50 protein-coding genes, 1 tRNA gene, 2 rRNA genes and 1 pseudogene (2 of these 54 cut by a window edge) are annotated in these 51,149 nt (G+C 69.0%); 45 read left to right on the top strand and 9 right to left on the bottom strand.

The window, feature by feature from the left end:
- The 4 genes from R3A49_03160 to R3A49_03145 form a co-directional block, all read left to right on the top strand.
- A 23S ribosomal RNA gene (locus R3A49_03160) occupies positions 1-3,732 on the top strand (it extends 1,966 nt beyond the left edge of the window).
- Positions 3,733-3,801: 69 nt separating this feature from the next.
- Positions 3,802-3,918, top strand: a 5S ribosomal RNA gene (gene rrf / locus R3A49_03155).
- Positions 3,919-4,046: 128 nt separating this feature from the next.
- On the top strand, positions 4,047-4,790 hold the full coding sequence (locus R3A49_03150) for a tetratricopeptide repeat protein (protein MEZ5169727.1): 744 nt from the start codon (positions 4,047-4,049) through the stop codon (positions 4,788-4,790).
- Between the two features lie 123 nt (positions 4,791-4,913).
- Positions 4,914-5,306 carry a hypothetical protein gene (locus R3A49_03145; GenBank protein MEZ5169726.1) on the top strand — a complete coding sequence of 131 codons (393 nt, stop codon included), beginning with the start codon at positions 4,914-4,916 and terminating at the stop codon, positions 5,304-5,306.
- 42 nt (positions 5,307-5,348) lie between these two features.
- Here the strand turns inward: R3A49_03145 and R3A49_03140 are convergent, their stop codons facing one another.
- Complete coding sequence (locus R3A49_03140; GenBank protein ID MEZ5169725.1) at positions 5,349-6,260, bottom strand: DUF2090 domain-containing protein; 912 nt, start codon at positions 6,258-6,260, stop codon at positions 5,349-5,351.
- 257 nt (positions 6,261-6,517) lie between these two features.
- Between R3A49_03140 and R3A49_03135 the strand changes: the two genes are divergently transcribed.
- Complete coding sequence (locus R3A49_03135; protein MEZ5169724.1) at positions 6,518-8,380, top strand: 2-oxoacid:acceptor oxidoreductase subunit alpha; 1,863 nt, start codon at positions 6,518-6,520, stop codon at positions 8,378-8,380.
- Positions 8,373-9,422: a 2-oxoacid:ferredoxin oxidoreductase subunit beta gene (locus tag R3A49_03130; protein ID MEZ5169723.1), complete on the top strand. Its 1,050-nt coding sequence runs from the start codon at positions 8,373-8,375 to the stop codon at positions 9,420-9,422. Before R3A49_03135 ends, R3A49_03130 begins: the two co-directional genes overlap by 8 nt.
- Positions 9,423-9,506: 84 nt before the next feature.
- Here the strand turns inward: R3A49_03130 and R3A49_03125 are convergent, their stop codons facing one another.
- Positions 9,507-10,718: a DUF1015 domain-containing protein gene (locus tag R3A49_03125; GenBank protein MEZ5169722.1), complete on the bottom strand. Its 1,212-nt coding sequence runs from the start codon at positions 10,716-10,718 to the stop codon at positions 9,507-9,509.
- Between the two features lie 60 nt (positions 10,719-10,778).
- Between R3A49_03125 and R3A49_03120 the strand changes: the two genes are divergently transcribed.
- Positions 10,779-11,570, top strand: a complete 792-nt coding sequence (locus R3A49_03120; GenBank protein MEZ5169721.1) for an HAD-IIA family hydrolase — start codon at positions 10,779-10,781, stop codon at positions 11,568-11,570.
- Between the two features lie 243 nt (positions 11,571-11,813).
- Here R3A49_03120 and R3A49_03115 read toward each other — a convergent pair.
- Positions 11,814-12,125, bottom strand: a pseudogene (locus R3A49_03115) (rhomboid family intramembrane serine protease).
- A gap of 485 nt (positions 12,126-12,610) precedes the next feature.
- Between R3A49_03115 and R3A49_03110 the strand changes: the two are divergent.
- Genes R3A49_03110 through R3A49_03075 form a run of 8 tightly spaced genes read left to right on the top strand, consistent with a single transcriptional unit; the run spans position 12,611 to position 21,653 of the window.
- Positions 12,611-13,027, top strand: a complete 417-nt coding sequence (locus tag R3A49_03110; protein ID MEZ5169720.1) for a hypothetical protein — start codon at positions 12,611-12,613, stop codon at positions 13,025-13,027.
- A 39-nt stretch (positions 13,028-13,066) separates the two neighbouring features.
- A complete protein-coding gene (locus R3A49_03105) occupies positions 13,067-13,840 on the top strand; it encodes a TlyA family RNA methyltransferase (protein ID MEZ5169719.1) in 774 nt (257 codons plus the stop codon).
- Positions 13,830-14,696 (top strand): NAD(+)/NADH kinase, encoded by an 867-nt coding sequence (locus R3A49_03100; GenBank protein ID MEZ5169718.1) that lies wholly within the window; start codon positions 13,830-13,832, stop codon positions 14,694-14,696. Before R3A49_03105 ends, R3A49_03100 begins: the two co-directional genes overlap by 11 nt.
- A 4-nt stretch (positions 14,697-14,700) precedes the next feature.
- Positions 14,701-16,359 (top strand): DNA repair protein RecN, encoded by a 1,659-nt coding sequence (recN, locus tag R3A49_03095; protein ID MEZ5169717.1) that lies wholly within the window; start codon positions 14,701-14,703, stop codon positions 16,357-16,359.
- Positions 16,356-17,522, top strand: coding sequence for a putative cytokinetic ring protein SteA (gene steA / locus R3A49_03090; protein MEZ5169716.1), 1,167 nt, complete (start codon positions 16,356-16,358; stop codon positions 17,520-17,522). Before recN ends, steA begins: the two co-directional genes overlap by 4 nt.
- On the top strand, positions 17,523-18,446 hold the full coding sequence (locus R3A49_03085) for a copper transporter (GenBank protein MEZ5169715.1): 924 nt from the start codon (positions 17,523-17,525) through the stop codon (positions 18,444-18,446).
- A 4-nt stretch (positions 18,447-18,450) separates the two neighbouring features.
- Entirely contained in the window at positions 18,451-20,796 is a 2,346-nt protein-coding gene (locus R3A49_03080) for a hypothetical protein (GenBank protein MEZ5169714.1), read from the top strand.
- Positions 20,793-21,653 (top strand): hypothetical protein, encoded by an 861-nt coding sequence (locus R3A49_03075; GenBank protein ID MEZ5169713.1) that lies wholly within the window; start codon positions 20,793-20,795, stop codon positions 21,651-21,653. Before R3A49_03080 ends, R3A49_03075 begins: the two co-directional genes overlap by 4 nt.
- Here the strand turns inward: R3A49_03075 and R3A49_03070 are convergent.
- Positions 21,618-23,138, bottom strand: coding sequence for a hypothetical protein (locus R3A49_03070; protein MEZ5169712.1), 1,521 nt, complete (start codon positions 23,136-23,138; stop codon positions 21,618-21,620). The genes R3A49_03075 and R3A49_03070 overlap by 36 nt on opposite strands.
- A 137-nt stretch (positions 23,139-23,275) precedes the next feature.
- Between R3A49_03070 and R3A49_03065 the strand changes: the two genes are divergently transcribed.
- Genes R3A49_03065 through R3A49_03040 form a run of 6 tightly spaced genes read left to right on the top strand, consistent with a single transcriptional unit; the run spans position 23,276 to position 28,021 of the window.
- Complete coding sequence (locus R3A49_03065) at positions 23,276-24,919, top strand: CTP synthase (protein ID MEZ5169711.1); 1,644 nt, start codon at positions 23,276-23,278, stop codon at positions 24,917-24,919.
- Positions 24,916-25,482, top strand: coding sequence for an NUDIX hydrolase (locus tag R3A49_03060; protein ID MEZ5169710.1), 567 nt, complete (start codon positions 24,916-24,918; stop codon positions 25,480-25,482). The genes R3A49_03065 and R3A49_03060 overlap by 4 nt, the downstream gene beginning before the upstream one ends.
- The gene (gene xerD / locus R3A49_03055; GenBank protein ID MEZ5169709.1) at positions 25,463-26,467 is read left to right on the top strand and encodes a site-specific tyrosine recombinase XerD; all 1,005 of its coding nucleotides are present in this window, start codon (positions 25,463-25,465) and stop codon (positions 26,465-26,467) included. The genes R3A49_03060 and xerD overlap by 20 nt, the downstream gene beginning before the upstream one ends.
- A gap of 37 nt (positions 26,468-26,504) precedes the next feature.
- Positions 26,505-26,843 (top strand): TraR/DksA family transcriptional regulator, encoded by a 339-nt coding sequence (locus R3A49_03050; GenBank protein ID MEZ5169708.1) that lies wholly within the window; start codon positions 26,505-26,507, stop codon positions 26,841-26,843.
- A 20-nt stretch (positions 26,844-26,863) separates the two neighbouring features.
- Complete coding sequence (locus R3A49_03045) at positions 26,864-27,418, top strand: hypothetical protein (GenBank protein MEZ5169707.1); 555 nt, start codon at positions 26,864-26,866, stop codon at positions 27,416-27,418.
- Between the two features lie 57 nt (positions 27,419-27,475).
- Positions 27,476-28,021: a hypothetical protein gene (locus R3A49_03040; GenBank protein ID MEZ5169706.1), complete on the top strand. Its 546-nt coding sequence runs from the start codon at positions 27,476-27,478 to the stop codon at positions 28,019-28,021.
- 19 nt (positions 28,022-28,040) lie between these two features.
- Here the strand turns inward: R3A49_03040 and trpS are convergent, their stop codons facing one another.
- The gene (trpS, locus tag R3A49_03035; protein ID MEZ5169705.1) at positions 28,041-29,033 is read right to left on the bottom strand and encodes a tryptophan--tRNA ligase; all 993 of its coding nucleotides are present in this window, start codon (positions 29,031-29,033) and stop codon (positions 28,041-28,043) included.
- A 38-nt stretch (positions 29,034-29,071) separates the two neighbouring features.
- On the opposite strand from trpS, the gene R3A49_03030 reads away from it, so the two are divergent.
- From R3A49_03030 to R3A49_02995, 8 genes are read left to right on the top strand one after another with little or no spacing between them, the layout of a single operon-like run.
- Entirely contained in the window at positions 29,072-29,905 is an 834-nt protein-coding gene (locus R3A49_03030) for a ScpA family protein (GenBank protein MEZ5169704.1), read from the top strand.
- Positions 29,902-30,588 carry an SMC-Scp complex subunit ScpB gene (scpB, locus tag R3A49_03025; protein MEZ5169703.1) on the top strand — a complete coding sequence of 229 codons (687 nt, stop codon included), beginning with the start codon at positions 29,902-29,904 and terminating at the stop codon, positions 30,586-30,588. The genes R3A49_03030 and scpB overlap by 4 nt, the downstream gene beginning before the upstream one ends.
- Positions 30,585-31,364: a pseudouridine synthase gene (locus tag R3A49_03020; protein MEZ5169702.1), complete on the top strand. Its 780-nt coding sequence runs from the start codon at positions 30,585-30,587 to the stop codon at positions 31,362-31,364. The genes scpB and R3A49_03020 overlap by 4 nt, the downstream gene beginning before the upstream one ends.
- Positions 31,365-31,375: 11 nt before the next feature.
- Complete coding sequence (gene aroH / locus R3A49_03015; protein MEZ5169701.1) at positions 31,376-31,738, top strand: chorismate mutase; 363 nt, start codon at positions 31,376-31,378, stop codon at positions 31,736-31,738.
- A gap of 2 nt (positions 31,739-31,740) precedes the next feature.
- Positions 31,741-32,826 carry a prephenate dehydrogenase gene (locus R3A49_03010; protein ID MEZ5169700.1) on the top strand — a complete coding sequence of 362 codons (1,086 nt, stop codon included), beginning with the start codon at positions 31,741-31,743 and terminating at the stop codon, positions 32,824-32,826.
- A gap of 9 nt (positions 32,827-32,835) precedes the next feature.
- Positions 32,836-34,143 carry a 3-phosphoshikimate 1-carboxyvinyltransferase gene (gene aroA / locus R3A49_03005; protein ID MEZ5169699.1) on the top strand — a complete coding sequence of 436 codons (1,308 nt, stop codon included), beginning with the start codon at positions 32,836-32,838 and terminating at the stop codon, positions 34,141-34,143.
- On the top strand, positions 34,140-34,844 hold the full coding sequence (cmk, locus tag R3A49_03000) for a (d)CMP kinase (GenBank protein ID MEZ5169698.1): 705 nt from the start codon (positions 34,140-34,142) through the stop codon (positions 34,842-34,844). The genes aroA and cmk overlap by 4 nt, the downstream gene beginning before the upstream one ends.
- Complete coding sequence (locus R3A49_02995) at positions 34,841-35,494, top strand: lysophospholipid acyltransferase family protein (protein MEZ5169697.1); 654 nt, start codon at positions 34,841-34,843, stop codon at positions 35,492-35,494. The genes cmk and R3A49_02995 overlap by 4 nt, the downstream gene beginning before the upstream one ends.
- A 54-nt stretch (positions 35,495-35,548) precedes the next feature.
- Here the strand turns inward: R3A49_02995 and R3A49_02990 are convergent, their stop codons facing one another.
- The gene (locus R3A49_02990) at positions 35,549-36,001 is read right to left on the bottom strand and encodes a hypothetical protein (GenBank protein MEZ5169696.1); all 453 of its coding nucleotides are present in this window, start codon (positions 35,999-36,001) and stop codon (positions 35,549-35,551) included.
- 10 nt (positions 36,002-36,011) lie between these two features.
- Positions 36,012-37,076, bottom strand: a complete 1,065-nt coding sequence (gene ispH / locus R3A49_02985) for a 4-hydroxy-3-methylbut-2-enyl diphosphate reductase (GenBank protein MEZ5169695.1) — start codon at positions 37,074-37,076, stop codon at positions 36,012-36,014.
- A 71-nt stretch (positions 37,077-37,147) separates the two neighbouring features.
- Between ispH and R3A49_02980 the strand changes: the two genes are divergently transcribed.
- From R3A49_02980 to R3A49_02965, 4 genes are all read left to right on the top strand, one after another.
- Positions 37,148-38,617: a DUF512 domain-containing protein gene (locus R3A49_02980; protein ID MEZ5169694.1), complete on the top strand. Its 1,470-nt coding sequence runs from the start codon at positions 37,148-37,150 to the stop codon at positions 38,615-38,617.
- Positions 38,618-38,636: 19 nt separating this feature from the next.
- Positions 38,637-40,040, top strand: coding sequence for a ribosome biogenesis GTPase Der (der, locus tag R3A49_02975; GenBank protein MEZ5169693.1), 1,404 nt, complete (start codon positions 38,637-38,639; stop codon positions 40,038-40,040).
- Positions 40,041-40,063: 23 nt separating this feature from the next.
- Complete coding sequence (locus R3A49_02970) at positions 40,064-40,345, top strand: hypothetical protein (GenBank protein MEZ5169692.1); 282 nt, start codon at positions 40,064-40,066, stop codon at positions 40,343-40,345.
- 56 nt (positions 40,346-40,401) lie between these two features.
- Positions 40,402-40,476 (top strand) — tRNA-Pro (locus R3A49_02965).
- Positions 40,477-40,556: 80 nt separating this feature from the next.
- Here R3A49_02965 and R3A49_02960 read toward each other — a convergent pair.
- Positions 40,557-40,943 (bottom strand): NifU N-terminal domain-containing protein, encoded by a 387-nt coding sequence (locus tag R3A49_02960; protein MEZ5169691.1) that lies wholly within the window; start codon positions 40,941-40,943, stop codon positions 40,557-40,559.
- A gap of 58 nt (positions 40,944-41,001) precedes the next feature.
- Positions 41,002-41,847 (bottom strand): L,D-transpeptidase family protein, encoded by an 846-nt coding sequence (locus R3A49_02955; GenBank protein ID MEZ5169690.1) that lies wholly within the window; start codon positions 41,845-41,847, stop codon positions 41,002-41,004.
- A gap of 68 nt (positions 41,848-41,915) precedes the next feature.
- Between R3A49_02955 and R3A49_02950 the strand changes: the two genes are divergently transcribed.
- From R3A49_02950 to R3A49_02895, 12 genes are all read left to right on the top strand, one after another.
- Complete coding sequence (locus R3A49_02950; GenBank protein MEZ5169689.1) at positions 41,916-42,524, top strand: CDP-alcohol phosphatidyltransferase family protein; 609 nt, start codon at positions 41,916-41,918, stop codon at positions 42,522-42,524.
- Entirely contained in the window at positions 42,521-45,010 is a 2,490-nt protein-coding gene (locus R3A49_02945) for a mannose-1-phosphate guanyltransferase (GenBank protein ID MEZ5169688.1), read from the top strand. The genes R3A49_02950 and R3A49_02945 overlap by 4 nt, the downstream gene beginning before the upstream one ends.
- Before the next feature lie 72 nt (positions 45,011-45,082).
- Positions 45,083-45,796 carry a DUF881 domain-containing protein gene (locus R3A49_02940; protein MEZ5169687.1) on the top strand — a complete coding sequence of 238 codons (714 nt, stop codon included), beginning with the start codon at positions 45,083-45,085 and terminating at the stop codon, positions 45,794-45,796.
- 28 nt (positions 45,797-45,824) lie between these two features.
- Positions 45,825-46,151: a small basic family protein gene (locus R3A49_02935; GenBank protein MEZ5169686.1), complete on the top strand. Its 327-nt coding sequence runs from the start codon at positions 45,825-45,827 to the stop codon at positions 46,149-46,151.
- A 2-nt stretch (positions 46,152-46,153) separates the two neighbouring features.
- On the top strand, positions 46,154-46,807 hold the full coding sequence (locus R3A49_02930; GenBank protein ID MEZ5169685.1) for a DUF881 domain-containing protein: 654 nt from the start codon (positions 46,154-46,156) through the stop codon (positions 46,805-46,807).
- Between the two features lie 29 nt (positions 46,808-46,836).
- Positions 46,837-47,217: a glycine cleavage system protein GcvH gene (gcvH, locus tag R3A49_02925; GenBank protein MEZ5169684.1), complete on the top strand. Its 381-nt coding sequence runs from the start codon at positions 46,837-46,839 to the stop codon at positions 47,215-47,217.
- A gap of 86 nt (positions 47,218-47,303) precedes the next feature.
- Positions 47,304-47,762 carry an FHA domain-containing protein gene (locus tag R3A49_02920; GenBank protein ID MEZ5169683.1) on the top strand — a complete coding sequence of 153 codons (459 nt, stop codon included), beginning with the start codon at positions 47,304-47,306 and terminating at the stop codon, positions 47,760-47,762.
- Complete coding sequence (locus R3A49_02915; protein ID MEZ5169682.1) at positions 47,759-48,577, top strand: MerR family transcriptional regulator; 819 nt, start codon at positions 47,759-47,761, stop codon at positions 48,575-48,577. Before R3A49_02920 ends, R3A49_02915 begins: the two co-directional genes overlap by 4 nt.
- Positions 48,574-49,149, top strand: coding sequence for a phosphoribosyltransferase family protein (locus tag R3A49_02910; protein MEZ5169681.1), 576 nt, complete (start codon positions 48,574-48,576; stop codon positions 49,147-49,149). Before R3A49_02915 ends, R3A49_02910 begins: the two co-directional genes overlap by 4 nt.
- 63 nt (positions 49,150-49,212) lie before the next feature.
- Positions 49,213-49,695, top strand: a complete 483-nt coding sequence (locus tag R3A49_02905) for a bifunctional nuclease family protein (GenBank protein MEZ5169680.1) — start codon at positions 49,213-49,215, stop codon at positions 49,693-49,695.
- Positions 49,695-50,732, top strand: coding sequence for an NAD-binding protein (locus R3A49_02900; GenBank protein MEZ5169679.1), 1,038 nt, complete (start codon positions 49,695-49,697; stop codon positions 50,730-50,732). Before R3A49_02905 ends, R3A49_02900 begins: the two co-directional genes overlap by 1 nt.
- 111 nt (positions 50,733-50,843) lie before the next feature.
- Positions 50,844-51,149, top strand: partial view of a MerR family transcriptional regulator gene (locus tag R3A49_02895; GenBank protein MEZ5169678.1) — the 5' portion only. 240 nt of this gene lie beyond the right edge of the window; only the first 306 of its 546 coding nucleotides appear in the window; the start codon lies at positions 50,844-50,846; the stop codon falls past the right edge of the window.

Here is a 51,149-nt window from a genome sequence, read left to right as displayed (position 1 = left end):
GGTGCATGCCAACTCGAAAGAGGATGTATATGCACTGACGCCTGCCCGGTGCCAGAAGGTTACGTGGAGGGGTTAGCCCTTAGGGGCGAAGCTCTGAAACTAAGCCCTGGTAAACGGCGGCCGTAACTATAACGGTGGATTCCAATCGGCCGTTTTCAAACCTGGCTATATGCTGGAACATCCGAGTATCCGGCGGTACTCGTTCACTGTCACACCTCATCCGTAGGCTGTGGCCGTGGACAGTGACAACCCGACCGGTGCGGACGATCAGCAGGAAACCAGGAGCTCGTCGCTCGAACTCGATCCGATGTGGGTCGTGGGATTCGTCGACGGAGAAGGTTGCTTCTCCGTTTCGGTCCACCGAAACCACAACGTGCGGATGGGTTGGCAGATCAATCCGGTCTTCCACCTGTACCAGCACATCCGGTATCGAGAGGTGTTGGAAGCGGTAGCCACGCTCTTCGGCTGCGGTCAGATTCGACCGAAAGGCCCCACGAGCAACGTTCTGACCTACGGAGTCGGCGCACGGCGAGAGCTCGAGGGCACGATCGTGCCCTTCTTCGAACACCACCCGCTGGTCGTGAAGCGCGCAGACTTCGAGCGCTTCTCGTCCATCATCTCCATGATGCGCCGTCGAGAGCACCTGACGGCCCCCGGGTTCGAGCGAGTGGTACGCCTTGCCTATTCGATGAACCATCAAGGCAAGCAGCGCAGCCGCAGCATCGAGGAAGTTCTTCGGGGATCCTCAGAGACTGCACGCCAGGGACCTCCCGCTTAGCCGGCGGGGGTGCGAAGGTACAGTCCGATCCTCATGGCGACATGAGGAGTCAGGCAGAAATGACCTGGCCACGCTCACGACAGCCAGTCATGAGCGGAGTAACAACAATGCCTAAGGTAAAGAGCCCTCACGTGCGAGGGCGTTGCCCCTCCACACGGCGACGTGTGGAATTAGCAGTTGGCTATATGCTGGAAATCCCGAGTATCCGGCGGTACTCGTTCAGTGTCACACCCGGTGTTTAGGGTGCGGCAATGGACAGTCACAATCCGTCCGGTGCGGAGAATCAGCAGGAAAGGTCAGGTGCCCGAGGAGTGGGCAGTCGGCTTCGTCGACGGTGTGGTATTGCCGTTTGTCGAAGAACGTCCACTCAGAACCGTGCAATCAGCGGTCTCGGTACCTGGAATCCTCAGAGGCCATACGCCAACCGACTCGTTCGACAGCGAGTTGAAGATATGGTCCTAGCCTCATGGCGACATGGGGGCTCACTAGAGCGAAATTCCTTGTCGGGTAAGTGAATTGCCCTGCGCGGAGGCGACTCCGTGCGAACACCCGCTCATAACGGCGGAACCCTCAGCAGCTGTCCTGTACAAGGCGGGACGAGAGCTGCCGGGCGACGCCGTGGGAAGTCCTCTGCCGCATCTGCGGTATGACCCCGTAACGACTGATCCCCTTCGGGGGAGAGGCCTCGGACGCTGTCACACCTGATCCGTATGGTGAGGGAGTGGCAAATCTATGGACGAGGCAACACGCGGGCTCTCGAAACAACAGTGTCACCGACCTACCGTCATACCTATCCGGGTACTTCGACGGCGAGGGATGCTTCACGGTCTCGATCGCACCTCGCCGCACTCTCCGAGTGCAGTGGGAAGTGCGACCGAGCGCTTCGGTCAGCCAGAACGCGGACCGCTCCGAGGTGTTGGACGAAGTCCAGCAGTACTTCGGGTGCGGGACGATTCGGCCCGACCCCGGCGACAAGACCGTGAAGTGGGAGGTTCGCAGCCTCCGCCCGCTCCTCGAGCGGGTCGTTCCTCACTTTCGGCAATATCCGCTTCGATCGAGCAAGCAGCAGGACTTCGAGCGTTTCGCAGAAGTCTGCGAGCTGATGGCTCGAGGCGAGCACCTGGTATCGGCTGGTCTGATCCGGATCGCGAGATGCGCACAGGCGATGAATCCCAGTGGTCGTCGCCGGTACAACATCGAAGAGATCATGGAGATCCTGCGTTTCGAGATGAAGGCATAGTCTGCCCCGTTGGAAACAACGGAATAAGGCGAAGTTCCGACCTGCACGAATGGCGCAACGACTTGACTACTGTCTCAACCAGAGACTCGGCGAAATTGCACGACGAGTAAAGATGCTCGTTGCCCGCAGAAGGACGGAAAGACCCCGTGGACCTTTACTGTAGTTTGATGTTGGGTTTCGGTACGGATTGTGTAGGATAGGTGGGAGGCTTGGAAGCCGAGGCGTTAGCCTCGGTGGAGCCACCGTTGAAATACCACCCTGTTCGTATTGAGGCTCTAACCTTGACCCGTAATCCGGGTCGGGAACAGCGTCAGGCAGGCAGTTTGACTGGGGCGGTCGCCTCCCAAAGAGTAACGGAGGCGCCCAAAGGTTCCCTCAGCCTGGTTGGCCATCAGGCGTCGAGTGCAAAGGCACAAGGGAGCTTGACTGCGAGACCTACAAGTCGAGCAGGTGCGAAAGCAGGGCTTAGTGACCCGGCCGTGGCGTGTGGAAGCGCGGTCGATCAACGGATAAAAGGTACCCCGGGGATAACAGGCTTATCTTGCCCAAGAGTTCACATCGACGGCAAGGTTTGGCACCTCGATGTCGGCTCGTCGCATCCTGGGGGTGAAGCATCTCCCAAGGGTTGGGCTGTTCGCCCATTAAAGCGGTACGCGAGCTGGGTTTAGAACGTCGTGAGACAGTGGAATGAACGCGCTGTCTGAAAATTCGGCTATATGCTGGAAACTCCGAGCATCCGACGGTACTCGTTCAGTGTCACACCCGATGTTTAGGGTGGGCACATGGACAGTGAAAATCCGATCGGTGCGGACAATCAGCAGGGAAGGCTCGAAGCCTACCTGAGCGGATTCGTCGACGGAGAAGGATCATTTTCGGTCGGTGTACAACGACGCACCGACCTGGCGTTCGGTTTTCAACTGGTACCCGAGTTTCGGGTGTCCCAGAACGCTGAACGTGTGACCGTCCTGGAGATCATGCGACGAGAGCTCGGCTGCGGCCGTCTCGTCGTGAACGATCGTCGCAGCGACTCCGACAGGACACATGTCCTGGTGGTGCGCAAGCGATCGGATCTCTTGGACTCGGTCATACCCTTCTTCCGACGAAATCCTCTCCTGTCCGAGAAACGCCATACGTTCGAGGCCTTCGCCGAGATCGTCACGTCGATGAGCAGACGTGCGCATCTCGAACGAGAGGGCTTCGAATCGCTGGTGCGTCTCGCCTTCACCATGAACGGTGACGGGCGGTACCGCCAATGGCGACTCGAGGACGTGGTGGGCTCCGAGAACCCTCAGAGACTGCACGCCGAACACACCTGAACGGGTGTGAAGATACAGTCCGAGCTGCATGGCGACATGCAGAGCCAGGCAGAAATGACCTGGCCGCCGGATCCCTTCGTGGAACCGGAGGTAACAGAACTGTCGGTCCCTATCCTCTGCGGGTGTAGGAGATTTGAGAGGAGCTGTCCCTAGTACGAGAGGACCGGGACGGACGCAGCTCTCGTGTGCCAGTTGTTCCGCCAGGAGCACGGCTGGTTGGCGACCTGCGGAATGGATAAGCGCTGAAGGCATCTAAGCGCGAAGCCGGCCTCGAAACGAGATCTCCCACCGGGACAACCGGGTAAGGCCCCTGGTAGACCACCAGGTTGATAGGCCGGAGGTGTAAGCACGGCAACGTGTTCAGCCGACCGGTACTAATCGGCCGAGGGCTTGGACTTCTTTTCTTTTGTACTCGTGCTCGCTGTGCAGTCCTCGAGGAGCAACGCGCGCCTCGTTGACAACTTGATTTCGGTGGCCAGAGCGGCGGGGAAACACCCGTTCCCATTCCGAACACGGAAGTGAAGCCCGCCAGCGCCGATGGTACTTGGGAGGAGACTCCCCGGGAGAGTAGGTCGCCGCCGGATTTCTCACGCACGACGCCCGCCGCAGGACCCGGTTCCACGAGAGCCAGGCAGTCCCGGCGGGCGTTGTCGCGCCCGGCCACGCGCCGGACCCACCTCCTCGCCGGGTCGCGCGCTCGCCTACGATGCCGATGCCCGACCGGAAGGATCCCGCCATGGCCCCGAGCGGCTCCGACGCCGGTGGATCGACACCGCGTCCGTCGCCCGCTGCCGGCCCGAAGCGTCGTCGGCGTCGGCGCGGCCGGTCGCGGCCGTCCGGAGCAGAGATCCTCGACGAGTTGCAGAAAGCCGTTCCGAAACAGGCCGAGAAGCTCCACGGCCAGGTCCTCGAGGCCGCCGACGCCTTTGCCGGGGGTCGAGAGCGCGAGGCCATCAAGCTCCTCGAACCGGTACGCGACAAGGCCCCCGGCGCATCCGGGGTGCGCGAGCTCCTCGGCCTGTCGTACTACCGGGCCGGCCGCTACCGGGCGGCCCGCCAGGAGCTCGAGGCGTTCGGCGAGCTCAGTGGCTCGGTCGACCAGGTACCTGTGTTGATGGACTGCCTACGGGCGCAGCGCCGCTACACGCTGGTGGACGACCTGTGGGAGGAGCTGCGGGCGGTGTCTCCTCGAGCAGACCTCGTGGTGGAGGGACGCATCGTGGCGGCGGGAGCCCTGGCCGACCGAGGGGAGTTCGACGCGGCCATCAGGCTTCTCGAGCAGCGGGCCCGCAAGGTGAAGCGGGCCACGACCGCCGACCTGCGCCTTCTGTACGCCCTGGCCGACCTCCACGAGCGCACCGGAGACATCCCGAGAGCCCGGTCGCTGTTCCAGCGGGTCGTCGAGGGTGACCGTGACCTCACCGACGCCGCCGACCGCCTGGCCGCCCTCGCCTGACCCGACGTAGCTGTCGCACCCCGCCGATACCGTCGATTCCACCTTCCTCCGCGACTTCCCTCGCCACGTCCATCGGCTAGCGCGCGATCGGCGCGCCGGCGATGCAACAGAGGGAGAAGTCCAATGTCAACGTCATCAGCAGCCGCTGGAACCACCGCCGACATGGCCGTGAACCTGGCCGTGCTGCGCGGCGAGTGCTCGACACCCGCCGAGGTTCGGGTCCTCGACTCCGGGACCCGGCTGGCGTCGCTGGCCGTGCGGGTACCAGCGGGGGAGAACGCCACGTCGGTGCCGGTCACCGTGTGGGATCCCACCACGGCCGTCGAGTCGCTCGCCGAGGGCGACCCCGTCACGGTCGTCGGCAGGGTCCGTCGCCGCTTCTACCGACGCGGCGACGGCGGGGCGGGGAGCCGCGTCGATATCGAAGCCGAACGCGTCGTGGTGGGACACGACAAACGACGTACGGCAGCGACGCGTCGCCTGGCCGAGTCGGCCCTGGCTGCACTCGACCAGTGAGAGACGAGTGAGAGCGGTCGAACGCTTCCGGCGGAGGGCTTCCTACGAGGACGCTGCCTCGTACACGTCGATGCTGCGGCGGTAGTTGGCCGAGATCTGGCCGGCGGCGTCTTCGCGACTGAGGGAGCCGTCGAGGAACGCCTTCAGGGCGTCCCACCAGATCGTGCGCCCGATGGCGAAGCCGATGTAGCCCTCGACGCCGGCACCCTGCTGGAGCCAGTGGTCGACCTTCTCGGCGTTGGCGCCGCGGCCGAGGACCACGCAGCCGACGCCGTCGCGCCCGTCGCTGCGGGCCTGCGCGGCGATGGCCTCGCAGTCCTCGCGCTTGTCGATGCCCTCGATCTTCCAGATGTCGGCCTCCACACCGGCGCTCTGGAAGTGCTGGAGCGTGCGCAGCATCAGGCCGGGGCGCACCTCGGTGTCGTAGCGCTCCGCGTCCCCGTCCACGGCCTCGAGCTGGGCGTCCTCGGCGGGCACGAGCAGCTCGAAGAGGAACTTGCGGTCGTTGGCGTGCAGCCAGTCGGAGAGCTCCTTGAGCCGAGCCGTCTGGCGCTCGTTCATGGCAGCGTCACCGTCGGGGTTGTAGCGAACGAGAACCTTCGAGAAGGTGGGGTCGAACTCCTCGATGTGGGCGCCGAAGTCGGAGCCGTACTGGAAGTCGAACTCGTTCTGACCCGACTTCTCGACCGGCATGGCCAGGATGAATCCGTTGGCCTTGGCCTTGCGGGCGACGTCGGTTCCGAACTGCTCGTCGACGAGGACGCCGGCACCGCTCTGGGGGGCACCCTCGGCGATGGCGCGCGTGAAACCGTCGAAGATCACCGACTTGGCGTCGATGATCCGGTTCGTCTCCTCCTCGTCGGGATCGCCCTCGATCCCGAACATCTTCTTCTGGAACGACCCGCGGTGGTCGAACGCCAGGATGAAGAGCTTGCCGCTGTATCCGAGAGCCATTTGTACCCCTTCGCTGCGTCGACAGAGTCCCATGGCGGGCCCGTGCCGGCGTGATGCTGTTGATCGTGGTACGGACGTTCGTCGCCCGCTCCTGTACGACCGAGCATAGGTTCCGCCGTGCCCGCGAGGTGGACCGCGCGGAAACGAAGCCTCCGGGAGTGTTCGTTACCCGAGTGAGGCCCGACGCGCAATATCCTCGACATCGCACACGCGCGACACAGCGCAGCGTCGAAGAGCCGGTCCGGAAAGAGGAGAAGGTGTCGGTCCACACCCCAGACGCGCAGGCGGACGCCGAGCCCCTCCAGAGGGTCGTCATCCGCTTCGCCGGCGACTCCGGCGACGGTATGCAGCTCACCGGCGACCGCTTCACCGACGTCAGCGCCATCTTCGGCAACGACCTGGCGACGCTTCCCAACTTCCCCGCAGAGATCCGAGCCCCCGCCGGCACGATCGCCGGGGTGTCGTCGTTCCAGGTCCACATCTCCGACCACGAGATCACCACGCCCGGCGACGTCCCCAACGTCCTCGTCGCCATGAACCCCGCCGCTCTCAAGTCGAACCTCGACGACCTGCCCACCGGAAGCACGCTCATCGTCAACACCGATGCCTTCGTCGACCGCAACCTCGAGAAGGCCGGGTACGACACCAACCCGATCGACGACGGCAGTCTCGACGCCTACACGGTCTTCGAGATCCCGATGACCTCGATGACCAAGAAGGCGTGTGAGGACCTGGGTGTGAAGCCCCGCGACGCGGAGCGCTCGAAGAACTACTTCGCCCTCGGACTCATCTCCTGGATGTACTCGCGCCCGACCGATCCCACCGTGGCGTGGACCGAGGAGAAGTTCGCCGGCAGGGAGCTGGTGCGCGACGCCAACATCGCCGCGTTCAAGGCCGGCTTCAACTTCGGCGAGACCGCCGAGCTGTTCGACCACCCGTTCGAGATCTCGCCCGCGCCTCTGCCGCCCGGCCGTTACCGCAACGTCACGGGAAACCTGGCCACCACCTACGGGCTCATCGCAGCATCGCAGCAGGCGAAGCTGCCGATGGTCTACGCGTCCTACCCGATCACGCCCGCGTCCGACATCCTCCACGAGCTGAGCCGCCACAAGAACTTCGGTGTCCGCACGATGCAGGCCGAGGACGAGATCGCCGCCATCGGTGTGGCGATCGGCGCGTCCTTCGCCGGGCATCTCGGAGTCACAGCCACGAGTGGTCCCGGTGTCGACCTGAAGTCCGAGGCGATGGGTCTGGCGATCAGCCTCGAGTTGCCGCTCGTCGTCGTCAACGTCCAGCGCGGTGGCCCGTCCACGGGGCTCCCCACGAAGACCGAGCAGTCCGACCTCCTCCTCGCGATGTACGGGCGCCACGGCGAGTCACCCATGCCGATCCTGGCGGCGTCGTCACCGAGCGACTGCTTCGACACGGCGTTCGAGGCCGTGCGAATAGCCCTGAAGTACCGCACGCCGGTGATGCTGCTCACCGACGGCTACCTGGCCAACGGCTCGGAGCCGTGGCTGCTGCCCGACGTGGAGGCGCTGCCCGACATCTCGGTGCCGTTCACGACCGAGCCCAACGAGGGTGACGAGTTCCTTCCTTACAAGCGCGATCCCGACACGCTGGCGCGTCCGTGGGCGGTTCCGGGCACGCCCGGCCTGATGCACCGCATCGGTGGCATCGAGAAGGAGGACGGCACGGGAAACGTCAACTACACCCCCGACAACCACGACCACATGACCCGTGTCCGCGCCGCGAAGATCGCCGGAATCGCCCGTGACATTGCCGAGGTCGACGTCAACGGATCGGACCACGACGATCTTCTGGTCGTGTCGTGGGGAAGCACCTGGGGTGTCGTCGACGCCGGAGTGCGGCGGGCGCGCACCCATGGCCACTCGGTGGGCCACGTGCACCTGCGCCATCTGAATCCCTTCCCGGACAACCTGGGGGAGATCCTCCGTGCGCACGACAAGGTGCTCGTTCCCGAGATCAACCTCGGCCAGTTGTCGAGGCTGTTGAGGGCGGAGTACCTCGTCGACGCCGAGGGCTTCAACCAGGTGCGGGGCACCCCGTTCCGAGCCGTCGACATCGAGGACAGGATCCTGGAGATGTTCCATGACTGACGCCACGAATGGCGGGAACGGTCCCGACGGTGCAGTGGCCCTGACGCGCCAGGACTTCCAGAGTGATCAGGAGGTCCGGTGGTGCCCGGGCTGCGGCGACTACTCCGTGCTGGCCGCCGTCCAGTTCCTGTTGCCCGAACTCGGTGTGAAGCCCGAGAACCAGGTGTTCATCTCTGGCATCGGGTGTGCCGCGCGTTTCCCGTACTACATGAACACCTACGGCGTGCACTCCATCCACGGCCGTGCGCCGGCCGTGGCGACCGGTGTGGCGATCGCCCGGCCCGACCTCGACGTGTGGGTCATCACCGGCGACGGCGACGCCCTCTCCATCGGTGGCAACCACCTGATCCACGCGCTGCGCCGCAATGTCAACCTGAACATCATCCTGTTCAACAACCAGATCTACGGGCTCACCAAAGGCCAGTACTCACCCACGAGCGAGATCGGGAAGGTCACCAAGTCGTCGCCGTTCGGGTCGGTCGACTTCCCCTTCGATCCTGTGTCGCTCGCGCTCGGTGCCGAGGCCGGCTTCGTCGCCCGGACCCACGACATGGACCGCAGGCACATGCAGGCCACGTTCCGACGGGCGTACGAGCACGAGGGTGCCTCGTTCGTCGAGGTCTACCAGAACTGCAACGTGTTCAACGACGGTGCCTTCAGCGAGATCACGGCAAAGGACAAGCGCGACTCGATGCTGATCGATCTGACCCACGGGCAGCCGGTGCGCTTCGGCGAGAACGACAGCCTCTGCGTCGTACTCAACGAGTACGGCGAGGCGTCGGTCGCCAGGGCGGACGACGTCGACGCAGAGAGCATCCTCGTGCACGACGAGACCCGCAGCGACCCGAGTGTCGCCTTCTCGCTGTCACGTCTTGCCGACGGCCCGACGGTCCCCACGCCGATCGGTGTGTTCCGCGCGGTCGAGCGCTCCACCTACGACGGTGATCTCCAGCGGCAGCTCGCCGAGGCTCGTGAGCAGCGTGGCCCCGGCGACCTGGCCGAACTCGTCGACAGCGGCGCCACCTGGGACGTCGAAGGGTAGACCCGCCCCCACCCCCGCCGGGTTGGTGCGTTCGTGTTGACCATGGCAACGGGATTGCACCATCTCGGTGAGCGGGGGACCCGGTCAGCTCTCGTCGAGGAGGCGGAACACGGCCCCGGTCCGGGGTTTGGGCCAGAAGAATGTCGTCTTCTGCGGCATCCGGATGCCGGCCTCCGAGGCCTGTCTCGTCTGCTCCACGCTCACCGGCCGGAGCAGCATCGCGGCCTGGGCAGCCGGGGTACCCACGAGTGAGGCGATGGTCGTGACGTCGCCGCCGCGGTAGTCGACCGAGGCGTCGCCGAGTAGTGGTGCCACGGCCGCCTCGAAGCGCGCGGCGTCGGTGTCGTCGGCGGGTGGCTCGAAGTCGTCGGGGTGTGGTGTACGCGCCGTCGGTGCCACGAAGGCGAGGCCCTCGTCGTCGACGAGGCCGAGCCCTCCGTCGGCCACCATCCGCTCCTCGAGGGCCGAGAGCCCCTCGGCGGTGTTCGGTCCGGCGTCGGTCACGTCGAACGACGGCGCCAGCAGCGTGCGCAGGTCCGTGCCGCCGGGAAGCCCGGTGATCAGCCGGTGGATCGGCCGGATGGTCAGCTCGTCGGGAGCGAGCTCGACCACGAGTGCCATGACCGAGCCGGCTCCCGGCGTGGTGTCGCCGGCGGCGAAGTTCTTCGCCGTCTCGAAACGGTGGTGGCCGTCGGCGAGCACGATGGGGGCCGAGCCGACGAGTTCCTCGATCGCAGTGATGCTCCCGGTGTCGGTGATCGGAGCGAACTCGTGGCGCACTCCGTCGTCATCGAGGCAGGCCATGGCGACCGGGGCGTCGAGCAGTTCGCCCAGGCCGGTGGCGGGGGTGAGGCCCCAGATCGGGTCGAGGTTCGCACGCGTCGCCGTGAGCAGCGCGAGCCGATCGCTCCTGGCCTTGGGGAGCGTGCGTTCGTGCGGCAGGATTCCCACCTCTTCGGGCTCGCCGACCGCCAGAGCTCCCAGCACGCCCCGTGTTCGGCGCTGCGCGCCGTCGGCCCCGGTGGCGGTCATCGTGTAGCCGTAGAAGGCGGGCTCGTCGTCGAGGCGGAGCACACCCGCCGCGCGCCACGCCGCCAGGTCGGTGGCCGCCTGTAGGTAGGGGTCATCGCCCTCGGGGAGGATCAGGCGCACCGAGTTGTAGGGATCGCGTGCGGCGAGCTCACGGCGCTCCACGTCGTCGATCACGTCGTAGGGTGGTGCAGCCACGGCGTCGAGCGCGGCGCCGAGCGTGGCGAGGTCGTAGCGGAGCCCCCGGAAGGGACGGAACTCGGGCACGGATGCTCCTTCGGGGCGACAGACACCGGGTTCTAGCACAGGCGTACGAAGGGATTCGACGTGACGCGAAGCGTGGTCGGACTCGATCTCGACGGGGTGCTGTGGCGCGGCACCCGACCCGTCGACGGCTCGGCGCGTGCCGTGGCGGCGCTTCGCGACGCGGGAGTCGAGGTCGCCTTCCTCACCAACAACGCCAACCCGACGATTGGCGACTACGTCACCAAGATGGCCGGAATGGGCATCGACACGGCTCCCGGCGAGATCGTCACGAGTGCTCAGGCGGCGGCCAGGCTTCTGGAGAGGGAACTGGTCGTCGGCGACCGCGTCCACGTGTGTGGGGGTCCGGGCCTCGTCGAGGCGGTCAGTGAGCGCGGCCTGACGGTCGTGACGGGCCCACCCGCATCAGCGGTCGTCGTGGGCTACGACCCCGGGTTCGACTACGAGGCTCTCGACCGCGCGTCGGCGGCCGTACGCGACGGTGCACTGTTCGTGGCGACCAACGTCGACGCCACGTTCCCGTCGGGCGACCGGCTGCTCCCAGGCAACGGCGCCCTCGTGGCGGCGGTGGCAGCGGCCGGGGGCGCGGCCCCGGAGGTCGCGGGTAAGCCCGAGGCACCCTACGCCGACCTCGTGCGGGAACGCTTCGGGCCCACCGGCGTGATGGTCGGCGACCGTCCCTCCACCGACGGTGCCCTGGCCGACGTGCTCGGATGGCCCTTCGCGTTGGTGCTCAGCGGCGTCGCAGGTTCCGACGGGGAGGAACCGGTGCCCGAGCCGGCGCCGTCGTACCTGGCCGATGACTTGGCGGCGCTCGTGCCGGTGCTGCTCGACGCGTTCGCTCGCCCGACCTGAGCACCGGGCACCGGGATCGACCGGCGGCCCACCCCCGCGCCCGAACGGCGGGGGTGGGGGAGGGGGTGCCGGCGGCTGTCGCCATCGCGTCGGGTGCGTTCGTGGCGGCGGGGGCGGTGGTGTGCCCGGCCCGGGAGGAGGCCGGTGATGCGGCCCTGTCGGGGCGTCCGTGGCCCAACCGAATGCCTGTCGCAGCAGGAACGCGATCACGGCTCCGGCCACGAACCCTCCCACGTGAGCGCCCCAGGCGACGTTGGAGGCCGTTTCCGTGAGGAACTGGGTGAGGAACCAGTAGACGAGTACGAAGTTGGCCGGCAGCGCGATCGGGAAGACGAAGAGCAGGCCGTAAATCCGGGCGCGGGGCCAGAAGACCAGATACGCCCCCATCACCCCGGCGATGGCTCCGGAGGCGCCGATCACGGGTGCGGTGGAGCCGGTGTCGAACAACACCTGCGTGAGCATCGCGACGACACCCGTGAAGAGGTAGAAGGCGAGATATCCGACGTGGCCGAGCCGGTCCTCGACGTTGTTGCCGAAGACCCACAGGAACAGCATGTTGAAGCCGAGGTGCAGCCACGATCCGTGGAGAAACATGGACGTGAAGACCGCGAGATACACGTTCTTGGCCGGGAAGAACGGCTCGTTGCTTCGGATCACCGGCCCGGAGTTCGCGGCGTCGCCGCAGTCGCCGGTGGCTATCTCGGCGAACGTGAGAGGGTCGCCCGACGTCAACTCGCACGGTACGGCCGCGTGCTCGTAGAGAAAGCGGTTCTCGCGGTCGACGTCCTGAAGGGAGTCACCACCCCGTGGCTGAATCAACGCGAACACGAGGACGTTCGCCGCGATGAGCAGCAGGGTGACGACTGGTCGGCGTCGGGAGGGGTTGAGGTCTCGGAGGGGAATGACCATCGGGCCTCGCACAGTACCGGCGTGGTGACCGTGTACCGATTCACCGGAGGGCGCTGAACTACCGTTTCAGGACAGCAGCGCGTGTTCCGCGCGGCGGCGTCATGAGTCGAAAGGCCGAGAACATGCCGGACATGCCGGACTGGAGACAGTTCCTCGATGCGGGCGTGCAGTTCACGACCGTTACGCGCGAGCAGGCGGAGCGCATCGCCGAGGATCTGGTGAGGGAGGGCAAGCTGGCCTCCGACAACGCGCAGGCGTTCGTGGACGACCTGATCGAGCGGCGCAGGCGGTGGACCGAGGAGCTCCAGAGCAGGATCAGCGATGAGATCCAGCGGCAGGTGAAGCGCCAGCTGCGGCTCGTGGGTGTGGCGACGCAGGACGACATCAGGCGGCTGGAGGCCGAGATAGGGGTCGGCGAGTCGAAGAAGAAGCCGGCGAAGAAGAAGCCGGCGAAGAAGAAGCCGGCGAAGAAGAAGCCGGCGAAGAAGAAGCCGGCGAAGAAGAAGCCGGCGAAGAAGAAGCCCGCCACGAGGTCGAGTGGGCGCTGACCACGGCGTCACCGCTCCGAGAACCCGCGAGGAAGCGCGATGCGGCGACGACTCGACACCGAGCTCGTGCGTCGTGGTCTCGTGTCCAGCAGGAGCGAGGGCGTGGAGGCGATTGCAGCCGGTCGTGTCACGGTCGGTGGGGCGCCGGCACCGAAGCCTGCCCGCCTCGTGGCTGCCGGTGAGCCGATCGAGTTGGTCGGGCGGCGACGCTTCGTGTCCCGCGGCGGCGAGAAGCTGGAGGCAGCGCTCGAGACGTTCGCGATCGACGTCACGGATGCCGTGTGCCTCGATGCCGGAGCGTCGACCGGGGGGTTCACGGACTGCCTCCTCCAGCGCGGCGCCCGCGCCGTCTACGCCCTCGATGTCGGCCACGGCCAGCTCGACTGGGGGGTGCGCCGCGATGACCGGGTCGTCGTTCTCGAGCGAACCGACATACGGGCCGTGCCCCCGGACGTCGTCGGGCCGTGCGATGTCGTCACGGCCGACCTTGCGTTCATCTCACTGCGTTCCGTGCTCGATCATCTTGCTGATGCCGGGACGCAGGGGGTCGACGTCGTGCTCCTGGTGAAACCGCAGTTCGAAGTCGGTCGCGCCCGCGTCGGGAGGGGCGGCATCGTGCGCGACCCGGCGCTGCACCTGTCGGCGCTGACAGGGGTCGCCGATGCGTGTCCCGCCGCCGGGTTGGTCCCGGTCGGCGTGATGCGGTCGCCGCTGCGGGGTGGTGACGGCAACGTCGAGTTCCTGCTCCACGCTCGTCGGTCGGGCGAGCACATCGACCCGGCGGTCCTGGAAGCGGTGGCCTGTGTCGAGTGATCCGGTGCGTGTGGTGGGCCTCGTTCCGAATCCCGACGCGGAGGAGGTCACACCCCTCGCCGCGCGGGCCGCGACGTGTCTGAGAGAGGGTGGAGCGACGGTTCGCATCCGTCGGCGCGACGCCGCGGCGGTCGGCCTCGGTGATCTCGGTGTGGAGCCCGGGGTGTTCGTGGAATCCTGCGACGTCGTCGTGTCACTGGGTGGCGACGGCACGATGCTCCACGCCATCGACACGGTCTACGACAGCGGAGTCCCGGTCCTGGGTGTGAACGCCGGTCATCTCGGCTATCTCACGGAGGTGGACGGCCCGGGCCTGGAAACAGCACTTCGTCGCCTCCTCGACGGTGATTTCACCGTCACCGAGCGGATGGTGCTCCATGTCACAGCGACCGCCGGCGGCAGCGACCTCCTGCTCGACGCCCTCAACGAGCTGACGCTCGAGAAGGTCGACCCGGGGCGCATCGCCCGCCTCGAGGTCTCCATCAACGGGCGATTCTTCACGACGTACGCCGCCGACGGCGTCATCGTCGCCACACCCACCGGGTCGACGGCCTACTCGTTCTCCGCTCGTGGCCCGATCGTCTCGCCGGAGCACCGGTGCATGCTGCTCACACCGGTTTCGCCGCATATGCTCTTCGACCGGTCGCTCGTGCTCGGACCCACCGAGCAGCTCCGCTTCGACGTTGCAGGTCACCAGGCCGTGCACCTCACAACGGACGGGCGCGAGGTGGCCATCCTGCAACCCGGCGACACGGTGTCGTGCACCGCAGGCGAGCGCCCGGCCCGGGTGGTGAGTTTCGAGTCCCGCGACTTCCACCAGATCCTGAAAGCAAAGTTCGGCCTCGCCGACCGGTAGGACCATGCTCACCGAGTTGCACGTCGAGAATCTGGGGATCATCGACGACGTCACCGTCGATGTCGGACGCGGTCTCACGACCGTGACGGGTGAGACCGGGGCGGGAAAGACCCTGCTCGTCGTTGCCCTCGGGCTCGTCACCGGATCGCGTGCCGACGCTTCGGTGGTCCGCTCCGGTGCTTCCGAGGCCAGGGTCGAGGCCCGGTTCGTCCTCGAGCCGGGACGACCGGATCTCGGCGAGACCCTCGGTCTTCGTGACGGCGAAATCGTACTGACGCGGGTGGTCGCTGCCGAGGGGCGCAGCCGGGCCTACATGAACGGCCGACTGGTGACCGCCACGCAGCTGGCCGAGACCACCGCGGGGCTGATCGTCCACCACGGGCAGCACACTCACCAGGAGCTCCTGAATCCGGCATCGCAGCGCCGGGCCCTCGACGACTTCGCGGGTGGCGACGCCCACGAAGCGCGACGCGAAGTGTCCTCGGCGCTCGCGGAGGCGCGGCGCCTCACCGGTGAGCTCGAGTCCGCCGGCACCCTCGACCAGCATGCCCTGGCGCGTGAGGTCGACCTGCTCCGCTTCCAGGTCGACGAGATCGTCGGTGCGGAGATCGAGAGTGTCGACGAACTCGAGACGATCACGGCCGAGCACGAGCTCCTCACGGGCGCCCAGGCGACCCGGGCCGCACTGAGTGCCGCGTACGAGATGCTGGAATCAACCGCTGCCGACGCCGCGGGGCGCGCCGCGGCGGAACTCGCCGGCATCGACCCGCTCCGGGCACTCCACGAGCGGGCGTCGGCCGTCCAGACCGAGATCGCAGTGCTGGCACACGATCTGCGCGAGGCGGGTGAGGCCGTCGTCGAGGACGAGAGCCGCCTCCGGGAGATCGACGAGCGTCGGACGGTTCTCCACGACCTGACCCGCAAGTACGGCGCCACGCTCGCCGAGGTCCGGGATTTCGCTGCCACGGCGGCCGCGCGCCTCGACGCCATCGAGCACGCCGACGAGCGCGCCGCACACTTGCATGCAGAACGTGAGGCCGCCACTGCCCGTGCCCGGGATGCCGCGGAGCGTCTCCGTACCATCCGGACACGCGCAGCGGGCGAGATGGGGGAGCAGGTGACCGAGCGGCTGCGCGAACTGGCCCTTCCCTCGGCAGCCTTCGAGGTCGTCGTGTCGCCCGCCGATCTCGGTGACGACGGCGCCGATCGGGTCGAGTTCCTCATGGCGCCGAACCCCGGTGAGCCCCCTCGCCACGTCGCGCGGGCGGCCTCGGGTGGAGAACTCGCACGGACGATGCTGGCGGTCCGCGTGACGTTGTCGTTCCGGCACGGAGGTGGACCCTCGGTCTTCGTGTTCGACGAGGTCGACGCGGGTATCGGTGGGGATGCCGGGGCGGCCGTCGGCCGCTCGCTGGCTGCCCTGGCGTCGGAGCGCCAGGTCCTGGCGGTCACCCACCTCGCCCAGGTGGCGGCGCACGCCGACACGCAGTTCGCCGTCTCGAAGAGCACCCGCGGCGATCGGACCGTCGCAGCGGTGCAGCTGCTCGAGGGCGAGACGCGCGTCGCCGAGCTGTCGCGCATGTTGGCGGGCGACGACACGTCCGACCACGCACGCTCGCATGCAGCCGAGCTCCTGGCCGGAGCGCACAGGAGCTCGGCGTGAGCACCGGCGGGGTCGGGCAGCAGACCGTTTCTGTCACCGGACGGGCGCGTATAGGTCGGCGGACGAAGGACCTCATCAAGGAACTGAAGCCGGGCGACATCGCCGTCATCGACCATCGAGACATCGACCGCGTCGCCGCCGACGGGCTCATCGAGGCAGGTGTCGCCGCGGTCGTGAATGCCTCGCCGTCGATCTCGGGGCGCTACCCCAACGGCGGCCCCATCCGCATCGTGGGGGCCGGGATCCCGATCGTCGACGACGTCGGCCCCGACACGCTCGATCGTCTCGTCGACGGCGAGACCGTTGTGATCATCGGGGGCGACATCCGACAGAACGACGCTGTCGTGGCTCGCGGTGCCGTCCTCGAGCCCATCGAGATCGAGGAGAGGATGGAGGAGGCGCGTGTCTCCATCGGAGTCGAGCTCCAGCGGTTCGCCACCAACACCCTCGAGTACGTCGAGCGCGAGGCGACACTCACGTTCGAGCCCATCAACCTTCCGCCTCTCCGGACCGACTTCGCGGGCCGGCACGCGCTGGTCGTGGTACGCGGCCACGACTACCGGCATGACCTCAAGACGCTGCGGGCCTACATCCGGGAGTTCCGCCCGGTCCTGATAGGCGTCGACGGTGGGGCCGACGCCCTGCTCGAACTCGGCTTCACCCCCGATGTCATCATCGGCGACTTCGACTCGGTGTCCGAGCGTGGCCTCCGCTGCGGCGCCGAGCTGATTCACCACGTGCACCCCGACGGACGTGCACCGGGCCGTGACGCGCTCCTGGAATGGGGTGCCCCGTACGAGGAGTTCGTCATCGAGGGCACCAGCGAGGACGCGGCGATGCTCCTCGCATACGAGGCAGGTGCCCGTCTCATCGTCGCCGTCGGGACCCACGCCACCATGGTGGAGTTCCTCGACAAGGGGCGGCCTGGCATGTCCTCCACGTTCCTCACCCGGCTCCGCCTCGGACCCGTTCTCGTGGACGCGAAAGGTGTCACGCAGCTCTACGAATCGCGGGTCCGTCGGTCGGACCTGGCGCTTCTTGTGGGCGCTGCTCTCGTCGCCATGCTCGTGATTACGATCGTGTCGGAGCCCATCCACGTGTTCCTCGACGGAATCTGGCTCTCACTACGCGACTTCTGGCTCGAGCTCACCAACCGCTTCTAGATGATCAACTTCCGATTCCACCTCGTCTCGCTCATCGCGGTCTTCCTCGCGCTCGCGCTCGGGATCGTGATCGGTTCCACCCTCATCGACCGGGCGATCGTCGATGCCCTTCGGAACCGTATCGACACCGTGGAGAGCAACCTCGACGACCGCGTCGCGGCGAACGACGCGTTGCGCTCCGAGGTCGACAGGCAGCAGGAGTACGTCGACGGCTCGGCTCCCTACGCCCTCGACGGGCGGTTGTCCGAGGTCCCTGTCGTTGTTCTGGCCGCAGCCGGCGTCGACGACGACATCGTGTCCGACACCGTCGACGCTCTCCGGCAGGCGGGAGGGTCGGTGCCGGGAATCGTGTGGCTCACCGACGCGTGGAGCCTCGACAGCGACGACGAGGTCGAGGCCCTCGCCTCAGCGCTTGCGGCGGGAAGCACCTCACCGAGTGGTGTGCGTGAGCTGGGCCTCCGGACGTTGGCGAACGAGGTCGGCGCCGGTGGGGATGCACCCGCCTTCGACGCCCTGGCCGACGCGGGTTTCGTGGAGTTCGCGCCGGTGGGCGATGTGGCACCCGACCCAGCCGCGATCACCGCGGAGGGCGCGCGCGTCGTGCTGATCGACGGTCACGGGAGCTCCGTCGACGGCCCGGCGTGGATCGAGCCCCTCATCGCCGAGTTGACCGCCGTGGGCCGTCCGACGGTGCTGGCACAGATCACCGGCCCCGACGAGGATTCCGGTGGGCCGGGGAGTGTGGCTCTCGTCCGCGACGACGAGATCCTGGGAGCCGCCGTCTCCACCGTCGACGACCTCGGACTCGTCGAGGGCCGGGTCGCCACGGCGTTGGCGCTGGAGGCGTTGGGAGAGGGCCGTGTCGGCCACTACGGCTACGGCCCCGGGGCCGATTCTGCTGTACCGGTCTTCGTCGGGCCGTGACCACGTGACGATCCGGCCCCGGCTCGCTGCCGGCCGCCTGCGATCCCTGCGGCGACGGCTGCTCACCGTGCTGGCCGCCGCTGTCGTGGTGCCGGTCGTGCTCGGAGCGGCGCCGGTCGGCGCCGCGGCCGGTAGCACGCGATCCGGGGAGGCGGCGGACACCTCCCGCGTCGAGCGGGTGCTGGTGATCTCCATCCCGACGCTCTCGTGGGAGGACCTCCAGCTCGCGGAACTTCCGAACCTCAACTCGCTGCTCGACGACTCGGTCATCGGCGACCTGTCGGTGCGCGGTGTGCGTCGTACGACGAGTGCCGGTGACGGCTATATCACGATGGACGCCGGAACGCGGGCGCGAGGATCGGTCGCTTTCGACGGGCTCGCGTTCCAGGTCGACGAGCGCTACGGCACGGGTCCGGCGGAGGAGGCGTTCGAGCGGCGCACCGGGCGCGCGCCCGAAGAGGCGATCTTCAGCCTGGCGCTGCCTGCCGTCGTCGAGCGCAACGAAGGCCTCCGTTTCGACGCGCAGATCGGCGCGCTGGGTGATGCGCTCGGTGATGCGGGTGTGCAACGCGCGGTGATCGCCAACGCGGATCGCGGAGTGCCGGGGCTCGAGGTCACCTACGGGCGTGAAGCGGTCCTGGGGCTCATGGACGGCGCCGGCGTCGTCCCGGCCGGTCAGGTCAACGAGGCCCTTCTCGTCGACGACCCTGTGGCGGCGTTCGGGATCCGCCTGAGCCCCGATGCGGTCGAGGAGGCCTTCGACAAGGTCTGGAACGGCGACGACCGCACCGTCGTCCTCGTGGAGGCCTCCGACGTGGTGCGCGCCGACGCGTACCGGCCCTTCGTGGCGCCCGAACTGAGGCGCGACTTCCTCATTCAGGCTCTCGAGGCGAGCGACGAGATGATCGGGCGGCTTCTGGAGCAGGTCGATCCCGCCACCGACGCCGTCATGGTCGTCGGCCCGTACCACGCCGGCGGGCGCACCCACCTCGGCGTCGCCGGCCTGTGGCAGGAGGGTCAGGAGCCGGGGCTCCTTCGCTCCGCCAGCACGCGGCGGTCAGGCTTCGTCACGACGGTCGACATCGCCCCGACGATTCTCCAGCTCCTCGATGTCGAGCGTCCGTCATCGATGGAGGGGCGGCCCTTCGAGCGGGGCTCGACGGGGGGCGACGCCGCCGAGCGGAGGGACTTCCTCATCGAGGCGAACGACGCCGCCAAGTTCCGCGACGCCATGGTCGCGCCGGTTGCACAGGCCTTCGTGATCGCCAACGTGATCCTCTCCGCGCTGGCCGTCCTCGCACTCGCCTACGGCGGGCGACGGGCCCGCGGGATCGGCGGCTTCTGCGCTCTCGTCCTCCTAGGCGTTCTGCCCGCCACCTATCTCGCCGGGGCGCTCGACTTCCACCGCTACGCCGAGGGCTGGTACTGGACCTTTCTCGGTGCGGTCGGCCTCGGCGTCGCCACCGTGGCGACCCTGCTCGCGCGTCGCTTCCCCGACGCGCTCATCATCACGCTGTCGATCGTGCTGGGGCTCCAGTTCGTCGACGTCGTCCGGGGTGCCCCGCTCCAGGTCAACACAGTGTTCGGGTACTCGCCGACGGTGGCGGGTCGTTTCGCCGGTTTCGGCAACCTGGCGTTCGCGCAGATCGCCGGCGCCGCCGTGCTCCTGGCTGCTCTCGTCGCCAACCGGATCGGGGGGCGCCGTGGAGCCCGCGCGGGCATCGCTCTCATGGTGGTGACGCTCGTCATGGTGGGGATGCCGATGTGGGGCTCCGATGTCGGTGGTGTGCTCACGCTCGTTCCGACCACCATCGTCATGGGCATGCTGATGCTCGGATGGCGGATCCGCGCCCGGACCGTCGTGTGGGTCGGCGCGGCGACACTCGCCGTGATCGGCCTGTTCGCCGCGGTGGACATGGCGCGACCAGCCGACCAGCGCACGCATCTGGGCCGCCTCGTCGAGCGTATCGGCGACGAGGGCTTCCAGGCCCTCGAGACTGTTGTGCTGCGCAAGCTCGGCGCCAACCTCTCGGTCCTGACGCGTTCGGTGTGGACTCTCATGGTGCCCGTCATCCTGATCTTCCTGGCCGCGCTCGTCTGGAGATCTCGCGGCCGGCTCCGTGCGATCCAGGAGGCGATACCGGAGCTGCGTGCCGCCCTCGTCGGACTCATGGTCGCCGCCGGTCTCGGCTTCGCGCTGAACGACTCCGGGATCGCGGTCCCCGGCCTGATGCTGGGTGTGGTGAACGGATCCCTCGTGTACCTCGTGCTCGCCGTCCGTGTCGGTGGCACGGAGGAGGCCGATGACGACGCACGCAGCGAGCCCGCCCGGGCGGGAGCGGGGCCGTGAGCGCACTCGGAGGACTTGCCACGTGGGCGTTGGCCGCGGCTGTGGGATTCCTGGCGCTGCGCTACCTGGTTCTCGCCACCGACGGGTTCACGTCGACGCCGGTCCTGTTCCGCACGAACCACCGCGGCGACGAGGTTCCGGCCTCCGGCGGCATCCTGGTCGTGTTCGCCGTCCTCCTGGTGGAGGCGGGTCGGTCGATGCTCGGCGCCCTCGGGGTGGGGGGCGATCCCGGCGAGAACGTCGCGCGCACGCTCGTGCTCTTCGCGTGTCTCGCGTTCGGCTTCCTCGGTTTCGTGGACGATGTGCTCGGCGACGCCGGAGACCGCGGCTTCCGGGGTCACATCCGCGCTCTCGCCGAGGGCCGCATGACCACCGGGCTCCTGAAACTGCTCGGTGGCGCGGCTGCGGCCCTGATCCTGGTCGCGGTGCCCGACTTCGTGAGCGGCAAGCGCCTCATCGCCGATGCCGTGCTCATCGCACTCGCCGCCAACCTCGGGAACCTCTTCGATCGCGCTCCGGGGCGCACGATCAAGGTGGCGCTCGTCGCCTACACCCCCCTCGCCCTCGTCGCCGGTTCCGGGCCCGTCGGCGTGGCTGTCGCACCGGTCATGGGAGCGTCTCTCGGCATCCTCGGCGACGATCTCCGGGAGCGGGTCATGCTGGGCGACGCCGGTGCCAACGTGATCGGTGCCGTTCTCGGCCTCATGGTCGTCCTCGAGCTCGGACGCGGAGCGCGCACGGCGGTTCTCGTGGCGCTCCTCGTCCTGAACGTCGCCGCCGAGCTCGTGTCCTTCTCCGACGTGATCGCCCGGACCCCGTTCCTACGGCGCTTCGACGAGGCCGGTCGAACGCCCTGACGCGCGGCCCCCGTCCGTGGGGTCGCAGTCGGGTCGGACGTAGAGGGTCCGTACGTCGTCGTAGGTCTCCGCCACCTCGTAGCCCGAGTCCGCAAGGAGGTCCGGGAGCTCCTCGAACGATCCGAAGCGCCCCGACGACCACACGACCACCGCACACACCGACGGGTCGTCTGCCGCCGTCGCGAGCGACGTGGGGGTGATGCGGTCCGACTCGATGCGCAGGATCGAGGTGTCGACGAGGTCCGGTGGCGTCGCCCGCCCGGCCCGCCACACGAGGCCGGGATCGTCGCTGATGACGAGGGCACCGTCGGGCAGACCCCGCAGTTCGTCGACCACGGCCGCCGACTCGGATCGATACCCGCTCGGCCAGAGGATGTCGCCGGTGTGCACGACGTGGTACACGAGCGCCGGCACGAGAACGACGACCACGATGCGCCAGGGGGGTGGCCGCCAGGCCGCCAGGAGCGCCAGCGGTACGACGAGATGCGCGATGTGGGGGCGCCACAACGGGTGCTCGAGCGTGAGCAGCACCAGCAGTGCCCCCAGCCAGAGGCCCAGGAGCCACCCCACGCCGGGTGCGGTGCCGCGGTCGGTCACCGGGTTGCGCCGAAGTGCCGGCCGCCGGCGTACGACGAGCGCCCACACGACCGCGGCGGCCGCCGACACGACGACGGGCAGGTCGCGGTCACCGAGTGTGCTCGCGATCTTCCGGAGATTCGCCCCCGGCGTGCGCGAGCCGGCGGCTTCGAGGTGGTACACGACCGACTGATCCCATACGTCGCCCGCTCCCCAGGGAAGCGTCGCGACGAGCCCGACGATGACGGCGGCACCCACGGCGGAAGCGAGATCGCGGGGGCGCCTGCCCGCCAGGAGAACGAGCCCCACGGGTAGCGCCGCGGGCAGAACGATGCTCTTGATCGACAGCGCGGCACCCATGGCCACGCCGATTCCGACAGCGAGCCCGAGCGACGGGTTGCAGCGGTAGCGGAGCGCCAGGGCCACGGCGACGGTCGCCAGTGCGAGCGACGGTCCGTCGGCGTTGACCGGGCCGGTGACCCACAGGATCGAGCCGGCCGTCGACACGAGGGCTGCGGCGAACAGCGCACCCGCCCGGGTCGTGATGGCACGTCCGGCCAGGTACGTGGCCAGGACCAGCACGACACCGGAGGCGACAGCGAGGATCCGCGGAGCGTCGAGCGTGCGGAGACCGGTGACGTCGGCCACCCACACAAGAGGGAGGAAGAGCGGGCCCTGACTCGAGAAGACGTCGCGGAACGGCGCTCCACCGTTTCGCATCGCCACCGCCGAGGCGCCGAACACTCCGTCGTCGAAGGTGAGGTGGCGGTCGGCGAACACGGCCGGAAGGCGGATCAGGACCGTGCCCACCGCGAGGAGCGCGACGTCGAGAAAGGTCCTCCGGCGCGTGCGCGCGGAGACGCGTGCTCCATCGTGTCGCGGTGCCGGGGTGGGGGGCGTGGGGGTCACGGCGACTGCACGGTGAGGGCGAGGGGGTTCCCGATGTCGATCGGGGCGCATGGTACCGTCGGTTCGGCCTCCCCAGAGGCGGGCCACGAAGAGTACGAGCGGCACGACCGGGCGGATCGTCGCCGGGAGGAGGAAACGTGGCCAAGCACGTCTTCGTGACGGGTGGGGTGGCGTCGAGTCTGGGCAAGGGCCTCACCGCGTCGTCGCTGGGTCGGCTCCTCCGGGCTCGCGGCCTGCGGGTCACGATGCAGAAGCTCGATCCCTACATCAACGTCGACCCCGGAACCATGAACCCGTTCCAGCACGGCGAGGTCTTCGTCACCGACGACGGCGGTGAGACCGACCTCGACCTCGGCCACTACGAGCGCTTCGTCGACGTCGCTCTCCACCGTGACTCCAACGCCACGACAGGCTCGATCTACCAGTCGGTTCTCGCCAAGGAGCGGAGGGGCGCCTACCTGGGCCAGACGGTCCAGGTGATCCCACACATCACCGACGAGATCAAGGACCGGATCCTGCGGCTCGCCAACGCCGAGGACGTCGACGTCGTGATCACCGAGGTCGGCGGTACCGTCGGAGACATCGAGATCCTCCCGTTCCTCGAGGCGATCCGGCAGTTCCGCAAGGACGTCGGGCGGGAGAACGTCTTCTACACCCATGTCACGCTCGTTCCGTTCATCGGCCCGTCCGGTGAGCAGAAGACCAAGCCCACCCAACACTCGGTCACGGAGTTGCGCAGCCGCGGAATCCAACCCGACGCCATCGTGTGCCGATCGGACCGCCCGATCCCCGCACAGCTCAAGAGCAAGATCTCACAACTCTGCGACGTCCCCGAAGAGGGGGTCGTGTCGGCGATCGACGCACCGAACCTCTACGAGATCCCCCTCGTGCTCCACGACGAAGGGCTCGACTCCCTCGTGTGCCGAACGTTCGAGATCGACGGCCGCGAGCCCGACCTCGCCGACTGGGAGGCCCTGGTGCGCCGCGTCGAGGCCGCCGAGGACGACGTCCACGTCGGCCTCGTCGGCAAGTACGTCAACCTCCCCGACGCCTACCTCTCGGTGGTCGAGGCCCTCAAGCACGGCGGCTACGCCTGCGGCGGCAGAGTCGTCATCGACTGGATCCCCGCCGACGACGCCGAGGGCCTCCTGGCCGAGGGCCGCCTCACGGGCCTCGACGGCATCGTCGTACCCGGCGGGTTCGGGGTCCGTGGTGTGGAGGGGAAGATCGCGGCAGCGGCCTACGCCCGCGAGCACGGCGTCCCGTACCTCGGGCTCTGCCTCGGGATGCAGTGCGCGGTGGTCGAGTTCGCCCGCAACGCGTGCGGGCTGGCCGGAGCGAACTCGGCGGAGTTCGACGCCCAGACACCCCACCCGGTGATCGACCTCATGGACGACCAGCGCGACGTCGTGGAGAAGGGGGGCACGATGCGCCTCGGCGCCTACCCGGCCAAGCTCAAGCCCGGCACGGCCGTGTACGAGGCGTACGGCGACGAGGTCGTCTACGAACGCCACCGGCACCGCTACGAGGTCAACAACCGCTACCGGGGCCAGCTCGAGGAGTTCGGCCTCGTGTGCTCGGGGACCTCCCCCGACGACCGGCTCGTCGAGTTCGTGGAGCTGCCCCGCGGCACTCACCCGTTCTACGTGGCGACGCAGGCGCACCCGGAGTTCAAGAGCCGGCCCGACCGTCCCCACCCCCTGTTCGCCGCGTTCGCGAGAGCGGCCCACGATCGGGCGGAAGGGCGATCGCCCCGCCTTCCCATCGGCCGGTCGGTGTGACGGGGTTTCGCGTCACGGACTCCACACCCCTGTTGAGCAGCGGGTTCCTCGAGGTCACGAGCGAGCACATCGTCGGGCCCGACAACGAAGCGCACGAACGGACGATCGTCCGTCACCCGGGAGCGGTGTGTGTTGTTCCCGTCGTCGCCGACCACACCGTGCTCATGGTCCGCCAGTTCCGGGTCGCCACGTCCGGTGACCTCCTCGAGGTCCCCGCGGGCCGTCGCGATGTCGCCGACGAGCCTCCGGCCGAGACCGCCCGGCGCGAACTCCGTGAGGAGGTCGGCCTCTCGGCGGAACGACTCGTGAAGCTGGGTGAGTTCTACAACTCACCCGGCTTCTGCACGGAATACATGCACTGCTACGTCGCACCGTCGGTCTCCGACCTCGGGGGATCGACACCGATCGGTCCGGAGGAGCGCGCCATGTCAACCGTCGACGTGCACTTGGACGAGCTGGAGGAGCTCGTGGCGCGCCGCGAGCTCGTCGATGCGAAGAGCATCGTGGCCCTGTTCCTCAGCCGCTCCTACCTCGCCGGTTCCCATGCCGGGATCTCCGGCTGACGCCGATGCGTCGCCGCGTGGCGATGCCTCCGGGCGATCGGACGACAGCGACGCCCTGAGCCTGCTCCTGCGCGAGCACGAGACCTGGCTGCGCGTCGAGCGGGGCCTGGCGGAGAACTCACTCAACGCGTACCGGCGGGATCTCCGCCGCTACGCACGCCACCTACGTGAGCGCGGTGTCGATGACCCGTCCACGATCGGTGAGGAGCTGGTGGTCGCCTATGTGGAGCGCCTCCGGAACGCCAGGGACGACGACGGTGAGCCGGTCTACGCAGCCTCGTCAATCGCCCGGGCACTCGTCGCCGTCAGGTCCTTCCACGGCTTCTGTGCCTCGGAGGGCCTCCTGGCCGACGATCCGAGCGAGGAGGTCGGTGCTCCACGGGTACCTCCCGGAATACCGAAGGCGCTGAGTGAGGTCGAGGTCGAGGCACTTCTCGACACCGTCGAGGGCGACGAGCCGCGGGCGTTGCGCGATCGGGCGATCCTGGAGACGCTCTACGCCACGGGAATCCGGATCAGCGAGCTCGTCGGGATGGATCTCGACGACGTCGATCTCGTCGATGGCACGATCCGTGTGGTCGGCAAGGGCAACAAGGAGCGGGTCGTTCCCATCGGCCGTACCGCACGCACGGTTCTCCGCTCCTATCTCGACACCGGCCGTGGCGAGTTGGTCGGACGTACGAATCCCGTCGGCGGACCCGCCGTCTTCCTCAACGCGCGCGGTGGTCGCCTCACACGTCAGGGCTGCTGGAAGATCGTGGGGCGGGCCGGAGAGCGCGCGGGTCTGGCGGATCGCCTGTCGCCGCACGTGCTGCGGCACTCGTGTGCGACCCACATGCTCGACCGCGGCGCCGACATCAGGGTGGTCCAGGAGTTGCTCGGCCACGCCAGCATCTCGACCACGCAGGTGTACACGAAGGTGTCCCCCGACCGCCTGCGGGCGGTCTACGAGGCCGCGCACCCCCGTGCCGTGTCGGGGAACTGACGTCCGGAGAGCTCGTCCCGGGCGGTACGATGGGGACATGGCCGACGTGACGCACGCACCCCATCGCGAGCAGCTCGCCGAGGAGCGACGTCATCTCGTCGAGCAGTTGGCCGAACTCGGCTACGGGCCGGAGGGGAAGCTCGACTACGACGAGGGCTTCGCCGACACCGGACAGGTGACGGCTGAGCGTGGGGAGGCCGAGGCCCTCGCCGGAGCGCTCACCGAGCAACTCACCGACGTCGACGACGCCCTCACGAAGCTCGAGGACGGCCGTTACGGGCGATGCGAGGGATGTGGGGGGGCGATCCCCGAAGCACGTCTCGAGGCATTGCCGGCGGCCCGACTCTGCATCACCTGCGCGTCCGCCGGCTCCTGACCTCCCGCCTCCCGCGGTCCGTGGACGTGTCCAGGAGGGAGACGGTCGCCCACCTCGTCCACCTCGCCCGGCGCTTCGTCGAGTCGCTGGCTCCGTCGCCCGTGAGCGAGGCGGAGTCGCGGTGGCTCGACGAGGTCCTGACCCCGTCGGAGCGCCACCTCTTCGAGGGAATGGCTCTCCACGACCGGCGCCACGCCCTCGAGGTCGCCCGTCGTGTCGACCGCGCCCTGGTCGGTTCACGTCAGCGCGGGAGACGCGAGTGGGTCGTGGCAGCCCTGTTCCACGACGTGGGCAAGACGGAGTCGGGGCTCGGGATCGCGGGCCGGGTGGCCGCCACGGTTCTTGCGCTCGGTCTCGGGCGCGACGCCGTGATGGCATGGGCAGGCGCACCAGGCCCGAAGCGGCGCTTCGGCGTGTATGTCGACCACCCCGCCATCGGCGCGCGCCTGATCCTCGATGCCGGCGGTCCGCCGGCCGCTGCCCGGTGGGCCCTCGTCCACCAGTCCACCACCGCAGACGTGCCCGGGATGCCCGAACGTGTGCGACGGGCGCTCCTCGACGCCGACGACGACTGAGCGCGCCTGCCCAGGGAGTGCTTCAGGCCCGGCGGCCGTGGTGCCGATAGACGGGAGGTGAACGATCCCTACTTCGTGCGCCAGAGCGCGGTCGGTCCCGGAGCGGGTGCTGCCACCGACGACTTCTCCGAGGACCCCGAGACGCGCGCCCGCCCCCGCTACCGGGGGCTCGGTCGCGGGAGGCTCGTCCTCCTGGCTCTGCTCGCTGTGGTCGCCGGGTGGCTCCTGTGGGCGAGCCGCACCGAGGGTGGGATCTCGGCACGCGTGGAGGACGGCCTCGACTCGATCCGCTCCGCGGTCGGTCTCGACGACACCGACCCGACCCTGCGCAACGCCGAGGAGGCCTTCGGCGACGTGTGGGACGCCCAGGGGAACTATCTCACCGGCCGCGAGCAACTCCAGGTGCTGATGCCCGAGATCGACTGGGTGTCGGATCTCGACTACGAGATCTGCCCCGGGGCACGGGCAACGGTCCTGGTCGTCCACACCGCCGGCGGTATCCGGAGCCGGCTGCTCCTCGACGGTGAGCGGATCGGCCACGACGTGGAGGGGACGGCCGTGTGTCCGACCGACTACGCCGATCCGGCTCCCTGGGAACGCTGAGTCGACCGGAGCGACGGCGTCAGCGCGCGGGGCGCAGGAGCCCGGCCGCGTCGCGGGCGCGCTCCACGACGGCGTCCGCCACGGCCGACGCCTTCGAGGCCCCGAGGACGAGGGCCTCGTCGACGGCGTCGGGGTCCCGCTCGAGTGCCGCGTAGCGCTCCCGGAGCGGTGCGAGGTATCCGGTGACGGCGTCGGCGACGGCATCCTTCAGATCGCCGTAGCCGGCGCCGGCCATCTCCTCTTCGATCTCCGCTACCGGCCGGTCACTCACGACGCTCAGGATCTCGAGGAGGTTCGACACACCGGGCTTGTTCTCGGGGTCGTAGACGACCTCGCGGCCCGAGTCAGTGACAGCGGAACGGAACTTTCTCCCCACCACCGACGGCTCGTCGAGGAGGAGGACGGTGCCCTGGGGAGACTCCGATGACTTCGACATCTTGGAGGTTGGGTCCTGGAGGTCCATGACGCGCGCGCCGACCTCTGGAACGGTCGCCTCCGGCACGACGAACGTGTCGCCGAAGCGGTTGTTGAACCGCTGTGCGATGTCGCGGGCGAGTTCCAGGTGCTGGCGCTGGTCGTCGCCCACCGGGACGCGGTCTGTGTCGTGACTCAGGATGTCGGCGGCCATGAGGACCGGATACGTGAACAGCCCGACGCTCACCGACTCCTGTCCGCCCGACTTGTCCTTGAACTGGGTCATACGTCGGAGCTCCCCGAAGGATGCGACGCAGCTCAGGAGCCAGGTCAGCTCGGTGTGGGCCGCGACATGGCTCTGGACGAAGAGTGTGCACCGCTCCGGGTCGAGCCCCGCCGCCAGCAACAGCGTGGCGGTGCGCCGCGTGGCGTCCGCCAGGGCATCGCGGTCGTAGGGGACGGTCATGGCGTGCAGGTCGACGACGCAGAAGACGGCGTCGTGGTCGTCCTGGTCCCGGACCCACTGGCGCACGGCCCCCAGGTGGTTCCCGAGGTGCAGCTCACCTGTGGGCTGGATTCCGGAGAAGACCCGCGGCATGGCGGGTGAGCGTAGCGTCCTCCGGTACGATCCCGGTGATGGCCTACGAGGTCGCCACCCCCGTCTACGAGGGCCCCTTCGACCTCCTCCTGCACCTGATCCTCTCCGATGAGGTCGACCTGTGGGAGGTGCCCTTGGCGCGCATCATCGACGCCTACCTCGACGAGCTCGAACGGATGGAGAGCCTCGACCTGGAGGTCGCCACCGAGTTCCTCCTCATCGCCGCCACGCTCGTCGAGTTGAAGGCGCGACGCCTCCTCCCGAGCGGGGAGGAGATCGAACTCGACGAGGAACTGCTGCGCTTCGAGGAGCGCGATCTGCTCCTCGCCCGGCTCCTCGAGTGCAAGACCTTCAAGGATGCCGCCGCCGCCTTCGAGGATCGTGCGGCGCACGCCGCGCGGTCGGCTCCCCGCACGATCGGCCCCGAGGAGCCCTACGCCTCGATGGCTCCCGACCCGCTCGAGCGCATCTCGCCCACGGAGCTGCGCGAGGCGGCCATCCGGGCGATGACCGTCCCCGAGAGCCCGTCGGTCGCGACCGACCATGTCGCACCCATCCGGGCCAGCGTGAAGGATGCCGTGACGACCGTCCTGAGCATCCTGGAGGCCACCGGCCCCACCACCTTCCGGGCGCTGGTCGTCGGGGTCACGGACCGTCTCGAGTTCGTGGTCCGGTTCCTGGCCGTGTTGGAGCTGTGCAAGCAGGGTGCCGTGGAGATCGATCAGGTCACGACCTTCGGCGACCTGACCGTCCGCCCCCTCGAGCTCGACATCGACGCTACAGCGCGCGTTTCGCTCGACGACTGGGGTGAGGACGACCCGGCCGTCTCCGGTGGGGCGCCCGGAAGCGAGGAGGAGTTCGCACGGTCATGACCGGTCCTGCCGAGCCCGCCGACATCGACCTCACACGAACGGCGACTCGCCGGGCGATCGAGGCCGTCGTCCTCGTCGCCACCGATCCCGTCGAGCCGGGCATGCTGGCGCAGCTCCTCGAGGTGCCCACCGACGTGATCGAGGAATGCGTGGCCGAGCTCCGGGCCGAGTACGAGGACCAGGAGAGGGGATTCGTGCTCGCCACGGTGGCCGGTGGCTACCGCTTCCAGACCCACCCGTCGCAGTCCGACTACATCGAGCGTTTCGTCCTCGAGGGTCAGCACCCGCGCCTGTCGCCGGCCGCTCTCGAGACGCTGTCGATCATCGCCTACAAGCAGCCGGTCTCCCGTGGCCAGATCGCCGCTGTGCGGGGTGTCAACGTCGACGGTGTCGTGCGGACCCTGCTCACCCGCGGCTACATCGAGGAGATCGGCCGCGACCCGGGTCCCGGCAACGCTGCCCTCTACGGAACGACGTTGCTCTTTCTCGAGAGGCTCGGGCTGGGCTCGCTCGACGATCTGCCCTCACTCGGTGACTTCGTACCCGACGCCGGGATCGTCGAGGCACTCGAGCGTGGGCTGCGCGCCCCCGACGACGTGCCCGACACCGTGGCCGAGGCCATGCACGAACCACCGGGTGTCGACGACCTCCTGGGCGACACCGACGAGCCCGGCACGGGGTGACGGCTCCCGAGGGCGAGAAGCTCCAGAAGGTGCTCGCCCGCGCGGGGCTGGGCTCACGCCGGTCCTGTGAGGGGCTCATCGCCTCGGAGCGCGTGCGCGTCAACGGCGATCTGGCGACTCTCGGTCGTCGCGTCGATGTCGACACCGATGTCGTCGAGGTCGACGGCTCACGTATTCCGGTCCGCCCCGGTCTCGTCTACTACCTGTGCAACAAGCCGGCCGGCACGGTCACGACGGCCGCCGACACCCACGCACGTCCCACGGTGGTCGACCTCGTTCCCGACGAGCCTCGTGTGTTCCCCGTCGGGCGCCTCGACCTCGACACGACCGGGCTCCTGATCCTCACGAACGACGGTGAACTCACCCAGGCTCTCACCCACCCCGGCCACGGCGTCGCCAAGACCTACCTCGCCGAGGTCGACGGTGTGCCGCGACCGTCCGCACTTCGGCTGTTGTGTCGGGGCGTCGATCTCGAGGACGGTCGCACGGCCCCCGCGCGTGCACGCATCATCCAGAAGAGGTCCGACAGCGCTGCACTGGAGATCGTGCTGCACGAGGGGCGCAAACGTCAGGTCCGGCGCATGTGCGATGCCGTCGGCCATCCCGTGAAGCGACTCGTACGGACGCGCATCGGCGATCTCGCCGATCCCGGGCTCGGGCCGGGTGAGTGGCGCGAGCTGAGCGACGCGGAGGTGCGCTCCCTCTACGCGGTCGCGGGCCTCCCGCCGGTCGGGACGAGCGAAACGACCGGAGGCGACGAGGGGACCGACGGGTAGGCTCGCCCCTCATGCGACTCCTGGCTCTTCGCGGTGCCGTCACCTGCGCCGAGAACACCTCGGAGGAGGTTCACGCCCAGACAGGGCGCCTCATCGAGGAGATGCTGTCGCGCAACGATCTCACCGACGTCGACCTGGTGAGCATCATCTTCACCGCCACCGACGACCTCACGGCCGAGTTTCCCGCAGCAGCGGCACGGGCTCTCGGGCTCGGTCACGTTCCACTCCTCTGCGCCCGCGAGCTCGCCGTCGACGGCGCGGTGGAGCGCTGTATCCGCGTGATGATGCACTGCTACTCCGAACGCTCCCGCGACCAGCTCCACCACGTCTACCTCGACGGCGCCCGGGTGCTGCGCGACGACCTCCCGGAGTAGGCGTGGAGCGCGTCGGGCTGGTCGGAACCGGCCTCATCGGAGGGTCGCTCGGACTGGCGCTGCGCGCCGCGGGAGTCGACGTCGTGGGTTTCGACGCCGAGCACGACCGGGCCGAGGAGGCCATGGCCTGCGGCGCGATCGACGCCGTTGCCCCGACGCCCGAGGCCTGTGCCGGCTCCGACCTGACCGTCGTCGCCGTTCCGGTGAACGCCATCGTCGAGGTCGTGGGTGTGCTGCTCGACGCCGGCGCACCGGCGGTCACCGATGTCGGGTCCGTCAAGGGGCCCGTGGTCCACGGTGTCGAGCGGGCCCGACCCGCCGCCGCGGAACGCTTCGTCGGTGGGCATCCGATGGCCGGGTCGGAACAGGAAGGGGTCGCCGGAGCCGACGGACGCCTCTTCAATGGAAGTACGTGGGTTCTCACACCCACACAGAACACCGGGTCCGACGCCTTCGGAACCGCCCGGGCACTCGTGGACACTGCCGGTGCCGAGGCCGTCGCCCTCGGTCCCGACGAGCACGACGCCCTCGTGGCCATGGTGAGCCACGTTCCCCAGCTGGCCGCCTCGACCCTCATGGATCTGGCCGCGGCGCGGGGAAGCGACCATCGGGCGCTTCTCCGCCTCGCCGCCGGCGGGTTCCGTGACATGACGCGTATCGCGGCCGCCGATCCGGCCATCTGGCCCGACATCTGCGTGAGCAACCGCGACGCCATCGTCGAGGCACTCGACCGGTACGTCGACGCGCTCGGTCGGATCCGCGACGTCGTCGCCGACGGCGAGCGCCAGGGGCTCCTCGACGTTCTCGAGCGTGCCCGCACCGCTCGCCGGAACCTGCCGATCGCTGCCGTGGAGTCCGGTGATCTCGTGGAGATGCGGGTGCCCGTACCCGATCGCCCCGGGGTCCTCGCCGAGGTCACGACCACCGCCGGGCGCCTCGGTGTCAACATCCTGGACGTCGAGATCGCTCACTCGACCGAGGGTCCCGCCGGGGTCCTCGTGATCACCACGCCCCGCGAAGACGCCACCGAGTTCGAATCCGCTCTTCGCTCAGCGGGCTACCACCCGGCCGTCTCCCCGATCGTGTGAGGGTGGGTCGTGGGCGCGGCGTTCCCCGACACCGTGACGATCACCGGAGGTGTGCCTCTGCACGGCTCGGTGAGGCCACCCGGCGACAAGTCGTTGTCGCATCGGTGCCTCCTCCTCGCAGCGATGGCCGAGGGGCGGAGCACGCTCCGGGGCCTCGGGTCGGGTGATGACGTCGCCAGGACCCGGGCGGTGATCGAGCACCTGGGCGCTGTGGTCGCCCTCGACCCCGGGCGCGGGACAGTCACCGTCGACGGGCCGGGCCTCGAACACCTCCGACCGGTGGCGACGGACCTCGACTGCGGGAACTCGGGCACGACCATGCGCCTGGTGGCCGGGCTCGCCGCGGGTCTCGACGGGACGACGGTGCTCACCGGGGATGGGTCACTTCGATCACGGCCCATGGACCGCGTCGTGGAACCGCTGCGCGCCCTCGGCGCCGACATCGAGGCGGCCGACGACGGGCTCCACGCGCCGCTGCGGATCCGTGGTGGCCGGCTGACGGGCCGGCGGGTCGAGTGCGGGGTGGCCAGCGCACAGGTGACCTCGGCCCTGGTGCTCGCGGGCCTCCAGGCGGAGGGCACGACGGAGATCGTGGAGCCCGCTCCGAGCCGCGACCACACCGAGCGGATGCTGCGCGCACTCGACGTCCCGGTCGAGCGCCGCGGTGACATCCTCAGGGTCCGGCGCGGTGCACCGCGTCCCTTCTCCTTCGACGTGCCGGGCGACCCGTCCTCGGCGGCATTTCTCGTGGTCGCGGCAACGCTCGTCCCGGGGTCGGCCATCGTCGTGGAGGATGTCGATGTGAACCCGCTACGCATCGGGTTCGTGGAGGTCCTGCGCCGCATGGGAGCGGACATCGACATCACCGAGCGCGGGGAGCGCCTGGGAGAGCCTGTCGCCGACATCGTGGTGCGGGCGGCATCACTGTCGGGTACCGACATCGACAGCGACGAGATCCCCGGAGTCATCGACGAGCTCCCGGTCCTGGCAGTGGCCGCGGCCTTCGCGGTGGGAACGACGCGGATCAGGGGCGCCGGCGAGCTGCGCGCCAAGGAGAGCGATCGCATCGCCACCGTGTCGACGGAGCTGGCGAGGCTCGGCGCCGCGGTGGAGCAGCTCCCCGACGGCCTCATCGTGGGCCCGGGTGAGCTCCACCCCGGTGACTTCGTCGCGCACGGCGACCACCGTGTCGCCCTGGCCGCCGCCACGGGATCCCTGGGCCTCCCGGGTACATCCACCGTCTCGGGCTGGGGTGCGACCGCCGTGTCCTATCCAGGTTTCCTCGACGACGTGGCGCGACTGCAGGTCGCCGCGTGAAGAACGTGATCGCGATCGACGGCCCGTCAGGGGCGGGGAAGTCCACGGTTGCCCGCGCGCTGGGAGCCGAGCTCCATCTCGACGTTCTCGACACCGGGGCCATGTACCGCGCAGCCACGATCGCCGCACTGCGGGGTGGCGCCGACCTGTCGCGCGAGGCGGAGGTCTCGAACGTCGTGAGAGGCACCACCGTCACCGCGGAGGGTGGTCGCGTCACGCTCGACGGCACTGACGTGACCGACGACGTCCGCACGCCGGAGGTCACCGCTGCCGTGTCGGCCGTGGCCGCCAACCCCGCAGTCCGGGAGATCCTGGTGTCGGCCCAACGTGCGTGGCTGGCGTCGCGCCACGCCGGGATCGTGGAGGGTCGCGACATCGGTACCGTCGTCTTCCCCGATGCCGCGGTCAAGATCTACCTCACGGCCAGCGACGAGGAGCGTGCTCGTCGGCGTAGCGCCGACGAGCACGCGGCTCAGCGCTCCTCGAGCGTGTCGGCGGAGCGCCAACGTCTGGCCGAGCGCGACCGGTTGGACAGCACACGTTCCACGTCACCACTCGCCCGGGCGGCCGACGCGCTCGAGATCGACTCGACCCACACGTCGGTTGGTGAGATCGTGTCCACCGTCGCCCGGCTCTTCCGTGAACGGACGAGCCCGACCCGGGGAGGCGGCGACACCGGAGGGGGAGAGGGCCCGGGATGAGCTGGCGACTGAGGCTCTACGCGGTGGTCCGGGCCATCCTCGACGCGCTGTGCCGCTTCGCGTTCCGCGTCCGGGTCAGCGGCGCCGATCGGCTGCCCACCACGGGTGCCTACGTCCTGGCGCCCTCCCACCGCTCGATCATCGACATCCTCGTGTGCTCCACCCTCACGAGGAGGCGGCTGCGCTTCATGGCCAAGGTGGAGCTGTTCCGGGTACCGGTCCTGGGAACGTTCCTGGGCCTGATGGGGTCGTTCCCCGTGGAGCGCGGGGCGGCCGACCGCCATGCCATCCGCGCCGGAGCCGACGTGCTGGCCGGTGGCGAGGTGCTCGTCGTCTACCCGGAGGGAACGCGGGCGTACGGGCCCGAGATCGTGGAGCTCCAGCGTGGTGCCGCTTACCTGGCCGTGAAGGCGGGTGTACCCGTCGTGCCGGTCGGCATCGGGGGAACCGAGAACATCCTGCCGAGCGGTGCCAAGATCCCGAAGCTCCACCAGGTCGCCATCGTCGTCGGTGAGCCGATCCCCTCACCCACCAACGACGGCACGGCGCGTCGCGACGACATCCGAGAGGTCACCGATCGGCTGCGCGTCGAGCTCCAGCAGGTGTTCGAGACGGCCTGTCGACTCGCCGAGAGCCGCGACCACCTCTGAGCCCCGGGTCGCCCCGGCCCGGACATCGCTCAGGGATGTCTCAGACGCTGCGTCTCAGAAGCTCCGCGCCAGTTGTGTGCCGAAGAAGGCGGACGCGATCGCGGCGAGCAGCCCGAGCCCGGCGAGCATCCCCGACCACATCCGCATCTTCCGTGCGGCCCCGGGGTCCTCGAGGCGCCCGGCGCGTGCACCGACCACCTGATGGATCAGGATGGCGGCACCCGAGAGGAGGACCAGCCACAGCTTGACCGAGAGCGTGCTGATCCAGGCGTCGGACACGAGGTCGAGATCCGCGTCGATGAGGTTCCAGGCGCCCGTGAGCAGGAGCACACCGTAGGCGGGCCAGGCGACCATCCGGAACCGGCGCGCGACGCCGGCGACGACCTCGGGACCCGCCGGGCGCAGCAGCGGGACGATGGCGACCAGGATCACCTGCCCGCCGATCCAGATCGTCGCGGCGAGGATGTGGAGGAAGATCCGGACTTCGGCGGACGTGACGTCGAGCACTGTGGGGTCCTCAGTGGGGAAGGGCGGCCAGGGTCAGGGAGGCGTCGGCCTCCCGGTCGGCGGTGAACGGACCGGGTCGCTGCGCCGTCACAGGATCCGCGGCCACGAGCAGGGCCAGCAGGCTGTCGAGGGTCCCCATCAGGTCCCGCAATTCGCGCGGCGGTGGGAAGTACTCGTGCTCGTCGGTGACGGGGACCGCCTCGACGCCGTCGGCGGGGTCGAGAACGGCGATCACCTCCTCGACGAGCTCCTCGGGAGCGCTGGCGCCGGCCGTGACCCCGACGATGCGTGCGTCGGCGATCGCACCGAGGTCGAGCTCGTCGGCGCCGTCGATGCGCAGCACCGTCTCGCACCCGGCGTCGCGCGCCACCTTGGCGAGCGCCAGCGTGTTCGAGGAGTTGGCGCTCCCGATCACGATGACAGCATCGGAGCGGTCGGCGATCTCACGCAGAGCCGCCTGCCGGTTCGTCGTGGCGAAGCACAGGTCGTCACGCGAGGCGGTCCACAGCTCGGGGAACGCGTCGCGGGAGCGCTCCCGGATCCCCTCCCAGTCGCTCAGTGAGAGCGTGGTCTGTGCCAGCAGGGCGACGCGATCGGGGTCGTCGACGGAGTCGATGACGGCGTCGAGATCTTCCTCGTGTTCCACCAGGCGCATCTGCCCGGGTGCCTCGGCCAGTGTCCCCTCCGCCTCGTCGTGGCCGGCGTGGCCGACGTAGAGGACGGTGTAGCCCTTCCGGGCACGGGTCCGTGCCTCGTGGTGGACCTTGGTGACGAGAGGGCACACGGCATCGACCACGAAGCGGTCCTCGGCACGGGCGGCGGCGACGACCTCGGGTGCCGATCCGTGGGCCGAGAGCATCACGACCCCACCCGGTGGTACGTCGTCGATCGCGTCGACGAAGACGACACCGAGGCGCCGGAACCGGTCGACGACGAGCTGGTTGTGCACGATCTCATGGAAGCAGTAGACGGGCGGCTCGAAGAGCCGGACCATCCAGGCCAGGGCCTTGATCGCCATCTCGACACCGGCGCAGAAGCCGCGCGGTTCGGCGAGCAGAACCTTGTCGGGAGCCACGGGCCGAGGTTACCGGGGAGCCCCGGCGGTCGAGGGACCGTACGCACGGGTCGGGGCGTAGACTGGCGGCCATGTCCACGGCACGCGTCGTGGCGGTGACACCCGGCTCACCGGCGGCAGCCGCCGGTCTTCGGGCGGGTGACGAGATTCTCGCCCTCTGCGGTGAGCCGTTGCGCGACGTCATCGCCTACCAGATCTCCAGCGACGAACCGGAGGTCGCCCTCGAGTACCGACGCGGGGACCGTACAGCCGATGTCCTCGTGTCGAAACCCGCCGGCGCACCGCTCGGTCTCGAGCTCGAGAGCTCGGTGTTCGACCGGGTCCGGACCTGCGACAACCACTGCCCGTTCTGCTTCATCCACCAGCTCCCGCGGGGGATGAGAAGGAGCCTCTACCTGCGCGACGACGACTACCGGCTGTCCTTCCTCTACGGGAACTTCACGACCCTCACCCGTTTCACCGAGGCAGACCTCGAGCGCGTCGTCACCGAGAAGCTCACACCGCTCTACGTGAGCATCCACGCCACCGACCCGGCTCTTCGGGCTCGGCTGCTCCGCAACCCGCGCGGTGCCACGAGCCTGCGCTGGCTCCGTGCGCTCCTCGACGAGGGCGTCGAGGTCCACGGGCAGATCGTCGTGTGCCCGGGAGTCAACGACGGGCCGGCACTCGACGACACCCTGCTCGGGGTGATCGACCGGTATCCGGAGCTGTCGACGCTCGGCATCGTCCCGCTCGGCATCAGCGACCACAGCACCGAGGAGGAGATGCGCGCCCACACCGTCGCCGAGGCGGCCGCCGTGGTCGACACCGTCGAGCGTTGGCAGGCGCGCTACGAGAGAGCGCTCGGTCGTCGCCTGGCCTTCGTGTCCGACGAGTACTACCTGCTCGCACGACGGCCGTTCCCGGCGCTCGACCACTACGAGAGGATCGAGCAGCACGAGAACGGTATCGGCATGGTGCGGACCTTCGAGGCGGAGGTCGAGGCCGCCCTGGTCGGACACGAGGTCGACGTCACGGGCACGAGAGCGGGCTTCTTCGCATGGGCCGACGGCACGGCGGCCCCCGGTTGTGCGGCGACGGCACGTCCCACCGGTCAGTGGCGCGAGATCGACGGCGCACCCGGTGAGGGGTACCGGGCGCCACGGACCGCGACCGACCCGCCGGGTGTCGAGGTCACCCTCACTCCGGGCCGGACGCGCCCGGTGTGGCTCCTCACCGGCTCGTACGGCGCCATGGCCCTGGGCCCGGTGATCGGGAGGCTCGGGAAGCTGAGCGACGTGCCGGTGCGACTGCGGGAGGTCCCGAACCGCTTCTTCGGGGGCAACATCGGTGTGACGGGGCTGCTCACCGGCCGGGACATCGCGTCGGCGCTCTCCGAGGTCCCCGGGAGCGACCGTGTCCTACTGCCCGACGTCGTCCTGTCGGACGACCGGTTCCTCGACGGTTCGACGCTCGCGGATCTGCCGCGGCCGGTGGAGGTCGTGCCGACAGACGGTGCGAGCCTCGTGGGGGCTCTCGGTCTCCGTGCGGCCGCGCGCTGAACGGGACCGGAGCCACCCCGTGCCGCTGCCATCCGGACCGCTGCCGCTCGTCGCCGTCGTCGGCCGCCCGAACGTGGGCAAGTCGACACTCGTCAACCGGGTCGTGGGTCGTCGCACCGCCATCGTGGAGGAGCGCCCGGGTGTCACCCGTGACCGTCGGATCCTCGACGCCGAGTGGGCGGGTGTGGCGTTCCGGATCGCCGACACCGGAGGATGGCTCGACGCCGCGCGTCAGCCGGGGGACCCGTCACCCCTCGTGGCCAGGGTCAGTGAGCAAGCCGAACAGGCGATCGCCACCGCCGACGTCGTGATGCTCGTGGTCGACGGCGTGGTCGGCGTGACCGAGGAGGACGAGCAGGTGGCCCGCCTGCTCCGGAACGCCGATGTGCCGGTGGTGCTGGCGGCCAACAAGGTCGACGGCCACACAGCGGAGCTGGAGCTGTGGCAGTTCTCCCGCCTCGGCCTCGGTGACGCGTTCCCGGTGTCGGCCCTCCACGGCCGCGGGAGCGGGGATCTCCTCGACGCCGTCGTGGCGGCGCTGCCCGCGGAGGGTGGCGGACCTTCGCCGGAGAGCGACGGTCCCGCGGAACCGTCGGGGACCGGGACGCGGGCGGGGGCGACGGCCGAGGAGGCCTCGACGGCGCCGCTGGGCGTCGCTGTCGTCGGCCGTCCCAACGTGGGCAAATCGACTCTCTTCAACCGACTGGTGGGGGAGGAGCGCACGATCGTGCACGACGAGCCGGGAACCACCCGCGACGCGGTCGACACCCTGGTGGAGACGCCCGAAGGTGTCATCCGCTTCGTCGACACCGCCGGGATGCGCCGGCAGGCCCGTGTCGATCACGGGACCGAGCACTACAGCGTGCTGCGGACCCTCGAGGCCGTCGACCGCGCCGACGTGGCACTTCTCGTGGTCGACGCCTCCGAGGGTGTGACACATCAGGACCAACGCCTCGCCGAGCGCATCGACGCGGCCGGCACCGCCGTCGTGATCGTGTGCAACAAGTGGGATCTCGTGTCCGGCGAACAGCGGGACCAGGTGCTCGTGGACGTCGCCGACCGCCTCGGCTTCCTCGCCTACGCGCCCGTGCTGCGGACGTCGGCCACGACGGGCTCGAAGGTGTCGTCCATCCTGCCGGCTCTCCGCCAGGCCGAGGACGCCTACCGGTCCCGGGTACCCACCGGAGAGCTGAACCGGGTGATCACCGACGCGCAGCGCAGGCACCCGCCGCCGGCCCGGGGTCGGCGGCGGCCCCGCGTGCTCTATGCCACACAGGGAGCGAGCGAGCCCCCGACCTTCACGCTGTTCGCCTCGGGGCGGCTCCCCGCGACGTACCTGCGCTACCTCGAGCGCCGCATCCGGGAGGCCTTCGACATGGGCCCGACACCTCTCAAGATCAGGGTGCGAGTGAAGAGCGACTGACCCGGGGGTGCGAGACTCGCGTCATGCCTTGGTGCCTGACGTGCGACCGGTACCTCTCGCCGTCGACCGTCAACGCCGACGGCACCTGCAGGACCTGCGGGAAGCCCGTCGAGACCGCCGACGTCGTGGAAGCCGGTCGTACGCTCAGGAGCCGCGAATCCGGCGCGGGCGACGACAAGCCCGAGAGTGACGACGACAGGGTTCCGCTTCCCTGGCACCTGTGGGCGCTCCTCGCCGCACTTGTCATCTACCTCGGCTTCCGGTTCTGGCAGGGAGTCGAGGCGCTGTGGAACTGGGCGCTCTGACCGGGGCGAGGAGCAGGTGTCGGTCTACACTCCGCACCGGCGCGCGAGCGCCGGAGCGGGCTGTGGCGCAGCTTGGTTAGCGCGTTGGTCTGGGGGACCAAAGGTCCGGGGTTCAAATCCCCGCAGCCCGACCCAGAGTCCGAGATGGTGCGAACGTGTTGCCTCTCGCATCAGGAACGTACCAACCCGCCGAGAGCCGGGGAGAGCCGCGTCAGGCCCGGTCGTCGTCCCGATTCGGCTCCCGGCCGATCTCCACCGGGGTGGCGGAGGGTCCCGACGCGGCGTCCCGAAGGAGCTTCTGCGCAGCCGCCACGGAATCGTCGGCTTCGCCGGCCTCCGCCTCATCGAGGTGGTCACACACCACGTCCTCGACGGCGCAGACGATGTCGTTCCACTCCGCGTCGTCCTGGCGGATGATCGTCACGAAGTCGTTGACACCGAAGACGCTCTCGACACCGTCGATCCCCAGGAGAGCCGCCTCGAACGGGTCCTCCGGCTCGTCGCCCTGCTTCGACTCCAGGCCACGGGGAAGTGCCACGTCGAGGGTGAACTTCATGGCGTTGGGATTGGGGGTGCGCGTGGCGCGAACGGAGACCATCACCGAACAGGTTGGCAGTCGGCAGAGCCCTGCTCCAGCCGGGATGGCGTGCCGGGTGCTACGCCACGACCTCGACGGGTGTGCCCAAGGGGACGCCGATCTCCTCGACCATGCGGACGATGGCGTCGTTGGGCAGGCGGATGCAACCGTGGGACACGTCGGTGCCGATGGACGACGGGTCGTTGTTTCCGTGGATGCCGATGACTCCATCGCCGCCGTTGAAGGTCTCGAACGTGTTCGAGAACCCCGACAGCCCGTAGGCGTACGGCCCGTACACCGTCCCGGGCTCCGGTGGCTGGAGGAGCTCCTTGATGTAGAAGCGCCCCCCGGGGGTCGGCGCATTGCCGCGTCCGACTCCGACGGGCTCGGAGAGCACCACCTCGTCGCCGTCGTAGAGCGTGATCGTGTGGGCGCCGAGCTCCACGGTGATGTGGAAGTCGTTGCCCGCCAGCTCGACGTCCGACGCCCGGATCCAGCCCGTCGTCCCGTTCGGGCGCACGGGGAGCAGTACCTGGAGCCACCCGTCGTCGCGCTCCTCGTCGACGAGGAACACGAGCGGCCCACCCACCTCGGTCGGGTTCGTCAGGGTGCGGCTCGGTGCGGGGGCGTCGGGCTCGTCGAAGACCCGGACCTCCGGAACTGTCGCGGTGGCGACGAGGCTCCTGAACTCGTGCGGTGCCTCGGTCGGGACCGGCGCGGTGGTGACCTCGGGCGTGGGGGCAGGGGCCGGCGACGACGCGGAACCGTCGGTTCCACCGCCCGAGCACGCGGCACCGACACCACCGAGGGCTCCGAGCGCGACCGCGACAGCGAGGACGGCGTGGGGGCGTGGTCTCCTGGAGCGCATCCCGGCGAGGCTACCGACGATGCGGTCGGCGCCGGGATCGGTGCCGACCGGTCGCATGCCGTCGACGCGGCGCGAAGCGGGCGAGGATCAGGAGTTCTCCGGTACCTTCGCTACGCTCGGCAGCCATGAGCCGGCGAGCGAGGGGGAGCAGCCGCGTCCTGACCGTGCCGAACGTGATCACGGCGGTGCGCCTCGCTTTCGTGCCCGTGTTCCTCTGGCTCCTGCTCGCCGAGGACGAACGCGTTGCCGCCGCGATCCTGCTCGGCATCCTGGGTGCGACCGACTGGGTCGACGGCTGGATCGCCCGCACCTTCGACCAGGAGTCGGAGCTCGGCCGGATCATCGATCCTGTCGCCGACCGGGTGCTCCTCTTCTCTGCCGTGATCGGCCTCTATGTCGACGGAACGGCGCCACGGTGGATTCTGCTCCTCGTCTTCATCCGCGAGGTCTTCGTGACGACCGCCACCGTCGGCCTCGCCGCCGCCGGGGCGCGGCGGATCGATGTCACGTGGGTGGGCAAGGCGGGGACCTTCGCGCTCATGTTCGCGCTGCCGATGTTCCTCCTGGCCGACTCCACGGGCTTCATTCCCGGCGTCTGGGAGTTCGGGGCGTGGTGCTTCGCCATCGGGGGACTGCTCCTCAGCTGGTGGGCACTCATCCGCTACATCCCGATCGGCCGCGAAGCTCTCCGGGAGGGCCGCGCTGCGCGCGACGGCGTAGGGTCGGGGCCATGAAGGCCGTGATCATGGCGGGTGGTGAGGGAACGCGCCTGCGACCGCTCACGAGCACCCAACCCAAGCCGATGATGCCCCTGGCGAACAAGCCGATGATGGAGCACATCGTCAACCTGCTCACCCAACACGGCCTCGACGACGTCGTCGTGACGGTCGCCTACCTCGCCAACCAGATCCGCACCTACTTCGGTGACGGCTCGGAGCACGGTGTCCGGATGCGCTACGCCACCGAGGAGTCACCACTCGGGACCGCCGGATCCGTGCGCAACGCCTCGGCAGAGCTCGACGACACCTTCCTCGTCATCTCCGGTGACGTCCTCACCGACATCGATCTCACTGCCACACTGAAGGCACATCGGGATTCCGGAGCCGACGCCACGATCGCCCTGAAGAGGGTCGACAACCCCCTCGAGTTCGGGATCGTCATCACCCGCGACGACGGCTCCATCGAGCGATTCCTCGAGAAGCCCGGCTGGGGCCAGGTGTTCTCCGACACGATCAACACGGGTATCTACGTTCTGGAGCCGCGGATCTTCGACTTCATCCCCGAAGGCGAGGTGGTCGACTTCTCGGGCGATGTGTTCCCGAAGATGCTGGAGCAGGGCCTGTCCATCCACGGTCACGTGATGGGCGGCTACTGGGAGGACGTCGGGACCCTGGAGGCCTATCTCCGGGCGCACACGGACGTCCTCGACGGTGCCGTCGCGGTCGACATCGGCGGCTTCCGCATCAGCGAGAACGTCTGGCTGGGCGAGGGCTCCGACATCGATCCCCGGGCACGTGTCGACGGCCCGGTCGTGATCGGCGACAACTGCACCATCGAGTCGGGTGCACACCTGCGCGAGTACACCGTGCTCGGAACCGACGTCGTCGTCAAGCACGACGCGTTCCTGGAGCGCAGCGTGGTGCACGACCACAGCTACCTGGCGCCCTCGGTCCGGCTACGCGGTGCCGTGGTCGGACGCTCCACCGACATCCGCCAGGGAGTCCAGGCCGAGGAGGGCGTGGTGCTCGGCGACGAGACGTTCGTCGGCGACGGCGCAGTGATCAACCCGGGCGTGAAGATCTTTCCCTTCAAGTCCGTCGACGCGGGCGCTGTCGTCACGTCGTCGATCGTCTGGGAGAGCCACGGGGCCCGCACCCTGTTCGGCCCTCGGGGAGTACGTGGCCTGGCCAATGTCGACATCACACCCGAGGTCGCCGTCCGTCTCGCCGGTGCCTACGGGACGTCGCTGAAGAAGGGTTCCGTTGTCACGGTCAGTCGTGACACCAGCCGTGCGGCGCGGTCACTCAAGCGCGCGGTCATCTCGGGTCTCAACATGGCGGGCGTGCGGGTCGAGGACCTCGAGCTCGCCCCCGTGCCTCTCACGAGGTTCCACGTACGCAGTGAACGTGCCCAGGGGGGTATCACTCTCCGGTTGGCCCCCGGTGATCCGAACAGCGTGGAGATCCGCTTCTTCGACGCCGGTGGGCGCGACATGTCCGAGGCGGCGCAGCGAAAGATCGAGCGTCTGTTGTCGCGGGAGGACTACCGGCGGGCGTTCGCCGGCGACATCGGTGACATCGTCTTCCCGCCTCGCGCGTTCGAGTACTACACGGCTGCGCTGGAAGAGGCCGTCGACGCCCCGGCCCTTCGCGACCGGGGCTTCAAGGTCGTCCTCGACTACAGCTTCGGAGCGTCGTCGATCGTGATGCCGAACGTGCTGGCGAAGATCGGCGCGGAAGTGCTCGCCGTCAACCCGTACGCGAGCACGGCGCCGGCGCTCGCCGCCGTCGACGACGAGGCCCGCATCCCGTTCCTCGAGGATCTCGTCCGGACGTCGGGGAGCGATCTCGGCCTGATCCTCGACCCTGACGGCGAAACAGCGACGGTGGTCGACGACCGCGGTCGGTCCCTGACGAACACCGAGGCGATGCTGGCACTGGTGTCGCTCGTGAGCTCCACGATGAACGATGCCCGAATCGTGCTCCCGGTGTCGGTGAGCAGCCACGCCCGGCGGATCGCCGAGGAGAACGGCGCCGAGGTCGTGTGGACCAAGTTGGCGCAGTCCGCGGTGACCGCGCTCGCCGACCGCGGGAACATCGACCTGGCGGTCGCTCCCGACGGCGGCTTCATCTGGCCCGAGTTCCTCCCGGCGTCCGACGCGACGGCCACGCTCGCCAAGCTGCTCGATCTCCTGCGCGCCGCGGGGTGCCGGCTCTCGGATGTGGTCAACGGGCTTCCCGCCGTCCACGTCGTACGTGACGAGGTTCCCACGCCGTGGGAGAGCAAGGGTGCGGTGATGCGGGCGATGATCGAGCGGACCAAGGACCGGGAGGTCCAACTCGTCGACGGCGTGAAGGTCTTCCACGACGACGCGTGGGCGCTCGTCCTTCCCGACCCCGAGGAGCCGCTGACCCACGTGTGGGCGGAGGCGACATCGGAGCAGGAGGCACAGCAGCTCGCCCAGGAGTACGCCCGGCGCATCCGGCAGTCGATGCGCTGATCCCTGCGTCACCCCGCCTTCAGCTCCGGAGCCTGTTGGTACGCTCCGAGCAGATCGCGGAAGGGGGCCGACGTGAGATCTCGGGCGACGCTGGCGGCTGTGCTGGCACTGCTCGGGTTCCTCCTCGTCCTGGCGCTCACCACCGAACCGCCCCGGCGTGAGGGAGCGGAGTCCCGCCGCTCGCAGCTGATCGACCTCATCGAGACGCGCCGGGAGGAGATCGACGATCTCGATGCCCGGGTGGCGAGCCTCCGCAACGAGGTCACGTCGGCTCAGGACGAGGTGGCGGCAGCAGGCGACGACGAGGCGCGGGAACGTCGGGAGAAGCTCCAGGATGCCGCCGGCCTCACGTCCCGGTCCGGCTCGGGTCTGCGCATCACGCTCGACGATCCGCCACCGGAGCTCGTCACGGATCCCCGTGCCGCTCCCTTCCAGATCATCGACCGCGATCTCCAGCGCCTCGTCAACGCCCTGTGGGCCGCCGGTGCCGACGCCGTGTCGATCGGCGGTGAGCGTCTGGTCGCCACCAGCGCCATACGGAACGGCGGTGACACCATCACCGTGAACTTCCGACCCCTCGCTCCGCCCTACGAGATCATCGCCCCGGGTGCCGACGTCGATGCCCTCGAGGGATCGCACATCGCACGCGACTTGCACCGCTGGACGGAGCGCTACGGGGTGACCTTCGATGTGGAGGTCGCCGGCGATCTCGAGGTACCCGGCTACCAGGCCCGGACCCGCTTGCAGTACGCGACCCCGATCGCCTCCGGGGAGCGTCGCCCGTGAACGACCGGTCCCGACAGGGAGGTGTCACGTGGCGGCGTTGATCGGTCTCGTCGTCGGCGCGGTCCTCGCGCTCGTCTTCCAGCCGACGGTGTCGCCCGAGCAGTCACGGTTCCTGGCTGTGATCGTGGTCGCGGCGCTCGATGCGGCCTTCGGTGGGATCCGCTCGATGCTCGACAAGACGTTCTCTGATCGCGTCTTCGTCGTGTCGTTCGCCTCGAACGCTGCTCTGGCCGTCGGTCTCGTGTGGATCGGTGATCAACTCGGCGTCAACTTCGTCACGGCTGTTGCCGTCGTGTTCGGGATCCGGATCTTCCAGAACATGTCCGCGATCCGACGGCGGATCTTCGGAGGCTGAGCGTGAGTGTGTCCGACAGGATCGGCCCCCTGCTCCTGCCGGTCGTCGCCGCGATCATGGGTTTCGTGCTCGTCAGCCAGGTGAGCACGACCGACGACCTCACCGAGCAGCTGGAGGCGGAGAGCGAGACCGACCTCACGACGATCTTCGCGCGACTCAACGAGGAGAGCGCGGCGTTGCAGACCGAGTTGACCGATCTCCGGATCCAGCTCCAGACCCTCGAGTCGTCGGCCGAGCAGGACGCGCTGGCACGCGCCGCCGCGGAGGCCGAGCTCTCACAGCTCGAGATCCTCGCGGGAACCGTCGGCGCGCGGGGACAGGGCATCGTGGTGCGAATCGAGGACCCCGAGGGCGTCCTCGAGCCCGGTGACATGCTGGACCTGATCCAGGAACTGCGCGACGCCGGCGCCGAGGCCATCGCCGTCGCCGACCAGAGGGTCGGTGTCGCCACGAGTTTCGCCGGTCGTGCAGGCAGCGTCACGATGGACGGGACAACGCTGCCGGCGTCGTTCGAGGTTCTCGCCATCGGGGACCCGGCGACCCTCGAGGGTGGCCTCGCGATCCGGGGTGGCGCGCTCGAGCTCCTCGAGGCCGGCGGCGACCTCGCGGTGGCGGTTTCCGCTCAGACGGAGGTGGAGGTCCCCCCGCTACGCTGAGGTCCCGACCACCGTCACGAGAGGCAGACATGGAGTTCCCCGACGATGTGCGCTACACGACCGAGCACGAGTGGGTCCGACTCGACGGCGGGACCGCCCGCGTCGGGATCACCGACTACGCGCAGGACTCCCTGGGCGACGTCGTGTTCGTGGACCTCCCCGACGAGGGTCTCGACGCCGTCGCGGGGGCGTCCGTGTGTGAGGTGGAGTCCACCAAGGCCGTGTCGGAGATCTACGCCCCGGTGACCGGAGAGATCACGGCGGTCAACGCCGCGCTCGACGACACACCGGAGCTGCTCAACACGGATCCCTTCGGCGAGGGCTGGATCTTCGAGATGGCCCCCTCGGACACGGCCGAGGTCGAGTCGCTCCTGGACGCCTCGGCATACAGGGCGCACACGGAGTCATAGGGAGCCACGGTGCGCGTCACCCTCACGGTGAACCTCAGGTCGAGAGCATCGTTGCCGCCCGGGGAGGCCCTCGGTAGCCTGGGTCCGTGATCTGCACGGCGTGTGGCCACCAGAACGACGCAGGGTCGAACTTCTGCTCCTCGTGCGGCGCCGCAATGCCCCAGGACGTCGACGACACGACGGTCAACCTCCCGGCCCTCGACCCCGATGGGGAGCCGGGCGGGCCGGCCCTCGACGAGTTGAGCGCCGGAACGGGGATGCTGGTCGTGCGGCGGGGTCCCAACGCCGGGAGCAAGTACCTGCTCGACACCGATGCCACCACCGCCGGGCGCCATCCCGACTCCAACATCTTCCTCGACGACATCACCGTGTCGCGGCGCCACGCCACCTTCGTGCACACCGACGACGGCTATGAGGTCCGCGACGCCGGATCGCTCAACGGCACATACGTGAACCGGGAACGGGTCGACGCCGCCTCCCTCCACAGCGGCGACGAGGTGCAGATCGGTCGCTTCGCTCTCGCCTTCTACGTCGGGGAGGAGTGAGCGCCGTGCCGGAGGAGGCGACGGCGGACCACCTGTCGATCGGTGAGGTCCTGTCACTGCTCCGGGAGGAGTTCCCCGACGTCACGATCTCCAAGATCCGGTTCCTGGAGAGCCAGGGGCTGATCGATCCGGAGCGCACGCCGTCGGGCTACCGGAAGTTCTACACCGTCGACATCGAGAGACTGCGGTGGGTGCTTCTCCAACAGCGCGACAACTATCTCCCGCTGAAAGTGATCAAGGGGCGTCTCGAGGAGCACGGACCGTCCGCCCCCGACGCCTCGACCGACGACGGGCCGACGAGCGGCGGCAGATCCCCGGGGGTCGGTGCAGCAACCCCCGGTTCGGGACGTCGTCCACCCGACGAGCTCCCGTTCGCCGACATCGACGTCCCGTCGACGGCCGCCGAGGACCTCGGCCGTTCGGGGACCGGAGCGTCCATGACGCGAGGTGACCTGGCGGCCGCCGCAGGTCTCGACGAGGCCGAGGTCGAGGAGCTCGAGTCGTTCGGCCTCATTCGCCCGGTCGTGGCCGACGACGACGCTCCGGTCTACGACGAGCAGTCCCTGGTGATCGTGCGGGCGGCAGCGGCGTTCGCCGAGCACGGCGTCGAACCCCGCCACCTCCGGATGTACCGCCACTTCGCCGATCGTGAGGCCGCGCTCTTCGAGCAGGTTCTACTCCCGTACCTTCGCCAGAGGAACCCCGAGGCGCGCGCCAGGGCGCAGGAGGGCATGGCGGAACTCGCAGCGCTCGGGCGCGACCTGAGACTGGCCCTTCTGCGGGAGGCGGCGGTTCGGACGCTGCCGGAGGCGTGAGCGTCTCCACGCTGCTCACCGCCGACGACATCGCGGCACACGTCAGGCGCCTGGGCGCGGAGATCGAGCGTGATCACCCCGATGGAGTCGTCTTCGTGGGCGTGATGAAGGGGGCTCTGATCTTCCTGGCGGACCTGGTCCGCGCTGTGGGCGACGTTCCCGTGGAGGTCGATTTCCTGGCAATATCCCGGTACGAGCCCGACTCCGGGCGTGTCCGCCTGCTCCAGGACGTCGCCCTCGATCTCACCGGGCGTGACGTCGTGGTCGTGGAGGACATCGTCGACACGGGTCTGACGCTGTCGTACCTCCTGAACCACCTGCGGGAGCTCGGTGCACGGCGGGTGGAGGTGTGCACGCTCCTCGACCGGACCGGTCGGCGCATCGTTCCGCACGACATCCGCTACCGCGGTCTGGAGATCGACGACGTCTACGTGCTGGGCTACGGCCTCCACCGTGCCGACCTGTTCCGGAACCTCCCGGTGGTCGTCACCGTGGATCGCGACGACCTGACGGCGCGGACCGAGGACTACGTCCGCCGGTGGTACGGAAGCAACGACGCGGACCCGCCCTGAGCGGCGAGCCGCGATCGCCGGAATCCGGCCGATGGTAGGATCGCCCCGCGTCGGGAGGATGCCGTGATTCCGTTGTCGCTGGTCGGTGTGCGAGTCGAGGTTCCCACGAACCAGCCGATCGTCCTGCTCCGCGAGGAGGAGGGCAACAGGCATCTCCCCATCTTCATCGGCCCGCCCGAGGCGACGGCCATCGTCTACGCCCTCCAGGGCATGGACACTCCGCGGCCCATGACGCATGACCTCTTCACCTCCGTACTGAGTGATCTGGGGACGACACTGCACCGTGTCGTCATCACCGAGCTCCAGGAGGGCACGTTCTTCGCCGAGCTCGAGTTCCAGCGCGGCGACGAGACCTTCCGCGTCTCGTCGCGTCCCTCCGACGCGATCGCTCTCGCCGTCCGCCAGGAGGGCGACGTCCCGATCGTCGCTGCGCCCGCCGTGCTCGAGGAAGCCGGTGTTGAGTTCGAGAGTGAGGACGAAGACGAGCAGGTCGAGGAGTTCCGGGAGTTCCTCGACACTGTGACGCCGGAGGACTTCGCCCAGTAGTGGAAGCCCGCAGACGCATCAGGACCGGCGTCCTGCTCCTCTTCACGATCGCCGTGATCGGCACCTCGTGGTTCTGGCTGGCCGAGGGCTGGTCCTTCATGGACTCCCTCTACATGACGGTCGTGACCGTCTCGACGGTCGGATTCTCCGAGATCCGCCCGCTCGACGGCTCCGGCCGGCTCTTCACGGTGTTCCTCATCGTCTTCGGCGTCGGCGCGGTTCTCTACTCGCTCGCCGCTGTGTGGGCGGAGGTCCTCGAGAGCGAACTCTTTCACGTCGGAAGGCGACGCATGCAACGACAGATCTCGAAACTCGAAGGGCACACCGTGCTGTGCGGCTACGGTCGGGTCGGGCGAACGATCGCCTCGATCCTGTGCGAGAGCGGCCCCGTCGTCGTCGTGGACACCCAGGAGGTCCGCTGTGACGAGGCGGTCGACGCCGGCTATCTCGCTGTCCACGGTGACGCCACCGACGACGCCGTCCTCGACCGGGCCGGCCTTCCCCGCGCTGCGATCCTGATCGTGAGCCTCGAGTCCGACGGTGACGCCATCTCGGTGGCGTTGTCGGCACAGGCGCAGAACCCCGACCTCCACGTCGTGGCGCGGGCCAACGCCGCCCACAACGAGGCGAAGCTCGCTCAGGCGGGGGTCGACCACGTGGTGAACCCTCTCGAAATCGGCGCCAAGAGGATCGCCGCGTTCGCGCGGCAACCCGCTGTGGCCGACTTCATCGACGTCGCCATGCACGGCGGATCTCTCGAGTACAGCCTCGAGGAGATGGTGGTCCCCGACAACTCGCCGATCGACGGCCTCGCCCTGTCGGACGCACGCATCCGCACCGCCAGTGGGGGAGCGCTCGTTCTGGCGCTGCGGGACGCGCAGGGCACGTTCCACTCGAACCCCGCGCCGCGGACGCCCCTGCGGGCGGGCACGACGATGATCGTGATCGGCACCACGGCGCAGCACGCCGCCCTGGGGGAGTACCTCCGTACCGGCACCGTCCCGGGGAACGTTGACGAAACGGCCCCGGAGGGGTAGCGTCCACGTAACTACACGCGTGTTACTCGCGCTCCAGTGCCGTGTCCGCCGCACAGGGTCGGCACAACGCCACGTTGCGTAGCAAAAATGACCACGCGTAGCAGGGGGACCATGGACACCGACCAACCCGAACTCGACCTGTCCGACCCGGTCGGCGCCGCCGCCGGCGAGGGTTTCGGCGGCCCGAAGGTGTGCGACATCGTCGGCATCTCCTACCGGCAGCTCGACTACTGGGCGCGCACCGACCTGATCCGCCCGTCCATCGCCGATGCCGCGGGGAGCGGCACACAGCGCCGCTACTCCTACCGCGACCTCGTCGAGCTGAAGGTCGTCAAGAGCCTCCTCGACGCCGGGGTGTCGCTCCAGAGTGCGCGCAAGGCCGTCGCGTACTTCCGCGAGCACGTCGAGCGCGACCTC

The organism is Acidimicrobiia bacterium, from assembly GCA_041394025.1.
Lineage (GTDB): Bacteria > Actinomycetota > Acidimicrobiia > IMCC26256 > JAOSJL01 > JAOSJL01.
The sequence above is the reverse complement of the archived record's forward strand: the minus strand, read 5'-3'. Positions and strand labels throughout refer to the sequence as shown.

What these genes read in the sequence shown, in the direction of transcription:
- R3A49_02945 (MEZ5169688.1), top strand. Translation starts at nt 42,521, where the DNA reads ATGAAGGCCGTGATCATGGCGGGTGGTGAGGGAACGCGCCTGCGACCG.
- R3A49_02980 (MEZ5169694.1), top strand. Translation starts at nt 37,148, where the DNA reads ATGTCCACGGCACGCGTCGTGGCGGTGACACCCGGCTCACCGGCGGCA.
- R3A49_03085 (MEZ5169715.1), top strand. Translation starts at nt 17,523, where the DNA reads ATGATCAACTTCCGATTCCACCTCGTCTCGCTCATCGCGGTCTTCCTC.
- aroH (MEZ5169701.1), top strand. Translation starts at nt 31,376, where the DNA reads ATGCGACTCCTGGCTCTTCGCGGTGCCGTCACCTGCGCCGAGAACACC.
- R3A49_02970 (MEZ5169692.1), top strand. Translation starts at nt 40,064, where the DNA reads ATGCCTTGGTGCCTGACGTGCGACCGGTACCTCTCGCCGTCGACCGTC.
- gcvH (MEZ5169684.1), top strand. Translation starts at nt 46,837, where the DNA reads ATGGAGTTCCCCGACGATGTGCGCTACACGACCGAGCACGAGTGGGTC.
- xerD (MEZ5169709.1), top strand. Translation starts at nt 25,463, where the DNA reads ATGCCGGGATCTCCGGCTGACGCCGATGCGTCGCCGCGTGGCGATGCC.
- R3A49_03050 (MEZ5169708.1), top strand. Translation starts at nt 26,505, where the DNA reads ATGGCCGACGTGACGCACGCACCCCATCGCGAGCAGCTCGCCGAGGAG.
- R3A49_03130 (MEZ5169723.1), top strand. Translation starts at nt 8,373, where the DNA reads ATGACTGACGCCACGAATGGCGGGAACGGTCCCGACGGTGCAGTGGCC.
- R3A49_03140 (MEZ5169725.1), bottom strand. Translation starts at nt 6,260, where the DNA reads ATGGCTCTCGGATACAGCGGCAAGCTCTTCATCCTGGCGTTCGACCAC.
- R3A49_02955 (MEZ5169690.1), bottom strand. Translation starts at nt 41,847, where the DNA reads ATGCGACCGGTCGGCACCGATCCCGGCGCCGACCGCATCGTCGGTAGC.
- R3A49_03030 (MEZ5169704.1), top strand. Translation starts at nt 29,072, where the DNA reads ATGGCCTACGAGGTCGCCACCCCCGTCTACGAGGGCCCCTTCGACCTC.
- R3A49_03105 (MEZ5169719.1), top strand. Translation starts at nt 13,067, where the DNA reads ATGCGGCGACGACTCGACACCGAGCTCGTGCGTCGTGGTCTCGTGTCC.
- scpB (MEZ5169703.1), top strand. Translation starts at nt 29,902, where the DNA reads ATGACCGGTCCTGCCGAGCCCGCCGACATCGACCTCACACGAACGGCG.
- R3A49_02960 (MEZ5169691.1), bottom strand. Translation starts at nt 40,943, where the DNA reads ATGGTCTCCGTTCGCGCCACGCGCACCCCCAATCCCAACGCCATGAAG.
- R3A49_03110 (MEZ5169720.1), top strand. Translation starts at nt 12,611, where the DNA reads ATGCCGGACTGGAGACAGTTCCTCGATGCGGGCGTGCAGTTCACGACC.
- R3A49_03145 (MEZ5169726.1), top strand. Translation starts at nt 4,914, where the DNA reads ATGTCAACGTCATCAGCAGCCGCTGGAACCACCGCCGACATGGCCGTG.
- trpS (MEZ5169705.1), bottom strand. Translation starts at nt 29,033, where the DNA reads ATGCCGCGGGTCTTCTCCGGAATCCAGCCCACAGGTGAGCTGCACCTC.
- R3A49_02995 (MEZ5169697.1), top strand. Translation starts at nt 34,841, where the DNA reads ATGAGCTGGCGACTGAGGCTCTACGCGGTGGTCCGGGCCATCCTCGAC.
- R3A49_03150 (MEZ5169727.1), top strand. Translation starts at nt 4,047, where the DNA reads ATGCCCGACCGGAAGGATCCCGCCATGGCCCCGAGCGGCTCCGACGCC.
- R3A49_02950 (MEZ5169689.1), top strand. Translation starts at nt 41,916, where the DNA reads ATGAGCCGGCGAGCGAGGGGGAGCAGCCGCGTCCTGACCGTGCCGAAC.
- recN (MEZ5169717.1), top strand. Translation starts at nt 14,701, where the DNA reads ATGCTCACCGAGTTGCACGTCGAGAATCTGGGGATCATCGACGACGTC.